62 protein-coding genes and 5 pseudogenes (1 of these 67 running past the window's edge) are annotated in these 57671 nt (G+C 36.6%); 9 read left to right on the top strand and 58 right to left on the bottom strand.

Annotated features, from left to right (window positions below; translation table 11 throughout):
- The 47 genes and pseudogenes from OCV48_RS10155 to OCV48_RS09920 form a co-directional block, all read right to left on the bottom strand.
- A protein-coding gene (locus OCV48_RS10155) for a DEAD/DEAH box helicase (RefSeq protein ID WP_147591859.1) crosses the window boundary here: on the bottom strand, positions 1-302 show its 5' end (the start). It extends 2935 nt beyond the left edge of the window; 302 of the gene's 3237 nt are visible here — the first part of the coding sequence; it begins with the start codon at positions 300-302; the stop codon falls past the left edge of the window.
- A 124-nt stretch (positions 303-426) separates the two neighbouring features.
- Positions 427-1380: a TIGR03943 family putative permease subunit gene (locus tag OCV48_RS10150; RefSeq protein WP_021982945.1), complete on the bottom strand. Its 954-nt coding sequence runs from the start codon at positions 1378-1380 to the stop codon at positions 427-429.
- Between the two features lie 97 nt (positions 1381-1477).
- Positions 1478-2641 (bottom strand): CobW family GTP-binding protein, encoded by a 1164-nt coding sequence (locus tag OCV48_RS10145; RefSeq protein ID WP_021982944.1) that lies wholly within the window; start codon positions 2639-2641, stop codon positions 1478-1480.
- A 155-nt stretch (positions 2642-2796) separates the two neighbouring features.
- Positions 2797-3855 (bottom strand): NAD(P)H-dependent flavin oxidoreductase, encoded by a 1059-nt coding sequence (locus tag OCV48_RS10140; RefSeq protein ID WP_147591858.1) that lies wholly within the window; start codon positions 3853-3855, stop codon positions 2797-2799.
- 27 nt (positions 3856-3882) lie between these two features.
- Entirely contained in the window at positions 3883-4677 is a 795-nt protein-coding gene (locus tag OCV48_RS10135) for an acetyl-CoA carboxylase carboxyltransferase subunit alpha (RefSeq protein WP_021982942.1), read from the bottom strand.
- A gap of 25 nt (positions 4678-4702) precedes the next feature.
- Positions 4703-5575 (bottom strand): acetyl-CoA carboxylase, carboxyltransferase subunit beta, encoded by an 873-nt coding sequence (gene accD, locus OCV48_RS10130; RefSeq protein ID WP_147591904.1) that lies wholly within the window; start codon positions 5573-5575, stop codon positions 4703-4705.
- A gap of 24 nt (positions 5576-5599) precedes the next feature.
- Positions 5600-6946: an acetyl-CoA carboxylase biotin carboxylase subunit gene (locus OCV48_RS10125; RefSeq protein WP_021982940.1), complete on the bottom strand. Its 1347-nt coding sequence runs from the start codon at positions 6944-6946 to the stop codon at positions 5600-5602.
- Positions 6947-6959: 13 nt separating this feature from the next.
- Complete coding sequence (fabZ, locus tag OCV48_RS10120) at positions 6960-7382, bottom strand: 3-hydroxyacyl-ACP dehydratase FabZ (RefSeq protein WP_021982939.1); 423 nt, start codon at positions 7380-7382, stop codon at positions 6960-6962.
- A gap of 131 nt (positions 7383-7513) precedes the next feature.
- The gene (gene accB, locus OCV48_RS10115; protein ID WP_021982938.1) at positions 7514-7981 is read right to left on the bottom strand and encodes an acetyl-CoA carboxylase biotin carboxyl carrier protein; all 468 of its coding nucleotides are present in this window, start codon (positions 7979-7981) and stop codon (positions 7514-7516) included.
- Between the two features lie 113 nt (positions 7982-8094).
- Positions 8095-9330, bottom strand: a complete 1236-nt coding sequence (gene fabF / locus OCV48_RS10110) for a beta-ketoacyl-ACP synthase II (protein ID WP_147591857.1) — start codon at positions 9328-9330, stop codon at positions 8095-8097.
- 80 nt (positions 9331-9410) lie between these two features.
- Positions 9411-10154 (bottom strand): 3-oxoacyl-[acyl-carrier-protein] reductase, encoded by a 744-nt coding sequence (gene fabG, locus OCV48_RS10105; protein WP_021982936.1) that lies wholly within the window; start codon positions 10152-10154, stop codon positions 9411-9413.
- Between the two features lie 99 nt (positions 10155-10253).
- Positions 10254-11183: an ACP S-malonyltransferase gene (gene fabD / locus OCV48_RS10100; RefSeq protein ID WP_021982935.1), complete on the bottom strand. Its 930-nt coding sequence runs from the start codon at positions 11181-11183 to the stop codon at positions 10254-10256.
- 142 nt (positions 11184-11325) lie between these two features.
- Positions 11326-12255: an enoyl-[acyl-carrier-protein] reductase FabK gene (fabK, locus tag OCV48_RS10095; protein ID WP_021982934.1), complete on the bottom strand. Its 930-nt coding sequence runs from the start codon at positions 12253-12255 to the stop codon at positions 11326-11328.
- 182 nt (positions 12256-12437) lie between these two features.
- Positions 12438-12665 carry an acyl carrier protein gene (gene acpP / locus OCV48_RS10090; protein WP_021982933.1) on the bottom strand — a complete coding sequence of 76 codons (228 nt, stop codon included), beginning with the start codon at positions 12663-12665 and terminating at the stop codon, positions 12438-12440.
- A 22-nt stretch (positions 12666-12687) separates the two neighbouring features.
- Positions 12688-12888, bottom strand: coding sequence for a hypothetical protein (locus tag OCV48_RS10085; RefSeq protein WP_021982932.1), 201 nt, complete (start codon positions 12886-12888; stop codon positions 12688-12690).
- The gene (locus OCV48_RS10080) at positions 12881-13444 is read right to left on the bottom strand and encodes an RNA polymerase sigma factor (protein ID WP_021982931.1); all 564 of its coding nucleotides are present in this window, start codon (positions 13442-13444) and stop codon (positions 12881-12883) included. The genes OCV48_RS10085 and OCV48_RS10080 overlap by 8 nt, the downstream gene beginning before the upstream one ends.
- Positions 13445-13525: 81 nt before the next feature.
- Complete coding sequence (locus OCV48_RS10075) at positions 13526-14524, bottom strand: helix-turn-helix transcriptional regulator (protein ID WP_394803272.1); 999 nt, start codon at positions 14522-14524, stop codon at positions 13526-13528.
- A gap of 22 nt (positions 14525-14546) precedes the next feature.
- A complete protein-coding gene (locus OCV48_RS10070) occupies positions 14547-14831 on the bottom strand; it encodes an acylphosphatase (RefSeq protein ID WP_021982929.1) in 285 nt (94 codons plus the stop codon).
- Positions 14832-14865: 34 nt separating this feature from the next.
- The gene (locus OCV48_RS10065; RefSeq protein WP_021982928.1) at positions 14866-16125 is read right to left on the bottom strand and encodes a hypothetical protein; all 1260 of its coding nucleotides are present in this window, start codon (positions 16123-16125) and stop codon (positions 14866-14868) included.
- Between the two features lie 172 nt (positions 16126-16297).
- On the bottom strand, positions 16298-18718 hold the full coding sequence (pheT, locus tag OCV48_RS10060) for a phenylalanine--tRNA ligase subunit beta (protein ID WP_147591855.1): 2421 nt from the start codon (positions 18716-18718) through the stop codon (positions 16298-16300).
- Between the two features lie 18 nt (positions 18719-18736).
- Positions 18737-19762, bottom strand: coding sequence for a phenylalanine--tRNA ligase subunit alpha (pheS, locus tag OCV48_RS10055; protein ID WP_021982926.1), 1026 nt, complete (start codon positions 19760-19762; stop codon positions 18737-18739).
- Positions 19763-20551: 789 nt separating this feature from the next.
- On the bottom strand, positions 20552-20917 hold the full coding sequence (locus OCV48_RS10050; protein WP_021982925.1) for a hypothetical protein: 366 nt from the start codon (positions 20915-20917) through the stop codon (positions 20552-20554).
- 134 nt (positions 20918-21051) lie between these two features.
- The gene (locus tag OCV48_RS10045) at positions 21052-21624 is read right to left on the bottom strand and encodes a M48 family metallopeptidase (protein ID WP_147591854.1); all 573 of its coding nucleotides are present in this window, start codon (positions 21622-21624) and stop codon (positions 21052-21054) included.
- A 57-nt stretch (positions 21625-21681) separates the two neighbouring features.
- Positions 21682-22305, bottom strand: a complete 624-nt coding sequence (locus tag OCV48_RS10040) for an HAD family hydrolase (protein ID WP_147591853.1) — start codon at positions 22303-22305, stop codon at positions 21682-21684.
- Positions 22306-22479: 174 nt separating this feature from the next.
- Positions 22480-23541 carry an iron-containing alcohol dehydrogenase family protein gene (locus tag OCV48_RS10035; protein ID WP_262559619.1) on the bottom strand — a complete coding sequence of 354 codons (1062 nt, stop codon included), beginning with the start codon at positions 23539-23541 and terminating at the stop codon, positions 22480-22482.
- A gap of 168 nt (positions 23542-23709) precedes the next feature.
- Entirely contained in the window at positions 23710-24159 is a 450-nt protein-coding gene (gene dtd, locus OCV48_RS10030) for a D-aminoacyl-tRNA deacylase (protein ID WP_147591852.1), read from the bottom strand.
- A 642-nt stretch (positions 24160-24801) separates the two neighbouring features.
- A complete protein-coding gene (gene bioA, locus OCV48_RS10025; protein ID WP_147591851.1) occupies positions 24802-26004 on the bottom strand; it encodes an adenosylmethionine--8-amino-7-oxononanoate transaminase in 1203 nt (400 codons plus the stop codon).
- 18 nt (positions 26005-26022) lie between these two features.
- Entirely contained in the window at positions 26023-26706 is a 684-nt protein-coding gene (gene bioD, locus OCV48_RS10020; protein ID WP_147591850.1) for a dethiobiotin synthase, read from the bottom strand.
- A complete protein-coding gene (bioB, locus tag OCV48_RS10015; RefSeq protein WP_147591849.1) occupies positions 26699-27667 on the bottom strand; it encodes a biotin synthase BioB in 969 nt (322 codons plus the stop codon). The genes bioD and bioB overlap by 8 nt, the downstream gene beginning before the upstream one ends.
- A 10-nt stretch (positions 27668-27677) precedes the next feature.
- A complete protein-coding gene (locus tag OCV48_RS10010; RefSeq protein ID WP_147591848.1) occupies positions 27678-28232 on the bottom strand; it encodes a biotin transporter BioY in 555 nt (184 codons plus the stop codon).
- A gap of 9 nt (positions 28233-28241) precedes the next feature.
- Positions 28242-28643 (bottom strand): biotin operon repressor, encoded by a 402-nt coding sequence (locus tag OCV48_RS10005; RefSeq protein ID WP_147591847.1) that lies wholly within the window; start codon positions 28641-28643, stop codon positions 28242-28244.
- A 479-nt stretch (positions 28644-29122) separates the two neighbouring features.
- On the bottom strand, positions 29123-29716 hold the full coding sequence (locus tag OCV48_RS14095; protein ID WP_394803276.1) for a DUF234 domain-containing protein: 594 nt from the start codon (positions 29714-29716) through the stop codon (positions 29123-29125).
- A 255-nt stretch (positions 29717-29971) separates the two neighbouring features.
- Positions 29972-30574, bottom strand: a pseudogene (locus OCV48_RS14090) (AAA family ATPase); the annotation flags it as partial.
- A 324-nt stretch (positions 30575-30898) separates the two neighbouring features.
- A complete protein-coding gene (locus OCV48_RS09985) occupies positions 30899-31975 on the bottom strand; it encodes a VanZ family protein (protein ID WP_147591846.1) in 1077 nt (358 codons plus the stop codon).
- A gap of 317 nt (positions 31976-32292) precedes the next feature.
- The gene (locus OCV48_RS09980; RefSeq protein WP_147591845.1) at positions 32293-33264 is read right to left on the bottom strand and encodes a hypothetical protein; all 972 of its coding nucleotides are present in this window, start codon (positions 33262-33264) and stop codon (positions 32293-32295) included.
- Positions 33261-33821: an RNA polymerase sigma factor gene (locus OCV48_RS09975; protein ID WP_147591844.1), complete on the bottom strand. Its 561-nt coding sequence runs from the start codon at positions 33819-33821 to the stop codon at positions 33261-33263. Before OCV48_RS09975 ends, OCV48_RS09980 begins: the two co-directional genes overlap by 4 nt.
- Positions 33822-34064: 243 nt before the next feature.
- Entirely contained in the window at positions 34065-34685 is a 621-nt protein-coding gene (locus tag OCV48_RS09970; protein WP_147591843.1) for an LptM family lipoprotein, read from the bottom strand.
- A gap of 511 nt (positions 34686-35196) precedes the next feature.
- Positions 35197-35631, bottom strand: a pseudogene (locus OCV48_RS14135) (zinc ribbon domain-containing protein); the annotation flags it as partial.
- A gap of 116 nt (positions 35632-35747) precedes the next feature.
- Positions 35748-36173: a GNAT family N-acetyltransferase gene (locus OCV48_RS09960; RefSeq protein WP_147591841.1), complete on the bottom strand. Its 426-nt coding sequence runs from the start codon at positions 36171-36173 to the stop codon at positions 35748-35750.
- A gap of 114 nt (positions 36174-36287) precedes the next feature.
- On the bottom strand, positions 36288-37127 hold the full coding sequence (locus tag OCV48_RS09955) for an aldo/keto reductase (RefSeq protein ID WP_147591840.1): 840 nt from the start codon (positions 37125-37127) through the stop codon (positions 36288-36290).
- Between the two features lie 4 nt (positions 37128-37131).
- Complete coding sequence (locus OCV48_RS09950; RefSeq protein WP_317246819.1) at positions 37132-37686, bottom strand: acyltransferase; 555 nt, start codon at positions 37684-37686, stop codon at positions 37132-37134.
- An 11-nt stretch (positions 37687-37697) separates the two neighbouring features.
- Positions 37698-38204 carry a flavodoxin gene (locus OCV48_RS09945; protein ID WP_394803271.1) on the bottom strand — a complete coding sequence of 169 codons (507 nt, stop codon included), beginning with the start codon at positions 38202-38204 and terminating at the stop codon, positions 37698-37700.
- A gap of 5 nt (positions 38205-38209) precedes the next feature.
- On the bottom strand, positions 38210-38593 hold the full coding sequence (locus OCV48_RS09940; protein ID WP_009203852.1) for a MerR family transcriptional regulator: 384 nt from the start codon (positions 38591-38593) through the stop codon (positions 38210-38212).
- A 16-nt stretch (positions 38594-38609) separates the two neighbouring features.
- A complete protein-coding gene (locus tag OCV48_RS09935; RefSeq protein WP_394803270.1) occupies positions 38610-39107 on the bottom strand; it encodes a flavodoxin in 498 nt (165 codons plus the stop codon).
- A gap of 221 nt (positions 39108-39328) precedes the next feature.
- Complete coding sequence (locus OCV48_RS09930) at positions 39329-40678, bottom strand: MATE family efflux transporter (RefSeq protein WP_449495044.1); 1350 nt, start codon at positions 40676-40678, stop codon at positions 39329-39331.
- A gap of 209 nt (positions 40679-40887) precedes the next feature.
- Positions 40888-42183, bottom strand: a complete 1296-nt coding sequence (locus OCV48_RS09925) for a tyrosine-type recombinase/integrase (protein ID WP_147591835.1) — start codon at positions 42181-42183, stop codon at positions 40888-40890.
- A gap of 86 nt (positions 42184-42269) precedes the next feature.
- Positions 42270-42899 (bottom strand): helix-turn-helix domain-containing protein, encoded by a 630-nt coding sequence (locus OCV48_RS09920; protein ID WP_005608353.1) that lies wholly within the window; start codon positions 42897-42899, stop codon positions 42270-42272.
- 171 nt (positions 42900-43070) lie between these two features.
- On the opposite strand from OCV48_RS09920, the gene OCV48_RS09915 reads away from it, so the two are divergent.
- From OCV48_RS09915 to OCV48_RS09895, 5 genes are all read left to right on the top strand, one after another.
- Positions 43071-43301, top strand: coding sequence for a helix-turn-helix domain-containing protein (locus tag OCV48_RS09915; protein ID WP_004843519.1), 231 nt, complete (start codon positions 43071-43073; stop codon positions 43299-43301).
- A 140-nt stretch (positions 43302-43441) separates the two neighbouring features.
- Positions 43442-43756 (top strand): relaxasome subunit MobC, encoded by a 315-nt coding sequence (locus OCV48_RS09910; protein WP_147591834.1) that lies wholly within the window; start codon positions 43442-43444, stop codon positions 43754-43756.
- A complete protein-coding gene (locus tag OCV48_RS09905; RefSeq protein WP_055152285.1) occupies positions 43756-44115 on the top strand; it encodes a hypothetical protein in 360 nt (119 codons plus the stop codon). Before OCV48_RS09910 ends, OCV48_RS09905 begins: the two co-directional genes overlap by 1 nt.
- The gene (locus tag OCV48_RS09900; RefSeq protein ID WP_055152283.1) at positions 44085-45806 is read left to right on the top strand and encodes a MobA/MobL family protein; all 1722 of its coding nucleotides are present in this window, start codon (positions 44085-44087) and stop codon (positions 45804-45806) included. Before OCV48_RS09905 ends, OCV48_RS09900 begins: the two co-directional genes overlap by 31 nt.
- A complete protein-coding gene (locus OCV48_RS09895; RefSeq protein ID WP_449495043.1) occupies positions 45697-46491 on the top strand; it encodes a DUF6040 family protein in 795 nt (264 codons plus the stop codon). The genes OCV48_RS09900 and OCV48_RS09895 overlap by 110 nt, the downstream gene beginning before the upstream one ends.
- Before the next feature lie 195 nt (positions 46492-46686).
- On the opposite strand, the gene OCV48_RS09890 is transcribed toward OCV48_RS09895, so the two are convergent.
- From OCV48_RS09890 to OCV48_RS09840, 11 genes are all read right to left on the bottom strand, one after another.
- Positions 46687-49014, bottom strand: coding sequence for an ABC transporter permease (locus tag OCV48_RS09890; protein WP_055152279.1), 2328 nt, complete (start codon positions 49012-49014; stop codon positions 46687-46689).
- 14 nt (positions 49015-49028) lie between these two features.
- Positions 49029-49694, bottom strand: a complete 666-nt coding sequence (locus OCV48_RS09885) for an ABC transporter ATP-binding protein (protein ID WP_006859033.1) — start codon at positions 49692-49694, stop codon at positions 49029-49031.
- 150 nt (positions 49695-49844) lie between these two features.
- Positions 49845-50810: a sensor histidine kinase gene (locus OCV48_RS09880; protein WP_449495045.1), complete on the bottom strand. Its 966-nt coding sequence runs from the start codon at positions 50808-50810 to the stop codon at positions 49845-49847.
- Positions 50811-50872: 62 nt separating this feature from the next.
- Entirely contained in the window at positions 50873-51562 is a 690-nt protein-coding gene (locus OCV48_RS09875; protein WP_019162604.1) for a response regulator transcription factor, read from the bottom strand.
- 249 nt (positions 51563-51811) lie between these two features.
- Complete coding sequence (locus OCV48_RS09870; RefSeq protein WP_020994096.1) at positions 51812-52051, bottom strand: DUF6061 family protein; 240 nt, start codon at positions 52049-52051, stop codon at positions 51812-51814.
- 305 nt (positions 52052-52356) lie between these two features.
- On the bottom strand, positions 52357-52845 hold the full coding sequence (locus OCV48_RS09865; RefSeq protein ID WP_147591833.1) for a helix-turn-helix domain-containing protein: 489 nt from the start codon (positions 52843-52845) through the stop codon (positions 52357-52359).
- Positions 52846-53000: 155 nt separating this feature from the next.
- The gene (locus OCV48_RS09860) at positions 53001-53366 is read right to left on the bottom strand and encodes an SdpI family protein (protein ID WP_262559600.1); all 366 of its coding nucleotides are present in this window, start codon (positions 53364-53366) and stop codon (positions 53001-53003) included.
- A 93-nt stretch (positions 53367-53459) separates the two neighbouring features.
- Complete coding sequence (locus OCV48_RS09855) at positions 53460-53864, bottom strand: hypothetical protein (protein WP_394803269.1); 405 nt, start codon at positions 53862-53864, stop codon at positions 53460-53462.
- Between the two features lie 79 nt (positions 53865-53943).
- Entirely contained in the window at positions 53944-54120 is a 177-nt protein-coding gene (locus tag OCV48_RS09850; protein WP_394803268.1) for a zinc-ribbon domain-containing protein, read from the bottom strand.
- 386 nt (positions 54121-54506) lie between these two features.
- Positions 54507-55016, bottom strand: coding sequence for a helix-turn-helix domain-containing protein (locus OCV48_RS09845; protein ID WP_055215905.1), 510 nt, complete (start codon positions 55014-55016; stop codon positions 54507-54509).
- A 180-nt stretch (positions 55017-55196) separates the two neighbouring features.
- Positions 55197-55340 carry a hypothetical protein gene (locus OCV48_RS09840; protein ID WP_394803267.1) on the bottom strand — a complete coding sequence of 48 codons (144 nt, stop codon included), beginning with the start codon at positions 55338-55340 and terminating at the stop codon, positions 55197-55199.
- A gap of 230 nt (positions 55341-55570) precedes the next feature.
- Between OCV48_RS09840 and OCV48_RS09835 the strand changes: the two are divergent.
- From OCV48_RS09835 to OCV48_RS09820, 4 genes and pseudogenes are all read left to right on the top strand, one after another.
- Positions 55571-56167, top strand: a pseudogene (locus OCV48_RS09835) (helix-turn-helix domain-containing protein); the annotation flags it as partial.
- Positions 56168-56324: 157 nt separating this feature from the next.
- Positions 56325-56684 (top strand): annotated as a pseudogene (locus OCV48_RS14085) (hypothetical protein); the annotation flags it as partial.
- Positions 56685-56802: 118 nt separating this feature from the next.
- Positions 56803-57363, top strand: coding sequence for an RNA polymerase sigma factor (locus OCV48_RS09825; RefSeq protein ID WP_147591832.1), 561 nt, complete (start codon positions 56803-56805; stop codon positions 57361-57363).
- Positions 57360-57671 (top strand): annotated as a pseudogene (locus OCV48_RS09820) (hypothetical protein); the annotation flags it as partial. The gene OCV48_RS09825 and the pseudogene OCV48_RS09820, both read left to right, overlap by 4 nt.

Raw genomic sequence — 57671 nt, 5'->3', positions numbered from 1 at the left:
GTTTTTCTATATTTCAGATATGAAAATGCCACCGCTACACAATGCTTACACATCTTTTCATTAAATCCCTCACAACTACATTGATAACCGTATATAGGTTTTTCATTACGTCTTTCATCTACCCATATTATGGAATTATATTTTCTTGCATTTTCTTCGACAATTCCCTTAACAATATTAGCACCTGTCATAGTATCTTTACTTATTTCTAAATCGTTAATCTTCTTACTTCCATACAGATCTCGTCCCTCTTCATATTGTCTGTATCCACAACTACTCAAAATATCCTTTATTTCTAGCATTTTCTTCTCCAATCCGTTTTAGTGCCTATAACATAAACAGGAATAGCACAATTAGTCTTGTTACTATTCCTGTCACATTTTCAAGACCATTTCCTAAAACCCGTAAAATACCTGTAATTATATTTTAGAAATATACTAAATCATCTTCAGGTTTTGTCGACTTTTCGGCACTGATAAGATGAAGTACTGGTCCTTTTCCTCTATATTCTTTTAAAAATTCACGTCTTATTTTTGCTGTAACTGTAACCCAGTCCTTATCATTAAATAAAATTTCTGTGTTGCTCTTGCACAACATTCCCATAAATGATATGTCATCCGCACAACAAGTCATAGCAAATCTTCCCGGAACAAAGCATGTATTAGGATATTTCGGTGGCTTATAAACCATTGCGTTAAATTTTACAACTTTCCCATCATATTTCTTAGGATTATCCATTGCATCTACAAACCACATTCCATAGTCATCATCATCTATCTCAATAATGTCTGCATTAATGTCAAATGGTAACTCTTCTTCCTTTAAGGCATCTTCAAAACCTTCTGCTGCTTCATATCCAATCTGTGCTTTCTTATTAAAAATCTTCACACATTTTCTGAATTCATTACGTTTTGTTTCATTTGTACAACGATTTAAGATAACCATATCAGACAACGATAACTGCTCAATAATTATTGAACGCATATTTGTCCAGTACATATTAAATGTGGTAGCATCAACTGTTGATATAACCTGTGCAAGTGTCCATTCTTCGGGCATATTATCTTCGTCAACCGCATCTAATTCCCACATTCCATTATACTCTATCATAACACGCTCAGGTTTATAGAATTCCTCACATTTCTTGAAGAATTCCTGTGATAAACCATCTTTCTCTTCTACTGTCTCTATAAAAATATTGTTCTTAGACAAGGCAACGGCATCATATTCCTCGATACCCTCCTCGCATACTATAAGAACAGTTTTCTCACCCCTTGAAAATCCCGGGTCATTAAGTGTGTCTCTTATAAAACTTGTCTTACCGCTTTCAAGTATTCCGGTAAATAAATATACTGGTACTTCTCTATCCTGATTGTTCATATTCTAATCTCCGTTCTGCAAGGCACTTTAATATTTGCTTCATTTAAAAGGCAATGCATAAGCTTTAATATAGACATATCATTACCTTTTTATTTTATTAATCTGCTAAATAAAATAATTCTTTTAACTTATTTTCGTCAGGATTAGTTCCTATTACACAGATACGTCCTGTATAATCAGGACTTCCCTTTCTAAGTTCATATTCACCTGGAACAAGGTCAAAGTATATCCATTCTCCATTAACATTTGGAAGCATACCTTTTGCTCTTAAGATGACACCATACTCGTCTGTATTAGCAAGTTTATCAAGTGCTGTCTTAACCTCTTCTTCAGTATATTTTCTAGGTGTCTCTGTTCCCCAGCTTGTAAATACATCATCTGCATGATGGTGATGATGTCCGTCATGGTCATGTCCACAACCACATTCTCCATCGTGATGATGGTGTTCATGGTGTTCATGGTCATGTCCACAGCCACACTCTCCATCGTGATGATGGTGTTCATGGTCTTCATCTTCATGGTCATGTTCACAGCCACACTCTCCATCATGATGATGGTGTTCATGGTCATGTTCACAGCCACACTCATCATGGTCGTGGTGATGATGTCCACATTCAGGGCAAACATCTTCTTCTGCTAATAATTCTTCAGCAAGTGAACCAGATTTCTCCATAGCAGCAAGTATCTGTAAACCATTAATATCTTCCCATGGTGTTGTGATAATTGTTGCATTTGGATTATGCTCCTTTAATAAGCAGACACATTCTGTCATCTTAGCTTCAGGCATCTTCTGTGAACGACTGATAACTATAGTTCCTGCACTTTCAACCTGATTATTGAAGAATTCACCGAAGTTCTTCATATACATCTTAGTCTTAAGACCATCTACAACTGCTGTTGTGCTGTTAAGTATTATATCCGCTGTCTCCGATTCCATAACATCTGTTACAGCCTTGATAACATCTGATAATTTACCTACTCCTGATGGCTCAATAATGATTCTGTCAGGTGCATATTTATCAATAACTTCTTTAAGTGCTGTACCGAAATCTCCTACTAACGAACAACATATACAACCTGAATTCATCTCTGTAATCTGAACGCCTGCATCTTTTAAGAATCCACCATCGATACCGATTTCACCAAACTCATTCTCGATAAGAACAAGTTTCTCACCCTTTAATCCTTCCTCAAGTAATTTTTTTATTAATGTTGTCTTTCCAGCTCCTAAGAAACCAGAAATAATGTCTATTTTCGTCATAATATTATGTCCCTCTTTCTATTGATTTTCCGTAACTTTTAGTATAACTCTTTCCCACTCTTTGTCAAGTGGGCAGTTTAGCAATATTTATCAATAAAACGAGGGATTTTTATATAGCAAGTTATAAATTATATTTATACAATGTTTGAATTATATTATTCTAAATAGTTACAAAATTCATTAATTACTTCTTCAACTGTACTTATTTTATTTATCTTATATGCATTAGCACCACAAAATACTAATCCATTTTCAACATCACCTCTTACTGCATTTATCAATGCCTGAGATATACAATATCTTGTTGTATTCATATTACATTTCTTTATACAGCCTCTACATTTCTTTACGTCTATTTTATTATCCTTAACATATTCAGTAAATTTATTTTTTATGGCTCTTCCTGGCATTCCAACAGGACTTTTTACTATTACAATATCTTCCTTCCTGCAATTAATAAATGCTTCTTTATATCTGATATCTGCATCACACTCTTCTGTTGCAATAAATCTGGTGGCTATCTGATATCCATCAACACCTAGTTTCTTATATCTTTCAATATCTGCTTTTTCTGAAATTCCTCCCGCAACTATGACTGGTATTTTACAATGAAATTTATCATCATATTCTTGAATAAGAACAATGATTTTCTTGATTTCTTCATCATATTGTTCATTTGTAATGCCAAGAACATCTTCACTTTTGAATCCCAAATGTCCACCTGCCAATGGACCTTCTATTATGATTGCATCGGGTAATCTGTTATATTTTCTAGACCACATTTTAATTATAACCTCAGCTGCCTTCTTAGAAGAAATAATTGGAATTATCTTTGTATCAGAACCTTCTACAAGTTCAGGCAGCTCTAATGGCAGACCAGCCCCCGATATAATTATGTCAGCTTTGTTTTCAACAGCAGTCTTAACATATCTTTCATAATTCCTTGTGGCATACATAATATTTACAGCTAATATTCCACCTGCTGCTATTTCTTTTGCTTTCTTAATTTCTTCGCCCAGAACCCTTAAATTAGTCTCTAAAGGCGACTTTTCATAATATTTATCATTAAAACCAATCTGTGCTGCTGAAATACATCCAACACCACCATATTTACTTACATGTCCGGCCAGATTACCAAGGCTTATTCCGACGCCCATTCCACCTTGAAAAATAGGTATTTTTATTTCCAGATTACCAATTTTTAATGTTTTCACTTTTAACCATTCCTCGCTTCATAAACTTTAGAATTTTCTAAATCTCTCATATCTTTCATCTCGTATTTCTACTCTGCTTTTATCACTATAATACGCAATAAAATCTGTAATACCATTTACTAACTCTTTAACAGTTTCTTCCATATTATTAACCGTCATATCTTCGCTTTCACTTATTATTCTGTCTATAATATGTAGATTTTTTAAATCATCTGCCGTAATCTTCATAACCTCAGCTGCTTCATCAGCTCTTTCTGCATCTTTCCACAAAATAGCTGCAAAACCTTCAGGTGATAGAATTGAATATGTAGCATTTTCAAGCATAAATATATTGTTGGCAACACCTAATGCAAGTGCTCCACCACTACCACCTTCACCAATAAATATTGACAAAACCGGTACACTTAAATCTGACATTTCATATATTGCCCTTGCTATTGCTTCTCCCTGACCTCTTTCCTCTGCTTCAATTCCACAATATGCACCGGGTGTGTCCACAAAACATATGACCGGCTGATTGAATTTATCTGCAAGTTTCATAAGACGTACAGCCTTTCTATACCCTTCCGGATTAGGCATTCCAAAATTTCTCTTAATATTTTCTTTGGTATTTCGGCCTTTCTGCTGTCCAATTACCGTCACTTCCCTGCCTTGGAATCTTGCCACGCCTCCCACAACTGCACTGTCATCTCCAAACAATCTGTCTCCATGTAATTCCAAAAAGGAATCAAATATTTTAGAAATATAATCAAGCGCTGTTGGTCTGTCATTTCTTCTTGAAATCTTAACCTTTTCAATTGCTGATAAAGTATCTTTGCTCATATATGCCTCCATACTACAGTTGCATTTACTGTGTCCATCCAAGTAAATATGCTATTGTTTTTCTTAATTTACGCCTTGTTACAATCATATCCACAAATCCATGTTCTAATAGAAATTCCGATGACTGAAATCCTTCTGGAAGTTTTTGTCTTATGGTCTGCTCAATTACTCTTGGTCCTGCAAAACCCGCTAATGCGTCTGGTTCAGCTAATATATAATCTCCAAGCATTGCAAAACTTGCCATAACACCACCTGTTGTCGGATCCGTTAATACAGAAATATATCTTAGACCTGCATTACTATGTCTTTTCAGTGCCTGTGATGTTTTCTCCATCTGCATTAAGGAAACAATTCCCTCTTGCATTCGCGCACCTCCGGAACAACATAAAATAACTACAGGAAGTTTTTCCACAGTAGCTCTTTCTATCATTTTAGTGATTTTTTCTCCAACATTATGTCCCATGCTTCCCATCATAAAATTGGCTGACATAACAGCAATGCCTGTCTTAATTCCACATATTTCCCCGAATCCTGTAACAACTGCTTCATCAAGATTTGTCTTTTTCTTAAGACTTTTTAACTTATCCTCATATCCGGGAAATTCTAAGGGATTATACATGGTAAGATTGCTATCCGTCTCTGTAAATGTATTTTCATCAATAAGCATACTGATTCTTTTTCTCGGCTCTATGCGAAAATAATTATTGCATTTAGGACAAATATAATAATTTTCTACTATATCATCTGTACATATAATTTCTCCACATTTATCGCACTTAGAAAACAATCCATCAGGTACACTTGGATTCCTTGTGGCATTCTTCTGTCTTTCACTGTTTTTAATCTGTTTTCGTTCCTTACCCGTAAGTGTATCTTTCTTAAAAAGCTCTTTAAGCATAATTTTCACACTTTCTCCATTCCATTAGCCTATTTTCATCTCATTTTCGATAAATCCGGTATCAAACTTACCACTATCAAATTTATCATTATTAATAATTGAATATTGAAAATCTAAATTAGTTGTAACACCATCGATAATCAATTCCCCTAATGCACTTTTCATTTTGCTTATTGCCGCTACTCTGTCTTTGTCATATACAATTACTTTAGCAATTAATGAATCATACATTGATGGAATCGTATAGCCTGAATATAATGCGGTGTCCACTCTTACTCCATTTCCTCCCGGTAAATGTATGTCATTAACTGTACCGGGACTTGGCATAAATTTATGCATTGGATCTTCTGCATTAATTCTACATTCAATTGCATGTCCACTTATATTTATATCATCTTGTGAAATATCTAGTATCTCGCCATCGGCAATTCTTATCTGTTGCTTAATCAGGTCAATGCCTGTCACCATCTCAGTAACTCCATGCTCAACCTGTATTCTGGTATTCATCTCTATAAAATAATATCTGTCTGTACTATCTAACAGAAACTCAATTGTTCCTGCACTATAATATCCGGCAGCTTTAGCAGCCAAAATTGCCTGTTTTCCCATTTCTTCTCTAAGTCTGTCATCTATTGCCGGTGAAGGGGATTCCTCAATAAGTTTCTGGTGTTTTCTCTGTACTGAACAATCACGTTCACCCAGATGTAAAACATTTCCATATTTATCTGCAAGAATCTGAAATTCTATATGTCTTGATGAGGCTATATATTTCTCAATATACATGGCATCATTTGAAAAACCATTTATTGATTCTGTCTGGGCAGTTACGAATTTTTCTTCAAATTCTTCAGAGTTATTTACAACTCTCATTCCTTTTCCTCCACCACCCGAGCTTGCTTTTATCATAACAGGATATCCTATGCTGTCTGCGATTTTCTTAGCCTCTGTCACATCGTATACAGCACCATCAGAACCAGGTATAATAGATACGCCTGCTTCCTTCATAGTCTTTCTTGCCTGCGATTTATTTCCCATCATATCTATAATATCAGCTGATGGACCAATAAATGTAATATTACATTTCTCACATATCCTTGCAAATTTACTGTTTTCGGACAGAAAGCCAAATCCCGGATGAATCGCATCTGCGCCTGTTGCTATAGTTGCACTGATTATTCTTTCTATATTGAGATAACTATCTGATGCCTTATCCCCACCTATGCAGATTGTTTCATCTGCTAATTGTGCATGAAGTGAATTTCTGTCAACTTCCGAACATACTGCAACTGTGGCGATTCCCATCTCTCTACATGCCCTGATTATTCTTACGGCTATTTCTCCTCTATTTGCAATCAGAATTTTCTTAAACACGATTTTTCCTCCATTATGATATAACAAAAGTAAGCTCTGCCTGTGCATACAACTTTTCATCATCATATGCCTTTGCAAATGCTATACCGACAGGTCCTTTTTGCTTGATAAGCTCAACTTCCAAAGTAAGAACATCTCCAGGAGTTACTTTATTCTTAAATTTTGCCTTGTCAATGCCTCCAAAATATACTGTTTTGCCTGTATATTCTTCCATCGATAAGCAGATTACTGCTCCTACCTGTGCTAATGCTTCTATAATAAGTACGCCCGGCATAACAGGTTCGTCTTCAAAATGACCTGCGAAAAATGGCTCATTATATGTAACACATTTTCTGCCTATTGCTCTTTTTCCAGGCTCAATTTCTATTATTCTGTCTATTAGTAAAAATGGCGACCTATGTGGTAAAATTTTCTTGATTTCTTTTATATCTAACATCTATCTTCCTCTTTCCTATTTTACCAGGACTCTTATGCCTGATTTTCTGTTTTCAATCTGATATCATTACCATTTTGGCTTATGAACGATTTGAAATTGTCTGCATTTTTATATCATTTTCATTATCATATTTATTTAATCTCATATAATAATTGTCCATATTCCACAGTCTGTCCATTCGTAACATCAACAGATGCAATTACTCCATCATATGGTGATTCAATATCATTCATAATCTTCATTGCCTCAATAATTCCGATAACCTGACCTTTTGTAACTGTGTCACCAACTTTAACAAAAGGTTCTCCTCCCTCAGTTGCGGAACTATAAAATGTTCCTACAATCGGTGATTTTACCTGGTTAATATCTTCATCACTGAAATCCTTTGTACTGTCTTTTATGTTATCTTTTGTATTACTTTCAGTACTATATTCTTCAAAAAATTTATCTGCATTTTCAAAATTAAAATCAGATTTATTAATTGACATCTTATTTTTAGATTTTATTACTATTTTTTTACCATCTTCTTCATAAGAAAAATAACTTAATTTTCTATCAGATACTTTATCAATAATTTTTAAAATATTATCAACTTCCATAATTACCTCATTTCTGACTCGTCATAAATACCTTTTATTTTGAATGAAAATAAAAGCAGAATCATATAAAAATATGAATATTATCTAAATTCTTTTACACTTTCCTGTCTTCATTATTCCTTGAATTTTTTTACCATAATACTGCCATTATGGCCTCCAAAGCCAAGTGAATTAGACAATGCATAATTTACTTTTCTGTCTTTTCTCGCTTCTTTTGTATAATCCAGATCAAGTTCTTCATCTTCTATCTGATATCCTGCCGTTTCATGGATAAAATCTTCCATAACACTCTTAACACATACTATGAATTCAACTGCTCCAGCAGCACCTAACATATGTCCAATCATTGATTTGGTAGAATTAATATTTATATTATATGCATCTTTACCAAATGCCTTTTTTATTGCTCTTGTTTCAAATAAATCATTATGATGTGTACTTGTTCCATGTGCATTTATATAGTCAACTTCGCTTGGTGAAATTCCTGCTTCCTCAATTGCTAAAAGCATTGCTCTTGCAGCTCCATCACCGTCTTCTGCTGGTGATGTGATATGGTAGGCATCGCATGTCGCTCCATATCCGACGACTTCTGCTAAAATTTTCGCACCTCTTTCCATTGCATGCTCGTAAGATTCAAGTACAACAATTCCTGCACCCTCACCCATAACGAAACCACTTCTTTCCTTGTCAAATGGTATAGATGCTCTAGTCTTATCTTCAGTAGATGTTAGTGCCGTCAATGCACTGAATCCCCCAATTCCTATTGGTGTTACAGCTGATTCAGTTCCGCCACACACCATTACATCTGCCTCTCCATATTGAATATATCTTGCTGCATCACCAATACAATGTGTACCTGTTGCACATGCTGTAACAATATTTGTGCATTTTCCTTTTAATCCATATGTAATTGCAACGTTTCCAGCTGCCATATTACTAATCATCATTGGAACAAGCATTGGTGAAATTCTATTAGGTCCTTTTTCCAATAATCTTGCATGTTCTCTTTCCATTGCCTGCAGGCTTCCAATACCTGATCCAACACACACACCAATTCTGTTTAAATCTTCTTTTTCTAAGTCAATTTCTGAATTTCTAATTGCCTCACCGGCAGCAACTACTGCATATTGGCAAAATAATTCCATTCTTCTCGCTGCTTTTTTGTCCATATAATCTTCAGGATTATAATTCTTTACTTCAGCTGCTAATTTAACTTTAAAATCAGTTGTATCAAACTTAGTAATATTATCTATTCCAACTTTTCCATCTTTTATATTGTTCCAAAATTCTTCAACATTATTTCCAATAGGTGTAATTGCACCCATACCGGTAACTACTACTCGTTTCATTCCTGCCTCCTGTTTTGATGTCTTCTCCATATGAATAAACACATCATCAATATCTATCTTTAACTTATTGTTTGTTATCGTTATAATCCAAGACCACCATCTACCATAAGTGTCTGTCCAGTTATATAATCAGACATATCTGATGCTAAAAACAATGCTGCTTTTGCAATATCTTCTGGTCTTCCAACTCGTTTTGAAGGAATTGTATTCACTATCTCTTCAACATACTTATCATTTAATACTTTTGTCATATCGGTCTCTATAAATCCTGGAGCAATTGCATTTATATTAATTCCCTTTGAACTCATTTCTTTGGCAAAGCTTTTGGTAAGCCCAATTATTCCTGCCTTAGATGCAGAATAATTAGCCTGTCCTGCAATACCATTCACACCCGAAATAGACGAAATATTAATAATTTTCCCTGATTTATTCTTTAGCATATATTTAGTAACATGTTTTATACAGTTGAATGTTCCTTTTAGATTCGTCCTGATTACATCATCAAATTCTGATTCTGACATTCTAAGAATAAGGTTATCTCTTGTAATACCTGCATTGTTAACCAATATATCAATTGCACCATATTCTTTTATAATATCATCCATCATTTTCTTAGACATTTCATAATCTGATATATCTGCCTGATATGGAATCGCTTTTCCACCAAATGCCTTAATCTCTTCTACAGTTTTTAATGCTGCCTCCTTAGAACCACAGTAGTTAATTACTACTGTTGCTCCCTGCTTTGCAAATTCTGTGGCAATTCCTTTTCCTATACCTTTTGCACTACCTGTCACAATGGCTGTTTTATTTTCTAAAAGCATATGTATCCTCCAAATCTTAATATATTCTATTTAAAATTATATATCTTACAGGTTTCATTCTTCTTCATTATATAAACTGATAAGTTACCTGATTCAATGCTATTTTAATTCAATTAATTTTTTTAAATCATCGATGCAATTTATATTCATAACACTAACATTTCTATCTGTCTTTTTAACAAGACCACTTAATGTTCTTCCTGGTCCAATTTCTATGAACGTATCCACACCATCAGCAATCATATTTTTAACTGACTGTTCAAACATAACAGATGATGATACCTGTTTCTCGAGTAAATCTTTGATATACTGTATATCTTTATTCTTATCTATATATAGTGCATTAACATTTGCAACATACGGAATTACCGGCTTATTAAATTCCACATTCTCAATATATTTTCTAAGTTCTCTTCCTGCTTCTGCCATCATTTCAGAATGGAAAGGTCCGCTTACTTTAAGCTCAACTACACGTTTTGCTCCAATCTCTTTAAGTTTCTGTGCTGCCATAGCAACAGCTCCTCTCTCTCCTGAGATTACTAACTGACCCGGACAGTTATAATTGGCAACGGATACGATTCCTTCAGTTTCTTCACATACTCTAGATACAATCTCATTATCCAGTCCTAAAACCGCCATCATAGTACCCTTTCCATCAGGAACTGCTTCCTGCATAAGGATTCCTCGTTTTCTTATAGTCTTAAGGGCATCTGAGAATTTCATAACATCTGAAGCAACCAAAGCATTATATTCTCCGAGACTAAGTCCACAACACACATCCGGCTTTATTCCAATTTCAACAACAGCCTTATATATTGCCATACTGGTTGTAAGAATTGCTGCCTGTGTATATTCAGTTTCATTTATTAAATCGTTCTCATTAAAGCAGATATTTTTTATATCAAAGTCTAAAATTTCATCTGCTATATCGTATATTTTTCTGCACTCGTCTAATTCTTCATAAAAGTCTTTGCCCATTCCAATATATTGAGCGCCCTGTCCAGGAAAGATAAAAGCTATTTTACTCATACTATTCTCCATTCCGCAGGCACAATGTGCCGGAGGAATCGCGAGCCAAATATCAGATTTGGCTCTGCGATAAATGCTAAATGTGTTGCCTGCTACACATTTAGCTGTGTGAAAAATCAGATATCAATCTGTATTTTTCACACTAATCTCCATTTCGCAGTAATTTATCTGCCTCTGATACTATTTCTGTTATTATCTGTTCACAACTCTGCCTTTTACTTATAAGTCCTGCAATCTGCCCTGCCATAAATGAACCATTATCTTTGTCTCCATCTATAACCGCTTTTCTAAGTGAACCAAGTGTCATTCTTTCTAATTCTTCATATCCGACACCATTATGTTCTAATCTTATATATTCTTTAGTCATTTTATTTCGCAATACTCTTACAGGATGACCTGTTGTGGTCCCTGTTACTACTGAATCAATGTCTTTTGCATTTATTACCTTTTCTTTATAATTATCATGGATTATACATTCATCAGCCACAAGAAATCTCGTACCTATCTGTACAGCTGTAGCACCTAACATAAATGCTGCTGCCATTCCCCGGCCATCGCCAATTCCTCCAGCTGCTATTACTGGTATATCAATAGCATCGACCACCTGTGGAACAAGCGTCATTGTTGTAGAACTACCAATATGTCCACCTGATTCACATCCTTCTGCAATTACAGCATCTACACCGCGTTTAGCAACTCTTTTAGCAAGTGCTACTGATGCCACTACAGGTATTATTTTAATTCCTTTTTCCTTCCACATTTCAAAATATTTTTCTGAATTACCAGCTCCTGTTGTTACAACATTAACTTTCTCTTCAGCTACCATATATGCTATCTCCTCAGCACTTGGACTAAGCATCATAATATTTACACCAAATGGCTTGTCTGTAAGTTCTCTGGTCTTTCGTATCTCATTTCTGACATATTCTACCGGTGCACCTCCTGCTGCTATAACTCCAAGTCCTCCAGCATTTGATACTGCTGATACAAGATTGTGTTCAGCTACCCATGCCATTCCACCTTGAAATATTGGATATTTAATGTTTAACATTTCACATATATTTGTATTCATTTTGATGTAATCCTTTCTGTTTTTTTCTGAAAAAAGGTCAAAAAATAAAGGGATAAGAAAAATTATATCTCATGATATATTTTTATCCACTTTATTTTCAGATTCGGATTTGTGAATATAGGTATATACAATCCGTCTATTCTTAATTCATCTATATTATATCTGAATCTTCGTGTTTATAATTATGACTGTTTATCCTCTAAATATTTAACAATATCACCAACTGTTGACATTTTTTCTAAATCTTCAGTTGGAATCTCTATTCCATATTCATCTTCGATTGACATTACCATCTGGAATAAATCTAGTGAATCTGCCCCTAAGTCATCTTTAAATGTTGACTCAAGTGTAATCTTATCTTCTTCAACTCCTAATTCTGATGCTATAATTTCTTTTACTTTTTCAAACATTTTATCCTCATTTCTGCGTCATCTACGCTAACTTTAATCTTTTCTTCTTAACAGTTGCTACTATCGTTATCGTTGTTAAGGCAGCTGCTAAAACTGTGCCTGAAACAATCATTCCGACTTTTACTGGCTTTCTATTAATAAATCTGTCTTTTTCAAAATTATCATTTTCCAAAAAAGAAACATCAATATTTGAAAATATATCAACTAATTCTCTGTCACTCATATCCGTTCTCCTCAAATTTAATTTTTATTTTTGATTTGATTCTTGAAACCCTGCAATCTACTGCTGAAACCGTCATCATCATTGCTCTTGCAATCTCTTTTGAAGACTGAAGATAGAAAAAACGTCTTATTGAAATCTCTTTATCTTTCTTCGGCATTTCTCCAATTATTTCATTAAGTAATATAACCTTTTCGCGGTTAATTAACTTATTTTCAACATTCTGGCTTTCATCAGCATACGTTGCTGCAATATCCGTCAAATCTTCATAAGACATATTCTCTTCTTTTCTTCCAATATCTCTTAACCGGTTTATTGCCGTATTTCGCAAAATTACTTTCAAATAAGTTTTAACTGAAGCTTTTTCTAAATCATATTTACCTATGTTATTCCAGAATTTCAAATATGTATCGTTAATACATTCTTCTATATCTTCAGCTCGTCCACCCAGAATTCCATATGCTATGTGATATAACAATTTCTCATATTTGTCTGCTATCAAGGAAATGCATTGTTCATTTTTTTCCTCAATCAGAGTTATTAATTTCTTATCATGCACGATAGAACCTCCTGTTACTTACTATCTTTTCTTAGGTTCATATACATATACACCACTTTTTTATTTATCTTTCAAATTTTTTTAATTTTTATATTGTCTTATTAATCTTTCAATCTCTTCATCAACTTTATCAACTATATTATCCGGTCCTGTTATCTTAACTTTTTCACCTAATCCTATTATCCATGCTATAAACTGCATACTTACTGCCACTTTCACACTTACCGTAAAATGCTCACTATCTTTCTTTATAATAGGAATGTCCTTACCAAATCTGTCAATAATAACACCCGCCATACTATTATGACATTCTAATCTCACAGTTTCTTCTACACCGCCGAACATTCCAAACATTCTTTTTGCATATACAGCCATATTAAACTCTTTGAATCTGTCCTTTCCATCCCGCTTCTCTTTGACAGTCTCAATATGCAGCATCTTATCTACTCTGTAATGCTTAATCTTCTTATCCCGACTATCGAATCCAATCAGGTAATAATTCTCATCATCCCATGACAATGCCCATGGACTTACATTATAATATTCGCCATCTTTTTTTAATTCCATTTCCTTATTAACATTCCATTGGAAGTATTGAAACTTTATCTTAGAATTCTCAGCAATTGCCGTATGTATCGCATCAACACTATAATATATACTTTCATTCATAGTTTTTACACGCTCTGTCACAAATACCTGTCTTTGTAATTTAGATGCATCATATTTACTTCCAAGTTCTTCAATCTTTTTAATTAACTCCATTGATTTCTTCTCGGTTATAAATTTAGCAGACTGTACCGAATCGACTAATAATTTTAATTCAGCCAATTCAAACTGTCTGCTCGCAACATAATAACTATATGTATTATTTTTCTTCTCACTCTGAATATCAATACCATAATACTTAAGAGCCTCTATATCATTATATACACTCTTTCTCTCTGCTGAAATATCATATTTATACAGTTCACTTATAATTTCAGGCATAGTAAGTCTATGCTCTTCATCTGTTTCTTCAAGCATTATCTTCATAAGATATATTAGTTTTAGTTTCTGGTTTGTTCCTTTAGCCAAATTCATATCCTCCTTAATCGTTTCATATCTACCTGATATGAAAACCACTTTCGTATTCTTCAAGTGGTATATTATGATAATCTAACCTGTCTATCATAATATACTGTCCCTGATTAATAAGTTTTAACATTTCATTTATCTGCCTTTCAGTTCCTTGTGCTTCCATTAATACCGAACCGTCCCATTCGTTCCTGACCCATCCTGTTACACCACAACCATCTGCTGCATATTTAGCCCTGTAACGAAAACCAACACCCTGAACTGCACCTGTGAAATGAATCTCTTTTCTTATAATTTTATTTTCTACTGACATAATCCTATCTCTTTTCCTTTTAAAAGTATTTCAATTATACAGCCTTGCACAATTTTTTATATATCTTCTCAAGCTTATGTCTGGTATCAATTACATCTTTGGTTGTTTTATTAATATTTTTACCCATTTTTCCTATCTTCATATGCGTTATCATATTAATAAAACTATCGTTAGTATACATATCTAATAAAGAAGCTAATTTTTCTGAATTCATTTTAATATACCTGCACTTACTAATTCCTTTTAATATGCCATTGAGTTGTGATATTGATTCTTCTGCCGTCTGTATTTGAAAATCCGCCTCTTCAAGTGCAAGATTCTTAGTTGCTGATGAATAGAAACTCTTACTAAGTATATCAAATAAACTCGTCCTGCTTCCTTCATTAACTGCAGCCCCGGCATCATTAAGTGCCTTTAATGCTTCATCTGCTAATTCAATGGCATCAAGTATCACTGCCTGTAATTCAGCTATATTGTTAATTTCATCAATATCATCATTTTCGTCGTATATCTCGTAGCCTTCCGGTAAGTTCAGATGTAATTCTTCCGCTAATTTTATTACTTCATCATCATTTAAATCATCACTTACATCTTCTAAATCTTTATCCGTAAATCTCTTCGAAGATTTATTTAGTGCATATCTGAATATACTACCACTGCAAAAATACGATATTTCTGAAAGATTGTTTCCCGAAAATGTCACTCCATGATTAACAGCTTCTTTTATAAAATTATCTGCGCCATTAATATCTCCATCAAATAATTGATATAGCACTGTAATAATATCTTCTTCATTACCATAATCCGTTAACACCCTTGAGCGTCTCTTAGAATACTCTTCATTCCATTCAAACATACCATCATAGAACTGCTCCCAGCTTACAGGCGTTGTGTCTGAAACCATCTTCTCTTCATATTCAGATGCAATATCATCTGGTAATTTTAATCCATATTTCTTAGCAAGTTTAACAACTACATCTTCTTCTATAATATAATATAGATTCTCTATATCTTCATCAGTAAATCTATCCGCTGAACTATATAGTGCCTTGTCGAAATTCTCTCTGTCACAACTTCCGAAAATGTCTGACAGTTCATCAGCGTTGAATTTTATACCTTTATCAAGTGCCTTATTTAATAAACTATTAGCACCTTTCTTATCTTCGGATCCGATTATCAATATTACGTCTGCAATTTCCTTTGGAGAACCAAATTCTTCTAGTGATGGTATCATTTTAACAACTGTACTTACTTCACAATTGTCCGCCTTTTCATAGAATTCTGACCACTTCATATCTATTATCCTCCTTGGTAAATCTATCTGCTTTCATTGTTTACTTATAGCTATCTTTCTTTTGCTCATTATAACACAAAAGTCCACAAATGTCTTTTTATTCTGACATCTGTGGACTTATTTCACCACTTTTTATAATTTTACTTTTTTTCTCTGAAAATACTTCTAAAATTTATGCTCTTAATTCAATCTCTAATTCTCTCTTAAGATTCTTAAGAATCTTATTAACAAATCTGTCTACTGATTCTGCTTCAAAAGCTTCTTCCTTAGGTGTAAATTCTATTGTAAATGCCATACTCTTCTTGTCAGCAGGAATCTGTTCGCCCTCATATACATCAAATAATGTGATTGATTTAATGTAATTGCATGATTTCTTTATGCAGTCTTCAACCTGACCACAAGTTATATCTTTATTCATAACAAGTGCGAGGTCACGTTTCTCTTCAGGGAATTTTGGCAATGGAGTGAACATAGTCTTTCTGTCATACCACTGTGACATAAGTTTAAGATCCATTTCCATTACATACATATCGCCGCGAACTCCAAGGTTCTTAACAACATCATATGCAACTTTTCCTAAATAACCGATTTCGATTCCCTCACATTTGATTATAGCTGTCTGATATGGATGGAGGAATGATTTCTTAGCAGGTTCATATTCAAAATCAAGACAAAGCGTTTCAGCTACTGTCTCTGCTATTCCTTTAAGTGTAAAGAAATCCTCATCATCACCCCAGATACCTACGCAAAGTGTTTCTCTTTCATCAGGATAATCTGTTAAAGGAAGTGACTTTGGTATGAATACATTACCTACTTCAAATAATCTTCCAGTTTCATTATCTTTCTTCATATTTCTTGCAATAGCATTAATCATAGAAGCTGCTAATGTCGTTCTCATCAATGAAAGGTCCTCATTAATAGGATTAATAATACTAATTGCTTTTCTCTCTTTTGCATCTTCAGGTAATTTAAGCATATCTAAATCTGCAGGTGAGAAGAATGAATAATGTATAGCCTCGTATGCACCAATACTGCAAAGTGCCTTCTTAAGCTTAAGTTCTTTCTTCTGTTTCTGGTTAATTCCACCCATTGTCACCTTGGCATCAGGCATAAATGTTGGAACAACGTTATCATAACCATACATACGAATTACTTCTTCAGCAACATCTGGATATGAATCCATATCTTCTCTATATGCAGGAACTTGTAGTATCAACTCATCACCATTAATTGATGGTGCAAAATTAAGATTTTTCATTATCTTAATTATATCTTCATCAGGTACTACAATTCCTAATACGTCATTTACTCTCTTAACACTTACTTTCATCTCATGTGGCTCTACTGAATTACCTACATTTACATCAATATGTGTTGAAGATACTTTACCACAGCCCAATTCTTCTATCAAATGAAGTGCTCGTTTCATAGCTAATACTGTTGAATATTCATCAACACCTTTTTCGTATCTTGCACTTGCATCTGAACGTTTACCAAGACTTCTTGCTGTCTTTCTTATATTATCGCGGGCAAATTTAGCAGATTCAAACATTACTGTTTCAGTCGTATCTCTGATTTCTGAATTAAGTCCACCCATTACGCCTGCTAATGCTACCGGTTTAACTCCATCACAGATTACAAGGTTATTAGAATTAAGTGTATATTCCTGTTCATCTAATGTAACGATTTTCTCTTCGTCATTAGCACGTCTTACGTTAATTGCGTTACCCTCAAGATATGAGCAGTCAAATGCATGCATTGGCTGACCGATTTCTTTCATAACATAATTAGTAATATCAACTACATTTGAAATAGCACCTATTCCTACTAATTCAAGTCGTCTCTTCATCCACTGAGGAGATTCACCCATCTTAACATCATATACATAATGTGCAATGTATCTTGGGCATAAATCTGATGCATCAACTGTTACATTAAAGCCATCTTTCTTAACTTCTGTCTCTGTATAATCTGTGGCAGGCATCTTTAAGTCTGTATTAAGGATAGCTGCTACTTCTCTGGCAATACCAAGAATACTCTGGCAATCAGGTCTGTTAGCAGTAATGGCTATATCAAATATCCAGTCATCAAGTCCAAGAATAGGCTTAACATCAGCACCTGCTTCAGCATCTTCAGGTAATACTAACAATCCGTTGTAATCTCCGCCCTTAAACATATTGTCATTTACACCAAGTTCTACGCCTGAACAAAGCATACCAAATGACTCATAGCCACGAAGTTTACCCTTCTTAATTGTCATAACACCCTCAACTGTCTTATGGTCTTTAGCTGTTGCATATACTGTTGCACCTACAAGAGCAAGTGGGAACTTTCCGCCTGCTTTAACATTATCTGCACCACAGCATATCTGGAATGTTCCATGCTCGCCTGCATTTACTTTGCAAAGACTTAAGTGTGTATCAGGTATTCCCTCACATTCTTCTACAAGCCCAACAACTACATTACTGATGTCTTTACCGACTTCATAACGTTCTTCTACTTCAAAACCACTTGAAAATAATCTTTTCTCAAGTTCTTCCGGAGTAATATCTATATCTACATATTCTTTTAACCAGCTCAATGGTACTAACATAATAATCCTCCTTTTCGCCTAGTCATCTAACTGTTTTAATACACGTAAATCTGACTCAAATAATAACTTGATATTATTTATTCCGTATTTAAGCATTGCTGTTCTTTCAATACCAATACCAAATGCAAGTCCGCTGTATTTTTCAGAATCAATTCCACAGTTCTCTAATACTTTTTTATTAACGATACCTGCTCCAAGAATCTCTATCCAGCCTGTACCTTTACATAATTTACAGCCTTTTCCACCACATTCAAAACAACTGCAGTCCACTTCAACTGATGGCTCTGTAAATGGGAAATATGATGGTCTTAAACGTGTTACAGTTCCCTCACCGTATATCTTCTGTACAAATACATCTAACATACCTTTAAGGTCACAAAGTGTAATCTTCTCATCTACAACAAGTCCTTCCATCTGTGTAAACATTGGAGAATGTGTTGCATCATCATCTGAACGGAAAACCTTACCAGGTGAAAGAATCTTGATAGGAGGCTTCTTGCTTTCCATAACGTGAATCTGTCCTGCTGAAGTCTGTGTTCTTAATAAAAATTCAGGCGATAAATAGAATGTATCCTGCATATCACGCGCAGGATGATCCTTTGGTGTATTTAGTGCAGTAAAGTTATAGTAATCATTTTCAATTTCTGAACCCTCATACACTTCAAATCCCATTCCCTGGAATACATCTATTAACTGATTTCTCATCTGTGTAATAGGATGAAGATTACCTGTCTGTTTAGTCTTAGCAGGCATTGTAACATCTATTTTCTCTGATTCATACTTTTCTTCTAATTCTTTTGCTTTAATCTTTTCTTCTATTTCTGCAAAATAATTAATTGCCCATTCCTTTAATTCGTTTACACCTTTACCATAGCTGGCACGTTCTTCAGGTGCAATATTACGCATTTCTTTCATTAACTGTCCAATCTGTCCAACTTTTGAATCAAGAAATGATTTCTTAAAATCATAAACAGCCTTGGAATTTGTCAGTTCTTTTTCACCATCTAAGATTTTCTGCTTAATACTTTCTAATGCTTCATTCATCGATGATTATCCTCCATTCATATATTTTATTTATTTGATTATTTTATTGGATTATCCTGTCTGTCCTGCGACTATTTATACCGCTTTACACACACTTTATGTGACATCTTCCTATATCACAAAGTGCGTATCCTCGCAGAGCATTTTTTACTTACCAAGACAATTTCAACGAAATTTCCTGGTAAGCAAAAAAAACCCAGCCAGGACTTTCTCCTAGCTGGGACGAATATTATCCGCGGTACCACCCATATTCTTACATATCTGATATCTTATTTACTTGATATCCGTTATATAAAATACATCAGTATTTATATCTAATTATATAAACTTATATCTATATATGATTATATAACTTTCTATTCATATATTTATTATAATTTATATATATTACGATTTATATATCTTGTGATATGTAAACTCTCAATGTGATTAACGCTCACTCACGTCGCCTCCTACTTATATTTTATTTCAAATATTTCAAAGACAATGCTCCGGTGTGAAATTTCAATCTATGAATATCTTAAACCGCTTACAGCCGATGGCGATTATTCTCTAAAAGATTCTTCATAATCTACTTTGCACCCTCAATGCATATTATATTGAATTGTTATTTCAAAACCATTTCTGATTTTATCACATACTAAAATATGTGTCAACTTGAATATGCATCGTTTATTATATCGCTTATTATGTCGCTTATTATATATCTTTCTTATATGATTCTTTTGTTCCTTATATATTTCTCTTATGTATGAAATGAAATATTTATCTTCATTTCATATTGCTCTCTTATCTCATTCTGTTCTTAATATCCTGTAATAACTTCACAATTTCTGCCGAGCCGATAAGTATCATTCCACTAACAATAGTTCTTAACTCCGGAACAATGAAACTAAAAATTGTATACTCGTATTCATATTTGTCTATAAGTATAAAGTTTGTAATTGTTCCAACAATAAGTATTAAAATACCAATAACTTTTAATACCATACCTACAATATTTTTCTCAGTAGCTATGTCAGTATTCACCTCAATTGGTCTTGTTGCACCTATTAATGTACTTGAGAATTTCTCTCCACAATTTGCACATTTACCAGATGCTTTCTCATCATTACTAAGTAACTTCTTACAATTCGAACAATATAGTTCTGACATTATAATCTCCTCCTTCCCTACGTCTTTTATAAACTATTCATATATGATAGTTATGTGTCTGATTTTAACATATAAGGAATAACTTGTCATTAATATCTTATTAATTTCTGTTTCCGTAACTTTTTCTACCTCACCTAAATTTTTACATTCGAATCTAATAACCTTATTATCTGGCTTCCCTCGTTCTTCAGCCATTTAACTGACCTCTTATAATCCGGAATCACCTTTTCAACTTCTATCCAGAAATTCTTTGAATGGTTCATTTCCTTTCTGTGACAAAGTTCATGAACTACAACATAATCAATCACTTCTGTTGGTGTCAACATTAGCAGACAATTGAAATTAAGATTACCCTTACTGCTACAGCTTCCCCATCTGGTTCTCTGATTACGAATTGTAATTCTTCCATAATCTACGCCTACAATTTTCGAGAAATATTCAACTCTCTGCGGAATATATTTTAATGCCTTATCAGCTAAGTCTTCGATTTCTGCTTTCGTCAAATGTTTAAGGCCTGATGATTCATATCTTACATTCTGCTCTCTTATCTGTTCCATATGCTTCATAATCCACGATTCCTTATCATGAAGTATCTTATCTATGTCCTTGTTCGTTGCATATTCCGGCACTCTTACTGTAACTGTTAGATCAGTATTAACTTGTATTGATATGGTTTTTCTATTAGACCTTATTACTTTAACTTTCATATGGAACTCCATTTCTATATAACTTGCTGTTTTGATTGATGTAATCATCATCACTTGCTAAAGCGTAAGCAAATCCTTAAATTCCTTTATTGCAAATGTATATTCTTCAACATTTCCAAAGCCATATTCAGCATAAATAAAATCTATTCCTGCCATCTTTGCTGCATTGGCATCGCCTTGTGTATCACCTACATATGCTGCATTTTTTATATTATTTCTTTCAATTACAAGCTTAATATTTTCACCCTTTGGAACCTTATTGTCTCCCCAGTTCTGAAAATCTTTAAAATATTTTGACATATTGTGTGCATTTAAAAATGTCTGAATATATCCGGCCTGACCATTGCTTACGATACAAAGTGTGTATTTTTCAGATAATTTTGCAAGTGTGGACTCAAGTTCAGGATATAAAATTCCACCTTTTTCTGTCAGATATTCATTCTCGACCTCACAACATTTATCTAATATTTCAAGCTGTTTTTCTTTATCAAATTCCTTGAAAAGCCTTGCCGCTATTTCGTCCATAGGCAATCCCATAACACTTTGAAGTTCTTCTTTAGTTATTATCCTATCTTCTAATCCATCAAAAGTTCTTGCAGCCATTTCCCAGGAAATTCTTATATTTTCAGTAGCATCCCACATTGTTCCATCTAAATCAAATAATAAAGCATCATATTTCATACTATTCTCCATTCCGCAGACGTTTACGCCGGAGGAATCGCGAGCCAAATGTCAGATTTGGCTCTGCGATAAACACTAAATGTGGCGCCTGTGACACATTTAGTCGTGTAAAAAATAAGTGTATCAACATTATTTTTTACACTAATCTCCATTCCGCAATGTTTTTATTTTTTCTCAATCCAAATGAAAAATTCTCTTCATTACACTATCTTCTAATAATACCTGTTTTGCAAAATCTCTATATTTCTCTTCGTGTAGATATGTGTGTCTGTGTGGCTTGATTGTTGGTGCCATATCCACTGCCTTTATATAATCTTCTACATCAAGATTTAATGTCTCAACATAATCCCAGAAGCCTGTCTGTTCAAATATTGTATTTACACGAACATATCTGTGATCCTGAACAACACTCATTACATAAGTTGCAATTCCGACCTGAATACCATGTAACTGTGGTCTTTCAAGCATTTTATCAAGCGAATGTGAAATCAGATGTTCACTGCCACTTGTCGGTGTACTTCCGCCTGCAATTTCATTAGCAATTCCACTCATTGCAAGTGAATCTACAAGCTCTTTTAAGAATAAATCATCCTGTATAGTCTTAAATGGTGTTCTCACAAAACTGTTTACTGCCTTTTTAGCTATCATTACTGCGAAATCATTTATTTTAGAATATCCCATACCTGATTCATATTGCCAGTCATATAAAGACGTAATCTTAGACACCATATCTCCGATTCCTGAATAAATGAATTTCGCAGGCGCACTTTTAATAATATCGGTATCAACTACAATGCCATATGCTATTCTTGCTGGTACTGATGTCCTTCTTCCATTTACTATAAGCGATGCACTCGCACTTGAAAAGCCATCCGAAGATGCTGAGGTCGGAATACTGATAAATGGCATTTTTCTTAAATATGCTGCATATTTTGCAGTATCAATTACCTTTCCGCCACCTATTCCGACGATAACCTGACACTTCGCATCAATTGAAAATGCTAAATCAATAATATCCTCTATCTTAACCGTATCAAGTTCCTTGTATTCAATTACATTAATGCCGTCATTTTTAAGATTATCAATTATCTCCTGTCCAAACATATCAATAAGACCATTTCCAAAATATACAACAGCATTTTTCATATTGCCTGCCAATAAATATGTTCCAAGGTTCTTCATTGTTCCCTTGCCTACTTTTAGTAGTGTAGGTATTGCAATCTGTGTCTCTATCATTTTAGTTCCTGTATGATGTATTTATGTTCAGATACATCATATGCTCCTTTCTTTTTAATTACTTTTTTCTTATCTATATCATTAACTCTATTATTTTTGCGTTTTCTTTGAATATTTACTTTAGAGCTATAATAATCACAATTCCGATTTTATATATCTTACATTCTCCTAGATTATCTCATCACTATCCAGCACAACAGTAAACGGTCCATCATTAAGAAGCTCTACCTTCATATCTGCACCAAATTCTCCTTTTTCAACAACCTCTACCTCTTCTTTACATTTTCGAACAATATACTCGTATAATTCTTCCGCTTCTTTTGGTGCTCCTGCCTTAATAAATGATGGTCTGTTACCCTTTTTACAATCTGCATATAATGTAAACTGAGAAATAAGCAATAATTCCCCATTTACGTCTTTAAGTGCAAGATTTGTTTTGCCATTTGCATCTTCAAATATTCTAAGATTAATCATCTTTTTAACCATCTTATCAGCAATTACTTCGTTATCGTCCTGACCGATGCCGATAAGAACCATATATCCTTTATTGATTTTTCCTTTAACTTCTTCATCTATTGTTACACTTGAATGTTTTACTCTTTGAATTACAAATCTCATTTCTTCTGCTCCTCTTTCTTTTCAAAATAATGTTGGGTCTGCTCCTGCACCTAGCAAAGGTTGCTATTTTACAGCTGGGAAGTGGCCTGGTTCCCCTTGCCACTCATTGACACAATTATATATTTTCTTAGAAATAAGGTTAATATACACTTTTATTGTAGCAATAAATTTTTAGATTTGCAATTATTATGTTTCATTGAGATAGAGTAAATCTGTTGTCAGTTAGAATAGGGTATAAATATCCCTTAGATATTTAGATTCAACCTTGTTTTTAATTCCATCTTTCTCAATTTAATTTCTTGGATGAATAATATAACTTATGTCCATTCTGAAGATAATACTGCTCTGCATATTCACATATTTCTTTCATCAATTCAGGACTTTTACTCCTCATAACCATACCTCGTGCTTTCTGTTCTATCGGGAGCACTCTGCTTTCGATAACTCTATTATACTAAAATTTAGAATTTTTCAAGAGAGAAAAAGGCAGAAAAATAGAGGTGTCGCTAAATGACGACACCTCACGCAGATTACTGGTATTCGATTTGAATTTTTTTTAAATTGTTGCCCCAGCGAGGCAACAATCTTATTGAGCATAATTGCCTTTATGGGCTGTAATGTTCAATGAATCCATACTCTTACCTACTTTTCAAGAAACCATTCTTTCATTGTATTCAAAACCTTGACTAATTCTTCTTTCTCAATTACATAAGGAACCATTGCATACATATAGTTGAGGAACGGACGGCTGAATATGCCCCGTTCATACGCAAATTGCTGATAACCTTTAATGGTATCGGAATTATACACTTCAATACATACGCAAGCGCCCATAATGCGAATTTCTTTAATGCGTGGGTCAGAAAATCCCTCCATCTCACGGCGGGTGATTTCTTCAATCCTGCGGATTTTCGACATATAGTCCTGAGTTTCAAATAACTCTATGGACTTCAGCGCCACACTGCAAGCTAACGCATTGCCCATAAAGGTAGGTCCGTGCATTAAAGCGTGAGAAGGATTATCGTCATAAAAGCCTTCATACACCTTTCGGTTTGCAACCGTAACAGCGTGACCGATATATCCACCCGTCAAAGCCTTGCCGAGAACAAGAATATCAGGTAAAACTAAATCTGCAACAAAGCGATTGCCTGTGCGCCCGAAACCTGTTGCAACCTCGTCAAAAACAAGAAGCACACCGTATTGGTCACAAAGCTCTCTCGCTCGTTGTAAAAAAGAAATATCATACATTCTCATACCGCCTGCCCCCTGTAACAAAGGTTCAACGATAAAGCAGTTTAAGCGGTCGTGATATTCTGCGAAAGCCTGTTCAAGTGCTTTTATCTCAGTAGGAATATGAATGACATTTTTGCTTTCACCGTATGCTTTCAAAACAAAATGGTAGTCCTCGTCATCGCCCACCTCCATTGTTTTGAAAGTATCACCGTGGTAGGCGTGATTAAGTGCCAACACCATTGTCCGCTGTGTTTCTTCTCGATTCATATAATACTGCAAAGCAATTTTCAGAGCAACTTCAACCGCAACACTGCCCGAATCCGAAAAGAAACAGTAATCCAAATCTCCCGGCAGAAAGCTTGCCAGCTTTTCGGACAACTTCTGCGCCGATTCGTGCGTCAATCCACCCAACATAACGTGGGCAAACTTTTCAAGCTGCGTTTCGATTGCCTGATTGAGTTCGGGATGTTTATAACCGTGAATCACGCTCCACCAAGATGATACCGAATCAATCAGCTTCTGGTCTTCGGTATAAAGATAAACGCCCTCTGCATTAACAATTTTATAGGGCGATTTCATTGTTTTCATTTGCTCATATGGATACCAAATCATTTTAATATTTCCTCCGTGTTATTCATAAAGTCCTTCTAATACTTCAGACGGAATATCCAAATCTGTATCTCCGTCTTTAACGCAGGCTATCACTTTCAGCCCGGTCATAGTTTCACACATAAACAGATTGTCTTCGTGTAATTTGTTGCCCGGTTCATAATGATTAAAGATTATGCCTTTCACGGGCATTTTATGAGATTTCATATATTCTGCGGTTAGTACAACGGCATTGATTGTGCCGAGCCCTGCGTCAGCAATTATCAGGCAGGATAACTCACGAGCCTTGATAAAATCTTCTAACTGAATTTTTTGTTCGTCAAAACGAAGCGGACAAAGAATACCGCCTGAACCTTCTGCCGTAACATAATCATACCTATTACAGGCATTATCAAATCCGTTCAGCACCTGTTCCATTTCAACAGGATTTCCCTCAAATTTTGACGCCAAGTGCGGAGAAACAGCCGTTTCATAAATGTACGGACACATTTCTTCGAGCGGTTGTTCAATGCCCGACATAGTTTTTACCTGCAAGGCATCGCCCGGTATCAAGCTGCCGTCTAAGCGGCGGTCGTTGCCACTCATTGCCGCTTTAAAATAAGCCACTTTTTTATTGCTTTCCCTCAACTTTTTAACAATCAGTCCTGTCACATAAGTTTTTCCTACATCTGTTCCCGTTCCTGTAATAAAGATATTCTTACTCATTGCAAATTTTCGCCTCGTATCCAAGTTCATTTAATAGTTCCATATCTGTTTTTGTTGTAATTCCCGCAGTTGTCAGCATATCTCCTGAGATTGCCGCATTAGCGCCCGAAACAAAACATCCTTTGCCTTTATCGGGGAGCAGACCTCTGCCGCCTGCAAGACGAATCGAAGCTGTCGGAAGTATGAAACGATAAACAGCCACAATTCTGCGCATATCTTCTTCCGTCAATTTCTTATTGCTTCCGAACGGAGTACCGGGGATTGGGTTCAGCATATTTACAGGTACGCTTTTAATGCCAAGTTCACGCAGACTGAACGCCATATCAATTCTGTCTTCGGCGGTTTCACCAAGTCCCATAATGCCTCCGCTGCAAACAGACAGTCCCGCTGCCTGTGCTGAACGGATTGCCTGTACTTTATCGTCAAAGGTATGAGTGGTGCAGATGTTAGTAAAATTCCTGCGTGAGGTTTCGAGATTATTATGTACTCTTGTCACACCTGCTTCTTTCAGCTTACGAAACTGCTGTTCATTCAACAATCCAAAAGAAACACAAACGGAAATGCCGACTTTTTCTTTAATTTCCCGAACAACTTCGCACATTTCATCTACTTCCGCATCAGATAAGCGTTTACCTGATGTTACGATTGAATAGCGAAGAACACCCTGTTCGTGATTTATATTTGCCTGCTTTAAAATTTCTTCTTTCGGAAGCAACGGATACTTCGTGGCACAGGTATGATTATGAGCTGATTGTGCGCAAAACCTGCAGTTTTCAGAACAGTTTCCGCTTTTGGCATTGATGATTGTGCAAATGTCAAATTGATTAGCGCAAAAGTGCTGACGGATTTTATCAGCATTTTTACACAACTCAGAGAGAGGCTGCTCATACAGAAATAATGCCTCTTCTTTTGTGATTTGTCTGCCGTTCATAACTTCGTTTGTTAATTCATTAAGATTCATTTTTATATCCTCACATTTTGCTTTTTTTCATAATAGGAATCAGTCTTTTCCCAAGAAACGCTCCGAGAATACACAACACAATATCGCCGGGCACCGCTAAAATAAAGCAATATATGAATAGCGGCCATAAGCCGATTGGGTTTCCGAGATAGAAATTGCTCATCAGATAGTAATAAACCATTCCGAACAGATAAACAATTCCAAGACCGATAAAGTTGGCGACAAGCAAGCGTTTATAGCTTGGTTTATATGCCCTATTGGCAATAACGCCTGTCACATAGGACGCAACGGCGAAACCAATAATATATCCGAAGCTCGGCTTTAAAACATACGCAAGGCCACCGCCTTCTGCAAACACAGGAATACCGAGAAGTCCCATAAAAATATAAATACAAACGGACAAAGCTCCGAGTTTTCCGCCAAGCAAAAGTCCTGCCATCATTGTAAATAAAAGCTGTAAAGTGAATGGTACAACAGGAATGGGAATTTTGATAAACGCTCCTACAACAATCAGAGCGACAAAAAGGGAACACATAATTAAATCTTTGGTTTTATTTTCTTGCATATAATCTCCTTAAATTCTAATACTGATTTTGCCCGATGAACAACAATCTTCTGTGCCATCGTGATATTTCTTTTGGAAATCCGTTTTTCGGTTGATAAATATTGATTCCGAAATTTTGCAGAGTAGTTCTTGGGTGGAATCCACTATATCCATAACAGAAATATTCATATCTTTAATTTCAGTACGCAGGTATTTTGTGATTCCCTGTGCTGACAAAATATCTGTTTTTGCTGAAAGACAGTAGCCTTTATTTGTTACAGCGTCAATTGCATAACCTTCGTTCTGCAATGTTTTGACAGCTTTCCAAACCGCTGTCCGGGATATAGAAAGTTTTTGGGCAAGTTCTTCTCCCGAAAAATAAGTATCTCTGTTTGATTCAAATAATTCGAGTATTTTTTCTTTGGTCGTCATTTTAACACTTCTTTAACGAAGAAATTATATCAAACTTCATCCTCTTTTGTCAACCTATTCGTTTATTTACTGGTTGACATTTTAAAAAATACGATTCTCTCATAAAAACACCCCTGACACATTTCGGTTAAAATGTATCAGGGGTGTTTAATGGACAGCTCTATTATTATATCAAGCGATACTAAACCTCTGTCAGCTCATTTTTTCTCTTCCGTTTAAAACAGAAAAGAATCCCAACAGCCATAATTGCAGTTTCTTCTAATTTATATACTTGACGAATCAAGAGTACCCTTAATCTCAACTCTAAGTTTATTTACTTCATATTTTCACTCGCCTGAACAACCATTTGCTAATACTGCTCCTTGACCTTCTCCGGTCCGAGTACCTGAACCCCCAGCCGAAGAAAGTAGGATTTGCCGATACCTCTGCAAGCACTCGGAAAGAAGTCATTACTTTTATAGGTTGTGATGTTCAATGAACTACTTATAATTTACAATATCCTCAAGTGTATATAACCGCACATCATTTTCTTCGGCAGCACTCTCAATCTTATCATCAAAACCGCTTTCTGAAAACAGTGCATAGTAGAATTTCGCCTTCTGCTTCAACGGTGTTAGTTTTGCAAGTGTGTCGAGATATTCGGAATAGCTAAACGGTGACTTCTTAAACTTACATTCACCGACAAGATATTTCTTTGCACCCCTGCCAATTCCAAGCAGGTCTATCTTTGTTTCAGCCACTCTCAAACCATCAACCGCATTATTATCACGAACCGTTGTTTTTCCAACCCATCTTCCCATTTTGTTATAACGGAATGGCAGTTCATTTTTCTTTTGCATTTCACGAACAAATTCCTTGCATACATCCTCAAAGCTGAAAGAAGCAAATTCGTGTAACAGCGGTTCTACCGCATAATCGTAAACGCCTTCGACATCTCCATCCTCAAGCTGAGAGAAATTCGTATATCCAAAAGCATACCAAAAACGGAAGAAATTATCCGTCAGGCGGTAAGTACCTCTGTTGGTATTTGCCTGATCTTTTATTCCGGCGTCAACGGAAAACTCTCTTTCCACTATTCCTAATTCGATAAGGTTCTTCAAATATACGCTCGTCTTTGAAGTATCCTCAACAAGCGACTTTTGACTGATGTCATTGAGTTTCGTGTTACCAAGTGCCACAGCTTCAATAATGGAGTTATATATCGGTGTTTCTCTCAGTTCCTGATGAAGCAGGAAATCTACCTCGCTGTATAGAATACAACCTTTTGTCAGGATGTTGCGTTTAATATTTTCCGCCACAGACAGTTTTGGATTCCATTGGTTCAGATAATGAGGAATACCTCCAAGCACAGCATAGGTAAGCACTTTGTCTTTAGGTGAGTAGTCCGGAAAGAATTTTACAGCATCATAAAATCCCATTTCTTTCATCTTGTAAATTCCGGTAGCTCTGCCGTACAACGGATTCTTTTCAGCAAGCAATTCTTTCTCGATAAAGCTCATTGCACTACCGCAAAGAATCAGCATTACATTACTGTTCTTAAATTCTGCGTCCCACAAATTCTGCAAAATGGAAGGGATACTTTTATTTCCTCGACACATATACGGGAACTCATCAATGATGACAAGTTTCTTTTCATCCCCATAAGGCAAATCCAAAACAGCTCTGAATGCTTTTTCCCAATCAGCGAACTCCGTAACATATTGCTTTGCAGGAATATCCTCTTTCAAGAGTTGTTTTGAAAACTTTGCAAGCTACATCCTGTCAGTTGTCTGAGTACAGGAAAAGAAAATGTGCGACTTGCCTTTGCAAAACTCTCTGAGGGTTTCCGTTTTTCCAACACGTCGTCTGCCGTACAAGACAATCAACTGTCCTTTGTTTTCTTCATATTTATCGTTTAGGAATTGTAGTTCTGCTTCTCTGCCTATAAACATAAAAACACCTCCTCATGTATCTAATCCTGATTTACTAAATCCTGATTTGATATTATTATATTCTTAAACTCCGAAAAATCAAGGTGGTTATATAATCAAAATTTCTACATTGGATGTTTCCTGAAAAACACTTTATTCAGAACGATTTATTGTATCATTTGTAATAATAGCATAGAATAAAATGAAATGCCATATGTCTTGCAGAAAGTGTCCCTTTTTTGCAGAAAATGACCATCCAAATAAAAGTGCCCTTGAATCAAACCACGAAGCGACACCTTCCCATCTGTTTCCATCTGCTTTATGGATGGCAACAATTGGTATTTATCAGTTACTCATATCTTTTTTCTGTTTGATAAATTCTATATTATTTCTTTCTAAATCTTCAATAGTTATATCTCCATATTCTAAAGATGATTTTACAGTTTCTTGATAACCATTAGAATATATAACTATTACATATTTACTTTTTTCGCAAGGAAAATAATATATATATTCTTTATCTTCATAAAATTGTTCTAATGCAGTATTACAAGCAATATTTTCTTCTTTTGTTTTATCTATTATCTTTAAGTGTGTAAAAGTTTGACTATTTTTATCTATATACTTATTTTCACTTATAAAAACAACTCCAATAATACAGATAATTGGTATTAAAATAATAATAATCTTTTTTACTAAATCTTTATAATCAATTTTATTTTTTTCTAAAAGAAATATGTTTCTTATTAATTGGTTGATTGATTTTATTCGCAATATACCAAACATAACTAATGCACCTACTACATTTAAAATCACATCATCTATATCGCAACAACCAGACATTGTAATAAATTGCAACAGTTCAATACCTATAACTATACAAATCATAGTTACTAAAAAGTTTTTAAATTTCTTTTGTTTTTTTAATAATATTGGTAAGAAAAAGGCAAAAGGCATTAAAGCAACTGCATTTCCTAAAATATTATATATAAATATATATGGTGCAATATCTCCACTAATAAACTTTGTAATGTAACCAAATATTGTTTTAAATGGAATTAAATTAAATGAGTTAGACATATAACTTCTAAACAATTCACTATTCCAATTCAATATATTAAAATTTTCTCTAAAAAAGTAATCATCAAATAAGGTAAGTGTTGATAATAATATAATATATAAAATAAACCATATACCTATATTTATTTTTAAAACCTTATTCTTATATTTCTTATCTATATATTTTGTTAAAACTAAACCACCAAAATACATAAAAAGACAACCTGATAGTAATAATACTATTCTTCCCGTTGGACTTAAACGTAATAATTCATTAAACTCTACACTAAAATAATATAGCAAAATAAATATAGCAACTAAATATAATATTATGCTTAATATTAAACTTATTTTTTTCTTCATATATTAACACCTTTTTCTCAACACTAAATTACTTTTTTTGTCGCTCTCAATTTAGTACATTATATCACACCTTTGTGAACTTTCCTACCACTTCCATTACACTCAAGACTTAATGACTTCTTGAATACTTCCCGAAAAAGAAAACTGCCATCGGTTAAGACAGCAGTTCCTTTTCGGCTGGTATGCCGCTGTGATGTGCGGCGGGTATTCAGTTTTTTATTCTCATAATGAACGGGAGCGATAGCAGTTTAGACTGTTGCTCCTTTGATTACCAACGAGCATGGGCAATCGATTTTACTATTTTGCTGATTTTTTGATTACGATGTTCTATTCATCAAGTCTATAAACGGAGTATAGTCATCGGGAGAGAGTTGCACACAGATATCCGGCATTCCCCGAAAACGTACATACCCGTTTTCGTACAGTTGGAGATGAACAACTAAGCCATTTTTCATCTCAAAATACACATGGTACATTTCTGTGTCATAGATGGAAGATGTTGTGTAACCTTCCTTTTCGGGTACATCTGACCACAGTATAAACTCTGCGGTATTCAGTGCATTTAAGAAGGACTGGACGGTTTCTGCGTCGCCATTCAGAGAATGAACCTCGTCTTTGCTGTAATACCATGACTCACGTGTTTCAAACTGCACCGCACTGTAGTTTTCGGACAGGTGCAACCTTTTTTCATACAATTCGGAGCCGTATTTGAGCGTAATGCCGGAATTACAGATGTAGGTAGAAACCTGTCCGTCATCGTACTTCATACACAGCATGAAATTAGGATCATACCCGTTTACAGAATAGAAATCACCTCTGACACTACCTGCAAGTTCTACATATCCATCTCCAGGCGTCCACTCATCAATTAAACCGGATGCTGTTCCAAGGTATTCGCCGACAATACTCTCTGCATTATCAAACCATTCATATTGTACATAGCAGTTTCCTTGATAGATGAAGAATCCTATCATGTCTGCCTCAACATCGTTAGACAAGTTTACATCCAGTTTTGGAATGGACACACCATTCTCGGAATCAATGATTTTATCCTCGTTACCTTGAATTTTATCCTTGTTACCTTGAATTTTATCTTCGTTACCTTGATTGCTGACAAAGTTACCCCGCCAAAGAGGAATCGTAGCTACCATTATCAGGCACAGACAAGCTGCAACAACTCCCCATTTGAGCCAACTGCGACTTTTGCGCTTACTCTGATATGCGATAGCTTCACTCACATATTCATCACGGACATTTCCTAATGCTTCGGAAAATTTCTTTGCTTTCATAGTGAAACCTCTCTTTCTGTTAGATAGTCTTTCATTTGTTTACGAATGCGGGTCAAACGAACAGCCGCATTGTTTTCTGTAATGCCGACACGTTCTGCAATCTGCTGGTATGTATCAGAAAACCAATAGCGGCGCATAAAGATTACCCGGTTTTCCTGCGACAGAGTTTCAAGAAAACTGTCAATGATACGGGTCAATTCGTCTGCTTCAATTTCCACTTCAACTGTGGCTGCGGACGCTAAACATCCCTCTAATTCCTCTAAAGCAACATCATAGGTGCTGTTTCTTTTTATAGCCGTATTTGAATGGTGGCGCATGATGGAAAGATTGCGGACAATTTTACATAGGAATGTCAGCAAAGGGTTTGGTCGCTGTGGCGGTATGGCGTTCCATGTTCCTAAATAAGCGTCATTGACACATTCTTCTGCGTCCTGTCTATTGTGCAGTATGTTATATGATACTTTGTGACAGACTTTCCCATATTTCAAATCCAGCTCCTTGATTGCCTGCTCGGAACGCTCGAAAAATAGTTGTATAATTTTTTCATCTTCTATCAAAGCGGCTCCTCCTTTCTCCCTTACCTATGTACTATGGATTTAGAGTGAAAACTTACAACAAATCCGAAAGTTTTTCAAAAAGTTTTTGAGATAGCAGCAGCGGCGGTATGGCGTTTGCGCCAGACCGTCGCTGTTCAATGCTGTTGCATATATGATAGCATAAATCTGTAAACATTTCTACCGTGTTCCCTTGCTTCGGAATAGCATGGGGCGACTGTCCTTGCTATATTTGTTCCTGCTTCTCTATGTAACATGAGCATTTGCACCCGGATTATCATTTTCGTAACCCTCCGGGAGCTGTACTACATCTACAATTGCTTCAATTGTTTCAACAGGAGCATCACTCCATGGATATGCCGCATCATCACAGCCTGCCTGCTCAAGTAATTCTTTTGCATCAGGACCTAATAATTTCTGATATACATCATACACAGATGCAAGCTTATTCGAAAATTCCTCCTGTTCAGAGTTTCCTTTATCAGAAAGCCATGATACTGTCACTTTTTTAACCTCATCTGTGGTCATACTGGTTCCAACTCCCCAGTTAAGCAAATGTGCTGCAGTTTTAATAGAATTCATTCCATTTTCGGCTGTTCCCGGCTGAATATTCGAATCAATTTCATCTAATATGCCTCTGAATTCTTTATATGAAGGCTTCACATCCTGTAATTGATTTTGTTCCTTCGTCTCTGTTTGCTCCATATTATTATCTTCTGCTGTTGCCAGCTCACTATTATCTTCACTCGTAACGACCTGCTCTGTACTGTTTCCGGTATTAGTCATAGTTCCGGTTTCCTGCTGCCCACATGCGGTCAATGAACATACCATAACTACCATGATTATCAAAAATAACTTATTCTTCATATCTTTTTTGCTACTCCTAAATTGATAAACACTTTTTTTGAATTTGTTGCATTTACAATATCCACCATATTGTCATATTCGGGTATATTTTGCCCTTCGTTTCTTTCTTTTCCGGATATAGTTCATCATAATATCCATTCCTCTAAGTTTGAATTGATTATTTCCCAGGAACTTGTTTATATTATCTCTTTTTATAAATCAACAGCTCTGGATTTTTACCAGCTTTCTCATATGTACATACCAGAATAAAATCCATGCCTGCCAGAATACCGAAGCACCTGTCTCCTCCAAATTCGGACTCCAGTTGATTCCCTAGATAAGTTTTCTGATCATCAAGGAATTTCACTTTTTGTCCATTCGGCAGAGTATATTCCAGATTCACATATTTCCCCACAAGTGCATTTAGTTTGTCTACCCTTGGAAGTCCGTCTATATGCAGATCATTAATTTCATTTATCAATTGCTTTTTAAACTCTTCAAACTGCCCATTATCACTAAGTTCAGCATACCTTTTCCAATAATCTAACTTTGGAAGCATTTCTTTCAGATAAGTGCGTGCCTGTTCTTCGGTAAAGCTTTCATTTACCATATTCTTTACACATACATCAATCAATTCATCCATATCGTTATATGTGTACGTTCCATCTGCATAACACCATTTACAATACTCCTCATTTAATGTGCCATCCTTATCACGTCCCAATATGGACTCATCATCAATTGGCATCCCGCAGCACTGGCAGATCAGCTTTCTGGGTTCTCCCAAAAGCGTATTGATTGAAACATCAAATTCTTTAGATAAGAGCTTAAGTGTATCAGTATTTGGAACGGTATCACCATTCTCCCATTTTGATACTGTCTGTCTTACTACGTTCAGTTTAATTGCCAGTTCTTCTTGCGACAGCCCTTTTGACTTTCTAATTCTTTTGATATTTTCATTTAGCATAATCTCTGCCTCCTTGTTTTTGATAGCTCAATTCTATATTCAATAGAGCCGTTGCCACAAGCAATACATATTAACATCCGCTTATTCACGGGCTTTTCACAGACAAATCTCGATTTCTATTTTCGTTTCCATAGCATAGTGTACTCTTTTTCATCAGTATCTTCATCCAAATCTTCACATTGAATAATGAACCCTTCTCTTTGGTAAAAAGAAATTGCTCTGGCATTCTTCTGGTATACATTTAATCGTAAGCTAACTTTTTTATCCTTAACATAATCTAATAAAAGCTTACCTATGCCACATGACTGCATTTCATCGGAGACAAAAATACCTTCGATATATTCAGCATTTAGTCCTACAAATCCTTGAATCATTTTATCATCTTCATACACATAGACTTCGGATTGTGACATCATTTCTTTCACTAATTCATAATTACTTTTCCAGTATTGATTGGAAATAAAATAATGTGCTTTCAGATTTGTCTTTAACCATATGTCAGCAACTCTATCGATATCTCCGTTCAGCAACTTTCTAATCATAACAAATATTCTCCACAACTACATCTAGATAAAAAGATTGAAGCAGTTGCTCCGTACTTCCCCATTTTACTGATTCAGCCATACATCATTTTTGCTCATACTATTTTCTCCATATTATTTTTCAAACTCTGGTTTCCAGTTTGCAAACTGTACAAGCTGTTCATCCGTGCGGTGATAATATCTTTCATTCTTGTCCAGCTTTGCAATCTGTTCCATTTCTTCATCTGTTAATGCAAAATCAAAGATATCCATATTGTCCTTAATGTGTTCTGCATTTTTACTTCCAGGAATTACAACAAATCCCATCTGAGTATGCCAACGGAGAATAACCTGTGCAGGTGTTTTTCCATATTTTTTTCCAAGTCCTGCAAATACCAACTCATTCATTAATGCTGTATCTCCATGTCCCAGCGGATACCAGCTCATAAGCTTAATTCCATATTTGTCTAAAGTTACACGAAGTTCTTTCTGTGTGAAATATGGATGTGCTTCCACCTGAATAAACTGAGGTAGAATTTCCCACTTTGTTTCCAACTCTTCCATATATTTTCCTTCAAAATTCGAGATACCAATGGATTTTGCTTTGCCCTCTCTATACGCTTTTTCAAGCATTCTGTATCCGGCAAGCCAGTTGCCTGCAGGCTGGTGTATATAAAGTAAATCCACATAATCAACACCAAGTCTTTCTAGAGTTTCTTCTACAGTATTCTCATTTTCATATTCACTAGCCCATATTTTTGTTGATAGAAATATATTTTTTCTGTCAATTCCACTATCCTTGATTGCTCTTCCAACTGCACGCTCATTTACATAAGCATTTGCTGTATCAATTAGGGAATATCCCATTTTTAATGCCTCTAATGTACTTGTGTAGGCATCCTCTGGTAATAACATAAAAGTTCCTAGTCCAAGCATTGGACATTCCAAATTGTTATTCAACTTCATATTTTCCATCTTTTTAGTCCTCCTGAAATTTTTCTTTATCAAGCATTTTTATTACTTTTGCCGGATTTCCAACTGCTACTGCATAATCCGGTACATCCTTTGTCACTACAGATCCAGCTCCCACAATTGCGTGTCTTCCGATACATACTCCCGGAAGTATCGTAGCTCCAGCTCCTACCCAGGCATATTCTCTTATCAGAACAGGCTTACAAGTCAGAGTACACAAATCATATGGATCATGATTATTGGAAATAAGCTGTACATTTGCAGCAATCATAGCATTATCTTCAATCGTTATTCCACCTCTTGCCATTGCAAGAAGATTAGAATTGATAAATACATTCCTGCCAATCTTTACGCTTCCAACACATGCTCCATTAAGCGGTGGTGATATCATACTCCCATCTCCTAGGTTATTTCCAAACAATTCCTTTAATAAATAATTATATTCATCAGTAAAAGGCATTGTATGATTAATCTGAAATAATATTTTTGTCTGACGTTGCCCTTCTGCACTTTCTTTTATTGACGCAGTTCTTACATCAACACGTATTTCCTTGCATTCCATTTTTCTAACCTCTATTTCTGTATCCATCTTTCAAGTACATCTTTCGCTTGATCTACGCTGCTTCCATGTATCGCAATGCCTTTCTCAATCACTGCACCTTTTGCACTTTTTTTAATATCACTCTCCGTATTTGACAATCCGCTTCCTTCATGCGTACAGAATGGATGAATTTTCTTTCCTGTAAAATCATAACTTTCCAGAAAAGTATATACAGCCATTGGCATGGTTCCCCAGTAATTCGGGTATCCAAGATAAATCTCGTCATATTGATCTATGTCCTGTGGCAGATTTAGTATCTCTGGTCGTTTTCCTGTCTGTTTATCCTCTTTTGCCTGTGCAATGCAGGTATTATAATCAGCGGCATAGGGAATCTTTTGCTCGATTTTGAAAAGGTCTGCTCCTGTCATATCAGCTATCGTTTTTGCAGCTTTCTCAGTATTGCCAATCTGAATATATTTCATGGAACCGCCAAAATAATTTTCATCTGCTCTTGAATAAAATGCTACCAGCTTTGCCATTTGTACTATTCCTCCTTTGTCCATACCAGTTTTCCTGTTTTCACTGCTTCTTCATACCGTGATATCTTATAAGAAAGCCTGTCCATAGTTTCCTCTATCTGCTCTTTTTGCTTCTGAAGAATATCCATCTGCTCATTCAACAACTCAAGTCTCGCAGGTATTGTAGAATCTCCCGCCCTAAATAGCCTTTGATATTCAATCAGACTTTCTATGGGAAGTCCTGCATTTCTCATACATACTGCAAGCTCAACCCATCTAAGATCTTCTTCCTGGTAATCCCGAATTCCTCCGGATGTTCTTGTAACTTTAGGAATCACATTAACCCTCTCATAATAACGGAGGGTATCCTGTGAAATACCATATTTTTCTGACACTTCTTTTATTGTCATATTTTTCCTCCATAATTTAAAGAAGATTTTTCACACTCTGTATCCATTCATTAATTTGTTCCTGAGGTGTCTCCAGATTACTTCCACCTGTAGAATCAAACTGTATCTGCATATCGCAAACCACATTTGCGCCTTTGCAGGCTGCTTTCATATCCTTTATTACATGCCCTGGCCAGCCACCATTTGTCATAAAAGGTACTACTGTCTTTCCGGTAAAATCCTGTTGGTGCAGAAATGTTTTTACAGCCGGAGCCATTGTGTACCACCATGTAGGTGTCCCAACTGCGATGACATCATAATCTGCAATATTGATATACAGCGGTTTAATTTCAGGTTCATATCCGCGCTGCACTTCATTCTGTCCCTGATTTACCACATCATCATAACTGCCAGAATATGGAACTACGGTATCTATTTTTAGAATATCGCTATCAGTCTCACTCTGCAGCATTTTTGCAATTCTTTCCGTGTTTCCATTTGACCATGAATAATATATAATCAGTAATTTCTTCATCTTTTTACCTCCTGTTTCGATTAGTATACTACTTGAAGTTAACTCCAAGTCAAGATCTTTTGATTTTTTCTTCAGAAACGCTGGTATGACGCAGACTGTGGAAGACCCAAGACTCGCTACTGGCGGTTGGTTAGACCTTACCAGACAGGCATTCCACCTGCTAGACTACTCGCCCTTATCTGGGCGCACAATTCCGATTTCTCAGTTTCAAAAATTGGAATTTAACTAATGGATGCCATTTTATCAGTCGACCATGATCTCCTAAGAGCCACATAGGAGATTAAAAAGTTTGCAAGCCAGCCAACTGGTACCGCAAGCCAGACAAAGACAATTCCGAAACGTGGTGCACAGATTAGGGCAACAGACAGACGAATCGCAAGATTCACTATGTTTGCAACGAGGAACGGACGCATAATTCCGAGACCGCGAAGAACTCCATCGGTTGCCATCTTGATACCCATGAAGATGAAAAAGTAACCAATCCACCTCATATAATCACCAGACACCTGATAAGCAAACGCCGTTCCGTCTTTTCCTAAGAACAGTGAGGAGATCTGCGTATGCAGCGCTTCAATGGTTACAAACGCAATGACCGCAAAGCACAGATCCAGCACCAGCGCAGCATGGTAGCCTTTTTTAATACGATCAATTTTCTTTGCGCCAAGATTCTGGGAAACATACGGCGAAACCGCATTGCCGATGGATACAAAGATCAATGAAAAAACATTTTCCACCCTCATCGTTGCTGTATACCCAGCGAGTGCCTGTGTACCGAAAGGATTTACCACTGCCTGAACAATCATCATACCGATGGACACTGTGGACTGCTGTAAAACCGACGGCACCGCAATGCGAAGCATGGAATACAGCTCCTGCCGTTCAAACCTGTTAAAGGGGCTTTTATATTGCTGCATCCGTGCAAAGAAAATCAAAAACGAAAACACTGCAGAAATTCCCTGTGCAATCAGGGTTGCAATAGCCGCACCGAACACACCGAGACCTAGCCCGGCTACCATCCAAAGATCCATTAAAATATTCAGGATGGACGAAAAAATCAGCAGTCCTAGCGGAATTTTGGATTCGCCGATTGAGGTGAACATGGTAGAAAGAATGTTATACATAAACAGAAACGGAAAGCCCACAAAATAGACCCGCAGATACAGTACTGCATCATCCAGTATGTCGGCAGGGGTTTGCAGTCCACTCATCATCGAGCTGGCGAAGAAAAAGCCAAAAACACCAAGGACTATACTTAGAAGCAAAAAGCTAATCAAGGAGGTTGACACGATTGTTTTCATTTTGCCATACTCCCTGGCTCCGAAATAACGGCTCACAAGCACACCGGCTCCGACACCGGCTCCCAGTGCCACACAAATGAACACATTGGTCAATGCTGCACATGCACCGACAGCTGCAAGTGCGGAAGAACTAACAAACTGGCCGACAATAATAGAGTCGGCCATATTGTATATTTGTTGAAAAAAACTTCCAAGAATCATTGGCATTGCAAAAACCGTCAACGCTTTGAGGGGCGTATCGGTTATCAAATACTCATCTTTCGACATTATCATATTCCTCCATGGTATCTTGTATCGTGGTATCCCATTCACTTACCTTCTCAAATTTCGATTTCTCAGTTTCAAAAACTTGAATTTATATAATTATCTCTCTAACTTTCCCCATTTTATAGGCTTTCCCGCCTGTCCATTAGTGAAATGATATGTAGTTTCCCTTATTTTTACCCTTATGAGATAATCACAAGGGAAATAAGGGAATTTTTTTAATCATTGCCTACCACTTTATCAAGAAGCCTAACTGATTTTCGTTTAGCATCTCTTGTGGAGTGAGCATAGACATTCATTGTGGTACTTACATCTGAGTGTCCTAACAGTTCCTGCACATCTTTTGGGGCAGCTCCATTTGCTAAAAGGTTGCTTGTATAGGTGTGACGTAACTGGTGGAAATGAAAGCCTTCAAATCCCTCTAATGTTTTTGCCACCTTTCTACAAACAGTCCCCAAAGTAGTTGGAAGTTCCAGACAACCATCCGGTCTTAAACAGACGAAAGAAATTTCTTTATAATCTGCCGGGACTTCCTCTGTTCTGTCTAAGCAATAATATTCGTAGTACACTCTGTTTTTCTCTTTGACCGCTTTGTAGTAGTTCGTGTGATAAAGTTCTCCGTACTGCATTCGATTTTTTAACTGCTCTTTCCGGGCATTACGGAAAATCTCTACCAGTGTATCTCCAAAATCAACAACCCTTACTTTTTTCCGCTTGGTTGGTCCGATGATATATTTGCGCTTTGAGCCATCATATCGGATGCTGCGTCTTATGGTAAGGCATTGTTCTTCCAGATTTACGTCCTGCCATGCCAAACCGCAGGCTTCTCCAATACGAAGCCCGGCATAATAGGCTATCTGGATTGGAAGTATTGCGGCTGGGTTCTTTTTTTGCAGATAAGCAAGCAATCTTTCATAATCTTCTCGTGAAATTGGTTGGACATTTCCGTCCATATCCTCATCGGAAAACAAATCCACTTCATCCGTCTGATACCGCAGTTTAATATACTGCATGGGATTGAACGTAATATACTGTTTTGGAAATACTGCAAAACGGAAGGACTGCTGCATGACTGCGGAAAAAGAATGGATATAATCTTTGCTGTAACCCTTTCTCTCTTTTCCGTCGGGATGAACTCCCCCGAAGGAAAGCAAATCGAAGAAGGATTGCAAATGTTCAGAGGTTACATTTTTTAATTTCCGTTCTGCCAGCGGATGTTTCTTAATATTTCGGATTGTTCCGAGGTAATTCTCCACAGTACCATTGCTGAGCGTACCTGTTTTTAATTCCTCCTCTGCCCACACATCCAAAAGCTGTCCGACTGTGAGATTTTCCGCTTTGGCAACAAATTTCTTTTTCTCATAATCATCCATTGCCTGACGGAGCAGCTTTTCAGTTTCACTTTTGCTTTCTGTTCCAACGCATTCTTTCTGAACAAGATTGCCGCTTGCGTCCTCTACATAGAAGCGGTAGTACCATTTCTTTCCTTTTTTTCTTACAGATCCTTTTGCCATAATCGTATGTCTCCTTTCGATATTAGACAATCGGAACTGATGAAATGCTTCGTGCGTGTAAGTATATCATAACTCCGGTTGTCTTACTATACCGATTCGGAATCTTCGTATAAGACTTCTGATAAAAGATTTGCAAGCCTTTGTTCTGCTGTTTTTGGTTTCTTGGAATAGAGCCTTACAACGTCTGCCATCTCATTAAAAGCATTGATGGTGTGAGTGATTTCCCTTAAGAACATAATCTCATTATATTCATCATTCGATTCAAACCCTATTGTTTTGGCAATATCCGTCTGACCAGCATTCCCCTTGAAGTTTTTGCAGGCGAACTGGAAGGAATCCAAAAACAGACCATATTGTTTTAACATCAGCAGTAATAAATCTTTTGAAAAAGCATCTTCTTCTTTGGTAAGGGCAAGCGGTAACTGTTCCAGAATATCTCCCATCGCATCACGAATCTGTAACTCTCTCTTATCCGTAATGTCGGTTTCATATTCATCTGTTTCCCCTTTGAGCCATTCCACAGATACATGGAGTGCTTCCGAAAGACCTTCCAGCACCATTTTTTTCGTATTGTCAATCGAACCATTCTCATAACGCAGGATTGTAGAAGCGGTAACACCCATCTTTTCTGCGACATAAGGCTGTGTCAGATTCAATTCCAGACGGCGCTGTTTTACTCTGCTGCCTATCAGCTTGCGTAGTTCTTTATCTTTCATGCTGACTGCCTCCTTTTTCGGTATGTATGAATTATAGCATTGTTTTTCTGTAATTGCAATATGCAACTTAAAAATTATTTTTAATATTTCGTAACGCTTGACAAAAAGATATGAAAAGGATATACTTACATCACAAGAATTGCATAATGCAATTTATAAGGAGGTGATTATATGACGCAAAGAAAAATTGCATTATCCATCGAAGAAGCTGCTGACTATACGGGAATCGGCAGAAACACCTTAAGACAGCTTGTAGAATGGAAGAAACTTCCAGTATTAAAGGTTGGTCGCAAAGTCCTGATTAAAACCGATATTCTGGAAATGTTTATGGAAGCGAATGAAGGTCGTGATTTGAGGGATAGAGGAAATGTAAAAGCCGTAACAAGAACTGCGGCAAATTAAAAAGGCGGCTTCCAAAGAAACCGCCAAAGGTTCTATCAGACCGAAGCCATGATATACCTACACGCAAGAAGATTATACCATGTGCTTCTTCTGATACGCAACCGAGAACTTATGTTTGTAAAAGAAAGGGGAATGTAATCATGGCAAAATCAACAAAAAGTTATGAAGAACGAATGCTTGAAATGGAAAAGAAGGAACAGGAAAGCCTTGAAAAAGCAAAACGATATGCAGCACAGAAGAAAGAACTTCTGAAACGAAAGAAAGCCGAAGAAAGTAAAAAACGAACCCATAGGCTCTGTCAGGTTGGCGGTGCGGTGGAATCCGTTCTTGGTGCTCCTATTGAGGAAGAAGACATCCCAAAGCTGATTGTTTTTCTGAAAAGGCAGGAAGCCAATGGGAGATTTTTCTCAAAAGCAATGCAGAAAGAAACCAATACCGATATGGAGGAAGTGTAATGGCAGAGGGGATGAGTTTTTCATTCCCTTCATTGCTTTTTCATGAAGGGCGCACTTATGGACAACCAGAGGTCGTCCCAATAAGTTTGCCACAAGTGGCAACCGGTCTGCGCTCACGCTTGCCGGGCTCGTTCCGTCGGCGGGGCTTTCAGCCAGACCTGCTCATGCCGCAGGAGGCACTCTTCGCCAGAGAGGCGCATTCCATGCAGGCTGCTATGCGCAGGGCACTCTTACGCAGAGGGCGTTCCGGCAATGCTGCTTTTTCTAAAACTGAAAGCAATGTTGCCGGAAATCTATGCCGGATACGTCAGAAAGGAGGAATCCAGACATGGCGATCTTTCATTACACAATCAAAATAGTCGGACGAAGTAAAGGGAAATCTGTTATCTCCGCTTCCGCATATCTCAATGGGGATGTGATGAAAAACGAGGAAACAGGGAGAATCAGTTATTACACTTCTAAAAAAGAAGTGGTCTACACCCGGCTGATGATGTGCGAAAACGCACCTCCTGAATGGCAGATAGTACCAGAAGAAAATATAAAACGCTTTCAAAAATCTGTCCGATACAAAAGGTCAGAAGATAAAGAAGCTGCTTTAAAAAAATTCAAAATCACATTTCAGAAACAGAGGTTATGGAATGAGGTATTGAAGATTGAAAAAAATGCAGATGCCCAACTTGGCAGGTCATTTGAATTTGCCCTCCCCAAAGAATGGAGCAGACAGGAACAAATTCAATATACAACCGACTATATCCAAAAAACTTTTGTAGATAGAGGAATGTGCGCTGATTGGAGTATCCACGACAAAGGGAATGGCAACCCCCATGTCCATCTGCTTCTAACTATGCGTCCTTTTAACCCGGATCATTCTTGGGGAAAGAAAGAAGTCAAGGATTGGGATTTTGTCAGAGATAAAAACGGAAATATCGTGATTGATGAATCCCATCCGAACTGGTGGCAGGATAAGAAAAACCCTGACCGTCATGGAATCCGTATCCCTGTATTAGACGAAAACGGAATTCAGAAGATTGGAGCAAGAAACCGCCTGCAATGGAAACGGGTGCTGACCGATGCTACTGGATGGAACAATCCAAAAAATTGTGAACTGTGGCGGAGTGAATGGGCAAAGGTATGTAATGAACATCTGCCTTTGCATAATCAAGTTGATCATCGTTCTTATGAAAAGCAGGGAAAACTCCAGATTCCTACCATCCATGAAGGAGCTGACGCAAGAAAGATTGAACAAAAGTTTTTTGCCGGGCAGGAAATAAAAGGCTCGTGGAAAGTAGCGGAAAATCAAATCATAAAACAACAAAACACGTTATTGCAAAAGATACTAAACACCTTTGGGAAAGTATCGGGTGCATTATCATTATGGAAGGAGCGATTAAATGACATTAGAAGAAAGCCGGGAAATTATACCCTTAATGGAATCCATGATTGGTCAAATCGAAGAACAGCAGAACCTAATGGCAGAAATGATTCTGGAAATGCAGAACCGGGACACTCAACTCTCTCTTATGCAAAAACAGAATCAGAAATTACAAAAATTAAACAACGAGTTATCCGAGCTGCTCAACATTTTGCCAAATACCGAGGAACTGCTTTCCAAGATGGAAGAACAGAAAACGAAGATAGAGCTTTTGGAAAACGAAAATCAGCAATGGCAGAAATTGGCACAGAAGCTGAACAGCGAAAACAGTTTATTACTGAAACAGAACACCGAATTGCTGAACTGGAACAGCAGATAGAGAAAGGACGTGATATAGATGAACGAATCCAGAGAATCAAAGAACGCCGAACAGTTGGAAGAACTTCTGCTCTTGACCGAGGAGATACAGGCAGAACTGGAACAGAAAGACCAGCTTATCGTGGAACTGAAGACGCAGCTCAACGAATCTCTGACCTTGAACGAGAAATTAAACAAAGAGAACAGAGCATTGAATATTCAATCATTAAAGAACGACTTGAAGATGGCAGACAGAGCATTGCGGATCGAGAAAGAAAAGCTGCGAAGCGCAAACGTCACGATAGAGGATTGTCAAGATAAAATACGCTGCTTAACACAGGAACGGGATTATGCCCGGACACATCAGAAAATCGTAGAGATACCGGTGGAAAAGCCGGTACTCTATGAAAAATGTGAAGCCTGTGACCGGGCAGCCTATCAGAATGCAAAAACGAAATACGAAACACAAAAAGAGCGACTTGCCGGACAGTATAAAGCAAAAACGGTAATGTTCCAAACAACCTTGTTCCTTCTTGCATGGTATTCGCTGACAACCACTCTTTTTCAGGCAGTACAGTCAGATGTGTTCCTTTCCGATTGCAAATCATTCTTCCATGATGCAGCATCATTCATACAAACTTTTATCGGTTGGACGATTGATGCCGGGCAATCTGTGGCACAAATCAGCACAAAAATTCCAAATGCTTTTATAGCCGGAATGGTATATTGGTTATTGCTAATATTGATTGTAGGAATATGTATGGCAGGAACAGGGATGCTGGCGATACTGATAGAAATAAAGGTTATAGAATTATATAAGAAAAACTGTTGGGATGTTATTACTCTACTAATGATACTGACAAGTGTTGCTATTGTCATTTATTTTGGAGAATCAATCAAAAAAGTACTGTCAGTAAATCTTCTATTGCTTTTCGTACTTTCGCAGGGCGCATATGTTGGAATTAGATGTTATCTTAAAGTTTGGTTAGAAAAAAGACCATATTAGTATTTTCAACTTACTGTATAGACAGTAAAATTACTCCATACCAGCCTAGTGAAAATTTACTGTATGAAAAGAAGTATTACAGAGAAAAAAGGCTGTAAAAACAGGAACAGCCAGCCCGAAAGAATTTACGGACTGGCTGTATCAGCAGAGTAATGTAATTGTTGAGCTGACCGAGATATGAAAAACTTTCTATCGTCAATTTCGCATTATTGCAATAACAGATTGCTTCTTCCATGAATGAATAAGCAATATTGTCATCAAACTTTCAAGCATAAACATAGCAACAGCAAAAAGAGTAAAAGCAACAACCGGAAATACAAATCCCGTAGACATGCCTGCATTTTTCAAAAATATACCGATTGCATATCCGCCGGGGATTCCAACAACAGCAGTTATAAGCAATGCAATCAAAGTAGTAAAAAGACCTTCCATCATAAATGCTTGCTCCAACTGCTTATTTGTCATACCAATAGATTTTAGTGTGCCCATTTCCTGTTTCTGTGATAAAAGATTTGTCACAGTAAGATTGATTTGATTGATGACCGCAAATATCCACAAGATGGCTGCAATCGCATAAGCTAATGTAAAACCTGCACGATTGTCTGATTGGTGTTCTACAATAAAATCTTGAAGGGTTTGTAAGCGAACATCCCTATTGTCAGAAACGAGTAATTTGAGTTCTTGCTCGATTATCTCCTGATATTCAGCTTCTGCTTGTATTTCGATTGCGTATGTACAGTCATAACCTGCAAGTTCTTTGAGCATATTTTCCGGCATTCTGAAAATATAGCCACCCATTCCATCATTGCTGGAAGTGATTGCACCAATTTTGAATGCTTTTGTTATTGTTTTACCACTATGATTTTTGAAATTAAAGGTCACAGTATCCCCAATTTGAGGTTTCCAATGGTAAACATCATAAATACGTTCGGGATCACTTACAACTAATTCTGTATCATCAGTAATATTTCCAGATAAAACCGCTGCATTTAGCGACGCCAAATCCTTTTCATTATAGCCGAGCATCAAGGTGCTATCTGAAATATCATTGTCTGTTGAAAAATCAACTGGTACGGTAGCATAAGTAAATATATTGCTAACTCCCTCTATATCTCCAACACGCTTTACATAATCAGAAAAATATTCTTTCTGCAAGAGAGCATCCAAATTTTCACTTTCGTTTTCTAAATCAATGCTGATTTTGAAATCTCCGTACTTCATATCCCAATAACGAGCCATACTCTCGGCATTAAAAGAACTCTGATAACTTGCTGCAAGGAAAAATATAACTCCGCACAGTCCCAATGATAAAATGGTCAATAGAGATTTTTTTCTGTTTCTGGAAAAGCTGATTTTCGCTAAATATACAGGCGTAATACGATGTCTTTTGTGAGTGCGGTAATTTACAATTCCCACTGGATTTTTCAGGGCGGAAATTGGAGAAGTATTCGCTGCAATTTTTGCTGGTTTACGAACACTAATATAAACAAGCAGTATTCCAAAAAGGCATGCGCCACATAGAGAAACAATAAATGCAAATACTGACCAGCCTTTTGATTGCAGACAATAGCTGATGATCGTTCCCATGATACTACCAATTAAAATCCCCGGAACTGCAAGCATATAACCCTGTTTAAGAACTATTTTATAAATTTGCTTTTTACTTGCCCCTATTGTCCGAAGCTGTCCGAACTCAGCAACTTTTTGTCCAACCGAAATATAGAAAATGCTGTAAATTACAAGTGCGGCAGCTAAAAACAAAATGGCAGCAACTACACCATATACCGCATAATTACTGAAGGACAAAGTTGTATTTACATAATCATAGTAACTGCTGACTGTCCAATTATTCAGTCCAGTCTCCTCTGAAATTTGAGATAATATTTCTGTTGCTTCGTCTTTTGTAAGGGTATCTGCATTTTCAAGCCAAACATATCCATTAAGCAGGTTATTTCCACGTAATTCCCGGCATTTTTCAAGTGAAACAAAAACAGGATAAGCGGTAGAAGTTTTATCATGATAAATACCAACAATAGTATAATTCTTCAAAGTACCATCCAGATTCAACTGAACTATGGCGTTGATTTCCGGAGACTTATTTTCACTGGCAAAAAAGGCATCTGTAACAGCAATTTCACTTGCTTTCTCTGGATATTTTCCGTCAAAGGCAGGAATCAAACTAAGCATGTCATCATCATAATAAATCAGAGACAGTTCTTTAGAATTTTCTTTCACTGTTTTGATATTACAGGAAAGTCCTACACTTTTTACTTCTTCGTTTGCTAACAACTTTTCTTTACTGTCCTGCGTAATGTCAAAGAAAATCCCTTGATGTAATCCTTCGATTTCTTTCTGATTTTGATAAATGATATTTTGCACTGTGAGCAACGACATCATTATCATAGCAACGGCTACAATAATTGCCGAAAGGCAAAATAAGTTTTTCTTCTTATCAAAACGCACACTTTTTCGTGCTAATTTTTTAATTACTGCACTGGTATCATTTTCAAAAGGATAATTCATAATTCCCACCTCCTTTAGCCAACAATTTTACCATCTTCAATCCGTACAATGCGGTCTGCGAGTTGAGCGATCTCGTTGTTGTGAGTAATCATTACAATGGTCTGATTAAATTCTCCGCTGGTATGCTTCAAAAGCCCTAACACATCTGCACTGGTCTTGCTATCAAGATTTCCGGTCGGTTCATCAGCAAGGATAATCGCAGGCTTCGTAATTAAAGCTCGTGCAATCGCTACACGTTGCTGTTGACCGCCTGAAAGATTGTTCGGCATATTTTCCAGTTTATCTTCTAAAGCCAACATATACACAACTTCGTCCATAAATTTCTGGTCTACTGTATCGCCATCCAGTTCCACAGGCAGGACGATATTTTCATATACATTCAAAATCGGAACCAGATTATAATTTTGGAAGATAAATCCGATGTTACGACGGCGGAAAATTGTCAATTCATCATCATTCTTTTTTGCGAGTTCTTCTCCCCGTACAATCACGCTGCCGGAAGTGGGGGTATCAAGTCCTCCCATCATGTGAAGCAATGTAGACTTACCGCTGCCGGAAGTTCCAACTACGGCAACAAATTCTCCCTGTTCCACAGTAAAATTTACACCATTAAGGGCACGAGTAATATTTGGTTCTGTGCCGTAATACTTCTTTAAGTCGATTGTTTGTAAAATGCTCATATTCAAATGCTCCTTTCAAGGCTTTCTATCTGTTGATAAAGCCATTGTAAACCACAAATGTTACACAAATGTCCGAGATAGAAAAATTTTTATCGAAAATCAAAGTGAAATGTTACAACGCTCGGACATTTCAAAAAAAGTGGTTATATCTTACCTTACAGGAAGCATAATAGAAAATTCTGAGCCTTGCCCCAGCTCTGAAACGACCTTGATATAGCCCCCTTGCCTTGTTACAATCTCACGAGCCAAATACAAACCTATTCCTACACCCTGTTGATCGTTTACTTCTTCCTCACGATAGAAGCGCCGGAAGATGGCAGCCTGATTGCTTTCTGAAATGCCCTTGCCGGTGTCGGTCACTTTGACCTCTACGTACATTTCCCACTGAACCACTGATACAGAAATCTTTCCACCTGACGGAGTGTATTTTACTGCATTGTCCAGCAGATTGAAAAGGGCTTCGCTTGTCCACTTGCTATCATGGGAGATTATCAAATTTTCCGGGCAATCCACGGATACAGCAATTTCTTTTTTCTCTGCGGCATATACTATACTGCTCATGGCTTGTGCAAGCGTGTGGAATAAGCTGCTGTCTTTCTTTTCTAATCGTATCGCTCCGGTTTCCAACCGGGATGTTTTAACCAGTGCTTGGAACAGAAAATCTAGTTTATCAGTCTGACTGCGTATGCCTTGTAAAAAGTCCATCCGTTCTTCTTCTGAAACAGGCTTTGTTAAAAGTGTGTCCGTTACCATTTGCAAATTGCTGACAGGCGTTTTTACTTGATGCGAAATATCAGAAATCAGCATTTGAAGCTCCTGTCGTTCCATGTCTATCTTGTGTCGGTTTTTCTGCATAATCTCATACAACCGGATTAAGCGGTGGTTGATACGGGCAAAAAGAGTTTCACTATCATTTGACTTTTGTAATTCCTCGTTTCCATCAATCATGTTGTCCAGCGTCCGGCACAAATTAGAAGTAAGATGAGAAAGGCGTTTTCCAAAAAACAGCACCAATAGAAAAATCCAGAAAAATGCACAGAGTGTCAATGTTCCACCCGCTATGAAAATTCGTGTATCCTGCATTATACCGCCGAAAATACCAGTAATTACCAGCATAGAGAAAACCATGCCAGCACTAATCAGTCTACAAATTTTCTTAGCAGAAAGGTTATTCAGTTTCATTTCTTTTCGCCTCCTGTCCATTGATAACCCATACCGTAAACCGTTTTGATATATGTGTCGCCATCCGCTTCAATCTTACTGCGAATGCGGCTGATAGAAGTAGTAAGGGTATGTTCATCTACATATTTTTCATCAATGTCCCACAGCCTTTCCAAAAGTTGTTGGCGGGTAAGTACCTGCTTCGGATTTTTAAGAAATAGGTTCAGCATTTTATATTCCATCGCAGAAAGCGCTAATGGTTTCCCGTTCAAACTTGCAAATTGTTCCGAAAAATCCAGAAACAGGCTACCATCCTCGTAAATATCCTTAGCTGGTTTGTGATGTTCCAACATAGCGAACATGGCTTTGATCTTTCGCTGCAAAGCACTAATCGAAAAAGGTTTCGTGATATAATCCACTGCACCAGCTTCATATCCTCGTATCTGATCGCTTTCCTGATCGTTGGCAGTTAGAAATATAACTACTGTATCAGGATGCTCTGGCTTGATAAGACGGCATAGGTCATAACCATTTCCGTCTGGTAAATTTATATCCAGCAATACCAAATCAAAAATGTTTGTTTTTAATGATTCAGCGGCTGTCCTTGCATTCAGAACAGAAGTTATTGTGTAACCGTCCAATTCCAAATTATAAGTAAGCGTTTTATTCAAAAGATTATCGTCTTCGACAATTAAAATCTGCTTCATATTGTCACTTCCTTTTCTTTTTGCAGATAGTATAACAGGCAAATGTCCGAGAATTGTTACAAGGACAAATATATTTTTCATTTTACAGCTTTTTTCTGTGTACTGCAATTTTATAAAAGAAAGGACAGCAGTGTCAAATTGCTGTCCTTTCTTTTATCATAGCTGGTAGTGTATAAGCGTGGGTTCATCATATCGGGTGTGGTATCTTTAACTACAGGAAACTCCCTACAACACTATCTCACTTCTTGCTTAATAAAGTTCTAATGAATCTTCTGCATCCACCCACATCTGTAAATTGCCATCAAGATATAATCTTGCATATTCCAAAGGCTCATCCACAGCCAATGAAGTAAGCGCACATTCTGATCCATATGTGGTTTTTAAATTTTTTTCAGCTTCCCAGCAATCAATGCGAAGCATATATCCAGCACTTGTGTAAACATCAATACTATCGTGGTTTATATTATATTCTGCATAAATTGTTCTCATCGTATCTTATCTCCATTTTCTTTTGATAATCAGTTACAGAGTTAAATATCGAAAACATTTCAATCAGTTCACCATGTCGTTATTGTTATATGTTATATTGTGTTATGAAATTTTCTTTCCCTTAATTTTTCCCATATTAAGGTTCATGAAAAGCAATGGGAAAATGTAACACAAGGGAAAGAGTAAGGGAAAGTTCACTTGCTACAAACTTAGTATTTTCAAGGGTTTGCGAAGAATTTGATAATCAAATATAACAGTTATTAAATTTCCTAAAATATGTGAAATATCAACTTGAATTTGTACTCTTATCTAATATACGATATCACTCCAAATACTAGCAATGCAACAATACAAAAGAAACCTAAAAATAATACTATTGTTTTCCTTCCTTCTTTTTTTACATTGTCAAGTGTAATACTTATTGCTTTTGTATTTAAAAAGGCAATAAGTAAAAAAGTCACCCATATATAAGGGCTTCCATATTGCAAAACGATCATAGCAATTGCAAAGATAAATAAACAAATGGAGCTTATCCCTCCAATCAATGCACTTTCTTCACCATATTTTATTTTTTTGTTCAAATCTTCTGTCACAGCATTATTCTCCTTTAACATAACATCAAGTGAACAATCAAATTCGTCACTGATTCTTACCAAGGTTAACAAATCTGGATAACTTTTTTCATTTTCCCAGTTTGAAACTGTTTGCCTTGTTACATTGAATTTTTGTGCAAAATCATCTTGTGTCAATCCATAATCTTTTCTTATTTTTACAATCATTTGACCTAATTGCATATTGTCTACCTCCTTATAGGCTCACTTTATCATAATCGTAATTTTTATCAAGCAATGTTTCTTTTACATCGTCATTTTGGGTGCGCAAATATTCTTTGCATTGCTTATTTTACGCTATTTTGTGATTATTAACTAATGTGAAAATTCAAAGTTATCTATTTCTTTTCACCTAATTTTGTAAAATGCTTATGTAGAAAAAATTCTGTTGGAATAATTGTAAGCATCATAATTCCTAATTGTAAAAACACTAAATAGACAGAAATCATTTCAAAGTTTGTATCATCTTTCATTAAAATCAAAACAAAAATTGATAGTATCGCTATGATAATTCCTAAAACAAAATTTATGCTCCCCCAACATTTGTGTGCATATTTCCACGTTTCATCATTTATTCTTGACATAGTAGTTCGATACCCCGAAATGCCTTGCCTATCTTTAGGTGGATTATCTTTCCATGTATATCCCAAGAAAGTCATAGATAATGGTACTAACAGTGAACAAAGAAATAAAAATATAAACATTGTAGCGACCTCCTCTCAACTTCCGATTTGTAAAACACATTCTTTTTTACATAGGCACAGTATACCACATTTCCTGTGCCTATGCTATATCATTTAATGCTTCTTCCGATATGAACTTATCCTCTCCACAGAAACCTCCGGATAGAAATAAGTAAGAATCGTTGCTTTCGGAACATCTGCAACTAATGCTTTCTTCACTTCTTCTTTCTGCTCCGGTGTATACGACCAGTGCAGCATTCGATTTGTGATGGTATCCTCCCACTTAGGCTTTTCCCTCTCAGGATTCCTTACAGGCTTAGCACCAGCACTTCCATTAGAAGCTTTAGCACTTTCTGCAGCATCTGACTTCTGTGATTCATCAACATACTCAAGCTCATTTGCCTGTTTCCTGTCTATCTTTACTTTCTGCTCTGCTTCATCCTGCATTGAGAATCTTCTGCTTAATTTCGCATCACCAAGCATCATAAACTGCTCATAGGTAAGAGTGTCTATATACACATTCTCGCCCTTATCTTTCAGCTTTTCATAATACTTAACTGCCTTATCTGAAAGAATCTCAAATGGTGGACCGATAAGATTATCTGCTCACCTTATAACGAGCCTTAACGCTTGTCTTCCATTCGTGACCACAAGCACCTTTCCACCATACTTTTTTATTTGAACCGAAAGTAATGTCATCAGGTGTAAGCGGTAAGTTCTTCTCCGACCACTCCGAAACAAGCTCCGGGTGTACTTCTGCTAAACTGTTACTCATATCAAAACCTCCACTTCCTCTGTGATTAGAGTATATGAAGTTTTAGCTTTATCTTGTAGTTTGCGAATATCTGTATAAATAGAAAAAGCCCTTTGAGAAAAGGATTTCTCCTCTCTCAAAGGGCAAGTTGGCAAACTGGAAGTTGCACTTCCTCACTCGTCTTCTTTTTTATTGTTTCTACTAATATTCGAACTTAACAATAAAATTCCAGAGCATAAAAATAATACCCAAATTATAATATTTTCTTGATTTATCGCATTATAAATCAAGCATATTATGCTTAATATAATCTGTACAATTGAACAAATTACTCCTATTTTTTGTGTCTTTTTATCCATCATTGTCTCCTCCATAAATTCCGATTTCTCAGTTTCAAAAACTTGAATTTATCTTTTCTTATATGTCACCACAACTCCAACCACCGAAGTCAAAAAAACAATCGGTGCGAGTCTTACAAACAAGAATTCAAACCCATGCAGTATTGTTCCTGCCACTGCCAACTCAGGATCATTGTAATTCCAATTCAAATAAAAATTATTCGTAGATGCAAGTGCGATAAATATTACCACTATAACCGCACACAATGAAATAAGAATCCATCGAATCGTTTTTACCTTTGTTATACTTCTTTTTGCAAGCTGCAAATTAATAACTTCTAATTTTTCAGAAAGAATCTTTAAATCATCGGTAGTCGGTTCTGCTACAGGTTCTCCAAGTAATTCACTTACAGTAGTATCCAGTTCATTCGCCAAAATAATCAGCATACTGGAATCTGGAACTGACAAACCATTCTCCCATTTTGATACTGTCTGTCTTACTACGTTCAGTTTAATTGCCAGTTCTTCTTGCGACAGCCCTTTTGACTTTCTAATTCTTTTGATATTTTCATTTAGCATAATCTCTGCCTCCTTGTTTTTGATAGCTCAATTCTATATTCAATAGAGCCGTTGCCACAAGCAATACATATTAACATCCGCTTATTCACGGGCTTTTCACAGACAAATCTCGATTTGTAAAACACATTCTTTTTTACATAGGCACAGTATACCACATTTCCTGTGCCTATGCTATATCATTTAATGCTTCTTCCGATATGAACTTATCCTCTCCACAGAAACCTCCGGATAGAAATAAGTAAGAATCGTTGCTTTCGGAACATCTGCAACTAATGCTTTCTTCACTTCTTCTTTCTGCTCCGGTGTATACGACCAGTGCAGCATTCGATTTGTGATGGTATCCTCCCACTTAGGCTTTTCCCTCTCAGGATTCCTTACAGGCTTAGCACCAGCTCAGGCAATGCCTGTTGTAATGATTAAATCGGGCTTTCCCCGATGTGGTGTGCTTCAACCACCTCCTTTCAAGGCGCAAAAAAGCACCTCTTAGATTAACTGATATGATACCTCTTAAGTAAACAAGGTAAATAACCAAAATCTACTTTGGAGGTATTTTTATGGTAAGAAAACCCAAGTGTACGGTTGAAGAAAAATTTTCTGCTGTCGAGGATTATCTAAATGGAATACGTTCTGTCTCTGAAATTATGGTAGATTTATCTATAAAAAGTACACGAACTATAAGAAACTGGATACTGGCATATCAAAATGGGGGAATAGAAGCCCTCTGCTCTGTTACAGCTAACCATTCCTATTCCAGTGAATTTAAAATTGAAATGGTTCGGAAGCATATCAACGTGGAAGGATCGGTTACCGATTTATGCGCCAGATATGGAATTCCTGCACATGCAACACTACAAAAATGGATTTCGTTGTATAATGCCAATAGAGAACTTAGGGATTATGATCCCAAGAGGGAGGTCTATATGGCAGAAGCAAGAAGAAAGACAACGCTAGCTGAACGTAAAGAAATCGTCGAATACTGTATTACACACAACCGGGATTATAAAGGAACAGCTTCTCTATATGATGTTTCTTATAGCCAAGTGTATTCATGGGTCAGAAAATATGATATTGCTGGAGAAGATGGTCTATCCGATAAACGTGGACACCACAAAACGGATGATGAAGTTGATGAATTGGAGCGGCTGCGCCGGGAGAACCTTCGACTAAAGCACCAACTTGAAGAAAAAGATATGGTGGTGGAACTGTTTGTAAATGATACTATAAGAATGTACATTCTTATAGTATCATTTACAGACAGTTTATGTGCCTCACACCGAGAGTCGGCTGAAGGAAGATACCAAGGTATGGTTCAACGGTGTGGTTCGCTCCTCGGAAACGGTTATCGTTTGCAATCTTGGCAACACCTCCGGCGGACTGGATATCCACATTTATCCCAAATCCGATATGGCGGCAGGCTCGGTTCAGCTTGCCCAGGGTGTGGGTGGCCAGCGGGTCGTATTTCCAAATGCCCTCGCTGCGGAGGATGACCTTGCTTTACTTGCATCGGTGCGGGAATGCACCAAAAACGGTATTTCAGAGCCGAAAGAGGGTTTTTATCAATACAGCGCCGCTTGGGACTCCAAGCATAAAGTCACCTTGGAGGACGGCAAGTCTGCCAGGGTGCTTTTTGAATTGCAGCAGATGACGGATGGTGGTACAAGTATCTGATGGTCGAAAAATTCATAAATTTTTGATATAATTTATCTGAAAAGTGTAACCTCGGCATGGTAAACGGTGCTTATATGGGTGAAGGTCTTTCAAATACGAAGGAAAGGAGATGAAAGCCTTGGATGATAATAAGATAGTTGAACTGTATTTGTCACGTGATAAAACAGCAATAAAGCAGACTTCCGAAAACTATGGAACTCGTATACGCTCTTTGGCAAACAACATAGTCAAGGATTTGCAGACCGCAGAAGAATGTGAAAACGATACATATTTGGAGGCGTGGAGAACCATCCCGCCACATGAGCCAAGAACGTATCTTTTTGCTTTTCTGGCACGAATCACAAGACATATTTCGCTGAATATATGTCGAGACAGAAACCGATTGAAACGCAGTGCATTTATATGTGAACTCAGCACAGAAATGGAACAATGCATACCGTCCCCAGATGATACGGAATGTCGCATTGACGATATTATCTTGAAGGATGCAATTAACAATTTTCTTGCTACTCTTGATGAAGAGAAAAGAAATATCTTCTTGCGTCGTTATTGGTTTTTGGATTCCATAGCTGATATCTCCAAACACTATGCTATTTCTGAAAGCAAAGTGAAAACAACACTCTTCCGTTGCCGTAATCAGCTACGGGAGTATCTTGAGAAGGAGGGCTACACTTTATGAGAGGAAATGAATTTTTAGACAAAATGGAACTTGTGAATTCGGAATATGTTGAAGCGGCAGAAAAGGTTCCTTACAAAAAGAAAAAAAGTTGGGTCAAATGGGGGGCAATAGCAGCTTGTCTTGCAATGATTGTTGTGGCAGGCACAATGATATTTAATAATAGCAACACATCCCCTATTTTCATTGGTGGAATTGAGCGAGAGTACAAAAATATCTCCATTTTATGTGGAGAATCTGCTATTGAATGGCCTTGGGAATATAAGACACTTTCTGAACAGTATACATCTGTTATAATTGAAGGTAAGGAA

It is taken from the genome of Bovifimicola ammoniilytica (genome assembly GCF_025567085.1).
Lineage (GTDB): Bacteria > Bacillota > Clostridia > Lachnospirales > Lachnospiraceae > Bovifimicola > Bovifimicola ammoniilytica.
This window is presented reverse-complemented; position numbering and strand designations above follow the sequence as displayed.

Coding starts and splice junctions, on each gene's coding strand:
- OCV48_RS09840 (WP_394803267.1), bottom strand. CDS start 55,340: ATGCTGCACTGGTCGTATACACCGGAGCAGAAAGAAGAAGTGAAGAAA.
- OCV48_RS09885 (WP_006859033.1), bottom strand. CDS start 49,694: ATGAGCATTTTACAAACAATCGACTTAAAGAAGTATTACGGCACAGAA.
- OCV48_RS10040 (WP_147591853.1), bottom strand. CDS start 22,305: ATGAAATATGATGCTTTATTATTTGATTTAGATGGAACAATGTGGGAT.
- fabK (WP_021982934.1), bottom strand. CDS start 12,255: ATGAATACAAATATATGTGAAATGTTAAACATTAAATATCCAATATTT.
- OCV48_RS09955 (WP_147591840.1), bottom strand. CDS start 37,127: ATGGAAAATATGAAGTTGAATAACAATTTGGAATGTCCAATGCTTGGA.
- OCV48_RS09980 (WP_147591845.1), bottom strand. CDS start 33,264: ATGAAAGCAAAGAAATTTTCCGAAGCATTAGGAAATGTCCGTGATGAA.
- OCV48_RS10145 (WP_021982944.1), bottom strand. CDS start 2,641: ATGACGAAAATAGACATTATTTCTGGTTTCTTAGGAGCTGGAAAGACA.
- OCV48_RS09910 (WP_147591834.1), top strand. CDS start 43,442: ATGGCAAAATCAACAAAAAGTTATGAAGAACGAATGCTTGAAATGGAA.
- bioB (WP_147591849.1), bottom strand. CDS start 27,667: ATGAATCTTAATGAATTAACAAACGAAGTTATGAACGGCAGACAAATC.
- OCV48_RS09935 (WP_394803270.1), bottom strand. CDS start 39,107: ATGAAGAAATTACTGATTATATATTATTCATGGTCAAATGGAAACACG.
- OCV48_RS09875 (WP_019162604.1), bottom strand. CDS start 51,562: ATGAAGCAGATTTTAATTGTCGAAGACGATAATCTTTTGAATAAAACG.
- OCV48_RS09925 (WP_147591835.1), bottom strand. CDS start 42,183: ATGGCAAAAGGATCTGTAAGAAAAAAAGGAAAGAAATGGTACTACCGC.
- OCV48_RS09880 (WP_449495045.1), bottom strand. CDS start 50,810: ATGCTGGTAATTACTGGTATTTTCGGCGGTATAATGCAGGATACACGA.
- accD (WP_147591904.1), bottom strand. CDS start 5,575: ATGCTTAAAGAGCTTTTTAAGAAAGATACACTTACGGGTAAGGAACGA.
- OCV48_RS09865 (WP_147591833.1), bottom strand. CDS start 52,845: ATGCAATTAGGTCAAATGATTGTAAAAATAAGAAAAGATTATGGATTG.
- OCV48_RS10045 (WP_147591854.1), bottom strand. CDS start 21,624: ATGAAAGTTAAAGTAATAAGGTCTAATAGAAAAACCATATCAATACAA.
- OCV48_RS10150 (WP_021982945.1), bottom strand. CDS start 1,380: ATGAACAATCAGGATAGAGAAGTACCAGTATATTTATTTACCGGAATA.
- OCV48_RS09860 (WP_262559600.1), bottom strand. CDS start 53,366: ATGTTTATATTTTTATTTCTTTGTTCACTGTTAGTACCATTATCTATG.
- OCV48_RS09950 (WP_317246819.1), bottom strand. CDS start 37,686: ATGGAATGCAAGGAAATACGTGTTGATGTAAGAACTGCGTCAATAAAA.
- OCV48_RS09915 (WP_004843519.1), top strand. CDS start 43,071: ATGACGCAAAGAAAAATTGCATTATCCATCGAAGAAGCTGCTGACTAT.
- fabG (WP_021982936.1), bottom strand. CDS start 10,154: ATGCTTTTAGAAAATAAAACAGCCATTGTGACAGGTAGTGCAAAAGGT.
- OCV48_RS09900 (WP_055152283.1), top strand. CDS start 44,085: ATGGCGATCTTTCATTACACAATCAAAATAGTCGGACGAAGTAAAGGG.
- OCV48_RS10075 (WP_394803272.1), bottom strand. CDS start 14,524: ATGAATTTGGCTAAAGGAACAAACCAGAAACTAAAACTAATATATCTT.
- OCV48_RS10035 (WP_262559619.1), bottom strand. CDS start 23,541: ATGATAGAGACACAGATTGCAATACCTACACTACTAAAAGTAGGCAAG.
- OCV48_RS10065 (WP_021982928.1), bottom strand. CDS start 16,125: ATGAAGTGGTCAGAATTCTATGAAAAGGCGGACAATTGTGAAGTAAGT.
- OCV48_RS10005 (WP_147591847.1), bottom strand. CDS start 28,643: ATGACGACCAAAGAAAAAATACTCGAATTATTTGAATCAAACAGAGAT.
- bioA (WP_147591851.1), bottom strand. CDS start 26,004: ATGATTTGGTATCCATATGAGCAAATGAAAACAATGAAATCGCCCTAT.
- OCV48_RS09890 (WP_055152279.1), bottom strand. CDS start 49,014: ATGAATTATCCTTTTGAAAATGATACCAGTGCAGTAATTAAAAAATTA.
- OCV48_RS09905 (WP_055152285.1), top strand. CDS start 43,756: ATGGCAGAGGGGATGAGTTTTTCATTCCCTTCATTGCTTTTTCATGAA.
- OCV48_RS10085 (WP_021982932.1), bottom strand. CDS start 12,888: ATGAGTGACAGAGAATTAGTTGATATATTTTCAAATATTGATGTTTCT.
- pheT (WP_147591855.1), bottom strand. CDS start 18,718: ATGTTAGTACCATTGAGCTGGTTAAAAGAATATGTAGATATAGATATT.
- OCV48_RS10010 (WP_147591848.1), bottom strand. CDS start 28,232: ATGCAAGAAAATAAAACCAAAGATTTAATTATGTGTTCCCTTTTTGTC.
- fabZ (WP_021982939.1), bottom strand. CDS start 7,382: ATGTTAGATATAAAAGAAATCAAGAAAATTTTACCACATAGGTCGCCA.
- OCV48_RS09940 (WP_009203852.1), bottom strand. CDS start 38,593: ATGACAATAAAAGAAGTGTCAGAAAAATATGGTATTTCACAGGATACC.
- OCV48_RS10070 (WP_021982929.1), bottom strand. CDS start 14,831: ATGTCAGTAGAAAATAAAATTATAAGAAAAGAGATTCATTTCACAGGT.
- OCV48_RS09920 (WP_005608353.1), bottom strand. CDS start 42,899: ATGAAAGATAAAGAACTACGCAAGCTGATAGGCAGCAGAGTAAAACAG.
- bioD (WP_147591850.1), bottom strand. CDS start 26,706: ATGAGTAAGAATATCTTTATTACAGGAACGGGAACAGATGTAGGAAAA.
- OCV48_RS09845 (WP_055215905.1), bottom strand. CDS start 55,016: ATGCTAAATGAAAATATCAAAAGAATTAGAAAGTCAAAAGGGCTGTCG.
- fabF (WP_147591857.1), bottom strand. CDS start 9,330: ATGAAACGAGTAGTAGTTACCGGTATGGGTGCAATTACACCTATTGGA.
- OCV48_RS10050 (WP_021982925.1), bottom strand. CDS start 20,917: ATGTCAGAACTATATTGTTCGAATTGTAAGAAGTTACTTAGTAATGAT.
- OCV48_RS10135 (WP_021982942.1), bottom strand. CDS start 4,677: ATGAGCAAAGATACTTTATCAGCAATTGAAAAGGTTAAGATTTCAAGA.
- OCV48_RS09985 (WP_147591846.1), bottom strand. CDS start 31,975: ATGAAGAAAAAAATAAGTTTAATATTAAGCATAATATTATATTTAGTT.
- OCV48_RS09960 (WP_147591841.1), bottom strand. CDS start 36,173: ATGATTAGAAAGTTGCTGAACGGAGATATCGATAGAGTTGCTGACATA.
- OCV48_RS09970 (WP_147591843.1), bottom strand. CDS start 34,685: ATGAAGAATAAGTTATTTTTGATAATCATGGTAGTTATGGTATGTTCA.
- OCV48_RS09945 (WP_394803271.1), bottom strand. CDS start 38,204: ATGGCAAAGCTGGTAGCATTTTATTCAAGAGCAGATGAAAATTATTTT.
- OCV48_RS09930 (WP_449495044.1), bottom strand. CDS start 40,678: ATGATAATGTCGAAAGATGAGTATTTGATAACCGATACGCCCCTCAAA.
- accB (WP_021982938.1), bottom strand. CDS start 7,981: ATGGAAGTTGATAATATTTTAAAAATTATTGATAAAGTATCTGATAGA.
- fabD (WP_021982935.1), bottom strand. CDS start 11,183: ATGAGTAAAATAGCTTTTATCTTTCCTGGACAGGGCGCTCAATATATT.
- OCV48_RS09850 (WP_394803268.1), bottom strand. CDS start 54,120: ATGAGTAACAGTTTAGCAGAAGTACACCCGGAGCTTGTTTCGGAGTGG.
- acpP (WP_021982933.1), bottom strand. CDS start 12,665: ATGTTTGAAAAAGTAAAAGAAATTATAGCATCAGAATTAGGAGTTGAA.
- OCV48_RS09870 (WP_020994096.1), bottom strand. CDS start 52,051: ATGAGAACAATTTATGCAGAATATAATATAAACCACGATAGTATTGAT.
- pheS (WP_021982926.1), bottom strand. CDS start 19,762: ATGAATGAAGCATTAGAAAGTATTAAGCAGAAAATCTTAGATGGTGAA.
- dtd (WP_147591852.1), bottom strand. CDS start 24,159: ATGAGATTTGTAATTCAAAGAGTAAAACATTCAAGTGTAACAATAGAT.